We start from the raw sequence: 56,730 nt of genomic DNA, 5'->3' as shown, positions 1-56,730 counted from the left end.
AATGCGATCATGATCGCAACTGCCCGTCGATTATCGGGCTGGGCGATCACTCTTCCGGCAGGGCGTACACCACCACCTGATCGCCTACCTGATCCTTGAGGATCGTGTTGCCACCGGCCACGAAAGCGACGTACTGGCGGCCCTTGTACTCGTAGACCGAGGGGTTGGCGACGGCAGGCGCCTGGGCCTGGTCTTCCCACAGCTCTTCACCGGTCTCGAGCGAGTAGGCACGCACCTTGGCATCCATCGATGCGCCGATGAACACGACGCCACCTGCGGTCACGGCCGGACCACCGATAGTCGGCGAGCCCCAGCGTTCGGGCATGAAGAAGCCGTACTGCTGAGAGGCGCCGACCGGCTTACGCCACTTCACGTCACCGGTATGCATGTCGATCGCCACCAGCTCACCGAAAGGCGGTTCCCAGCACGGCATGCCGAGCCAGTTCATCGCCACCTTCAGACGCATGCCGTACGGTGCGCCTTTCTGCGGGGCGAAGCCGCTTTCGTTGCCGGAGCCGCTATCGGCCTCTTCGTAGTCTTCACGGTTGTACAGCTTGACGTACTGCACGATATGGGAGGTATTGACGATGGCGGTCTGGCTTTCGGGATCGAACGCCACGCCACCCCACTGCACGCCACCCGCGCTATCCGGATAGGTCAAGGTGCCTTCGCCCTTGGTAGTCGGCGGGGTGTACATGCCTTCGTACCAGAGGTCGTCCCACAGGCGCGAGCACTGGCCGGCACCCACGGCGTCGGCGAGACCCCAGATCTTGGGCTTCTCGGACTGATCCAGCAGCGGCGCCGGCTTGGTCGGGAACGGCTGCGTCGGCGCATAGACTTCGCCCTCGACGGTGCCGTCGCCCTGCGGGACCGGGCGCTCCTCGATCGGCCAGACATCCTCGCCGGTTAGGCGGTTGACCACGAACAAAAAGCCCTGCTTGGTCGCCTGGACCAGCGCCGGGATCTGTTCGCCGTCGACGGTGATGTCCATCAGCGTCGGCGCGGAGTTGATGTCATAGTCCCAGACATCGTGGTGAACCCACTGGCGGGACCACACCACTTCACCGGTCTCGATGTCGAGCGCGGTGGTCGAGGTTCCCAAAGGAGCCTCTTCGGTGCGATTGCCGCCCCAGTAGTTCGGTGACGGCGAAGAGACCGGCAGGTAGAGCAGGCCGTTCTCGCGGTCGGCGGACATGTGCGTCCAGACGTTGGCGGTACCGCTCTTCTCGCGCATCTCGTCGGAAAGCGCCTGGAACGTCCATTCGAGCTCGCCGGTCTGGGCATCAAGCGAAAAGATCGTTCCCGGTGGCGCCTGCTCGTAGGCCCAGTCCATGCCGGCCCAGCCGAGCATCAGATGGTCGCCGACCACGGTCGGAGGCTGAAGGACGGAAAGCGGCCACTCGGCGTGGGTGTCGTTCCACTGGTTGACGTTGAGCACGCCGTTGTCGGCGAAGCCTTTGCAGAGTTCGCCGGTATCGGCATCCAGCGCGAACAGCTGAGCGTCCATGGTGCCCATGTAGACGATCTTCTGGCACGGTTCGCCGGCGACCGGGTTTTCGGCTTCCCAGTAGGAAATGCCGCGGTTCTTCAGCACCGGCTGGGTCAACGCCTCGCGCGAGGATTTCGTGTCGAAGCTCCACTTCTCTTCACCGGTGCCCGGGTCCAGCGCAATCAGGCGATAGAAGGGCGTGCCGATGTAGATGGTGTCGTTGGCGAAGACCGGGGTCGCCGACCATACCGTCGCCGGGATGTCGCCGGAACCGTCGGAGATATCGCCAGTGTGGTACTCCCAGACTTTTTCCAGTTCGCCGACGTTATCCGCCGTAATCTGATCGAGCGGGCTGTACTTCTGGGCGTTGAGCTGACCGTGGAAGCTGTCCCAGGTCGGCTTCTCCGGCACCAGCGGAATCGGCGGCCGGTTGGCATTTTCCTGATCGTTCGAGTCCGCAGCGCTGACGTCCTGTGGCTCGGGGCTTTGTGAGTCAGGGCTTTGTGACTCGGGGCTTTGTGACTCGGGGCTTTGTGACTCGGGGCTTTGTGACTCGGACGACGACTGAGCGTCGCTCTGGGCCGATGTCTGGCCGGCATCGGCTGGCTGGTCCTGGGCGAACAGCGGGACCGGGGCGAGCAGTAGCGCCAGTGCCGTGGCCGTACCCAACCGCTGCGCGGTGAGCTTCAGTGCAGGCAAGGGCATTTGGGGCAAGGAAGTTGGCATGAATCGGCTCCTCATGAATGGGCTGGTGACTTGGAAGCAGCCGGACTGGCCATGTCCAGCAGCAGGCCGATAAGGCCAACCACCATGGCGGCCGTCAGCCACCACTGATGCAGCAATAGCCCGGCGAAACCGGTGCCGACGAGATCCAGCAGGATCAACACTCGCAGCGCCACGCGTCCGCTGCGGCAGGAAAGCGGAGCCAACACCAGCGTCATGACGACCAGCGCGATCGACGTGAGGATGACGACGAGGGCGCCAAGCGTACCGTCGACACCGGTCAGCGGAGTGAAATAGGCATAAAGCGATACGGCGAGCCCGGCAAGCGAGGCCACCAGCAGCACTATGATGCCCGCCCTGAATGATCGAGATTGGGACATGAGGTCGTTGTCTCCTGATGAGATCGATTGGTGCACCTGGCGGCTGTTTCTGCATCGTTCTGATGTTGCATCAGGTCAATTGATAGCCTCGAAACAGTCGGGAGTGTGGTTACGTGTGCGCGGAATCCACACGCCAGGCAGACTAAAGTGTAGGATACTTTTAGATGTTAGCATGGAAACGATTGATTTTTTGGGAGGAAGTTTTAACCGATGTGGCGGGTCGTTTGCGGCAAAGCGAGCGCAGCCAGCATAATGGCCGGCCGTCACCCCGCGAGAGACACGTTGTATGGAATCGTTCAACACCATCGGTCTGATTGGCCGTCTGGGTAGCGACAAGGTGGTCGAGACGCTCAAGCGCCTGGTGATCTTTCTCGAGCGTCATGGTCTCGAGATCGTGATCGAGGATCGTACCGCTGCGCTGCTTTCCGGCCATGGCCACAGGGAAGCCAGGCGCCGGGAGCTGGGCACGTTGTGCGATCTGGTGATCGTGGTTGGCGGCGACGGCAGCCTGCTGGGGGCGGCGCGGGCCCTGTGTCATAGCGCGACGCCGGTACTCGGTATCAACCGTGGGCGGCTGGGCTTTTTGACCGATATCTCCCCCGACGAGGTCGAACAGAAGGTGGCCGAGGTACTGGAAGGGCAGTACGACACCGAAAGGCGATTTCTGCTCGAGGCGGAGCTCTATCGTGGCGAGCGTCTGATCGGTTCCGGCACCAGTCTCAACGATGTGGTCGTGCATCCCGGCAAGGCTGCGCGGATGATCGAATTCGAGCTTTTCGTCGACGATCGCTTCGTCTATTCCCAGCGCTCCGATGGCCTGATCATGGCCACACCCACCGGCTCCACGGCCTATGCGCTCTCCGGTGGCGGGCCGATCGTGCATCCGGGGCTGGAGGCGATCACGCTGGTACCCATGTTCCCGCACACGCTCTCCAGCCGGCCGATCGTGATCGATGCCGCCAGCGAGATTCGCGTGCATATCGGCGATATCAACCAGGCCTATCCCCATGTCAGCTGCGACGGCCAGACCCGCGTCGTCTGCAAGCCTGACGACATTCTCTACGTCCGTCGCCACGCCGAGCGCCTGACGCTGATTCATCCACGCGGGCACAGTTTCTTCGAAGCCTGCCGCTCCAAGCTGGGTTGGAGCAGCAGGCTGGGAGATTGACATGGCGCAGGACAGCGATGTCGACGGCTATGATCTGATCGGGGATGTCCATGGCTGCGGCCGGAGCCTGATCCGGCTGCTGGAGAAACTCGGATACCGGGCGGAAGATGGGGTGTTTCGCCATCCGCGCCGCCGGGTCATCTTCCTGGGCGACCTGATCGATCGCGGCCCCACCATCCGGCTGGCGGTTTCCGTTGCCAAGCGCATGGTCGACGCCGGCGAGGCGCATATCGTGATGGGCAATCATGAAGCCAACGCGCTGGCCTACTGTCACGAGGCGCCAAGCGACAGCGAGCGCGAATGGCTTCGCGATCATACCCCGCGCAACAATCGCATCATCGGTCGTACGCTGGAGCAGTTTCACGATTTTCCGCTGGAGTGGGAAACCTGCCTTTCCTGGTTCATGACGCTACCGCTGTGCCTCGATCTGGATGGCCTGCGTGTGGTACATGCCTGCTGGGACGAGCCGTTGATCGCCGCCTTTCTTGCGCGGCGCCCCGATGCCCGAATCGACCGCGACTTTCTGGTCGAATCGACACGGCATGGCAGCCTGGCGCACCGCGTGCTGGATCGCCTGACCCGGGGCACTCAGATGCCGCTGCCGCCTGGCGTCGAGATTCGTTCGGGGGACGGATTCACGCGGCGCTCGTTCCGTACTCATTTCTGGTGCCGAAACCCGCGCACTTACGGGGATGTGGTCTTCCAGCCCGACAATCTGCCGCTGGGACTCGAGGATCGTCCGCTGGACGACAGCGAACGGGAACGGCTGACCTACTATCCGGAATCGGCGCCGCCTCTGTTCGTGGGGCATTACTGGTGCAAGGGCGTACCGGCGTTGCCGCGAGCGAACATCGCTTGCCTCGATTACAGCGCGGTGAAGTACGGCCGGCTGGTGGCTTATCGCTGGGACGGGGAGTCGCGGCTCGATGCCAATCGCTTCGTCTGGGTCGACGTGTCTCAGGAAGGGATTCGTGACTGATGCCGTTGCGGAATATCAGGGAAATTGCATTTTTTTACATTAGCCGCAGCTAACTGATTTGGCGGATTTTTTACCGTTACATGAAGCGGATCAGGGAAAAAATGGGAAATTTTTCGCCGCGTGCGGGAACTCCTGCCACCGACGACCCTCAAAGTCAGTGTTCCCTTGAATGATCCCTTGCTCTTATCCGGCGGCCCTCCCGCCGGATTTTTCTTTGTTGGGTCTGTAAAATTTCGCGGTGCCTGTAGAATGGCGACTTCGAACCCGTCACGGGTTCGCGCTCCATGATGACATTTTCATGCTGGGCTTCAGTGCCCTGTCCATGCTGGGCTCGGCGCCTGAGTCTCAGCATCGGGCTTCTCGATATTCTCTCGGTAAGCGGGTCGGACATCTTCCATGTACAAACTCCTCGAACTGCCTGGCGATCTGGATACGCGGCCTCTGCGGCAGGCGCTCTGGGCGCATCACATCGGTCATCGCTTCACGCATCAGGAGAATCGGCAGGTACTGTGGCTTGTCGATCCCGAGCAGCGAGATGCGGCTGCGCGACTGATCGAGCTCTGGCACCGGGGGGAGCTGGATACTGCTTCGGCGGCCGAGGCGCCACGGCGTCGACCCGGTATCGCCAGCCAGGCGTTCGGGCAGGCACCGTTCGCGGCGGGGCTGATTGCCGTCTGCGTGCTGATCTTCCTGGCCATGATCTTCGCGGGCGATGCCATCGTCCGCGCTTTCACCATCGTGCCGCTCGACATCGTCGGCCAGCGGCTGGTACCGGGGGATCTCGTCTCCGATACCCTAGCCGGCGGCCAGCTCTGGCGCCTGTTCACGCCGGCGCTTTTGCACTTCGGCTGGATGCACCTGATCTTCAACATGCTGTGGGTGTGGTATTTCGGCCGTCAGGTCGAAGCGATCCAGGGATGGCGCCGGCTCGGCCTCATCGTGCTGATCGCGACGCTGGTTTCCAATCTGGCACAGTACTTCACCGGCATCGTGCTGTTCGGGGGCATGTCGGGGGTGGATTACGCGCTGCTGGGCTACGTGTGGTTGATGTCTCGCCGCCGGCCGGAAAGCGGCTTCTTCGTGCCCCAGATGCTGATGGTCTTCATGCTGGTCTGGATGGTCTTTACCATGACCGATCTTGCCGGGGCCTTCGGCTTCGGTAACGTCGCCAACGAGGCGCATCTGGGCGGATTGCTGATTGGGCTGTTCATGGGCTGGTTCGCCAGCCGCAATGCATCGGGAGGCGCCGGGCACGACGCTTCAGGAGAAAGCTCTTCAGGAGAAAATAAGTGAGCGAGATGAATTTCGACCGCATGGTCGCGCAGATGACCCGAGAGATGTACGAGAACTTCAAGCAGGCCATTCAACTGCGCAAATGGCCCGACGGCCGCCGCTTGACCCCCGAGCAGACCGAGCTGTGTCTGGAGGCGGTCATCAAGTACGAAATGATCCATGAGGTGCCGGCGGAACAGCGTGTCGGCTATCTCGAGCGCAACGAATGTGCCTCCGGCAATCATGCCTCCGCCGAGGAAGCCGCGGTCAAATGGATCAACTGATCCCGGCTGCGCAGGTCGCGAGCGAGTCTGGCCGCTTTGCCAGCGGCCAGCTCCGCAAGCTCGACATTCGGTTGCCGGTGGAGAACGGCCCGGCGGACTATACCCTGCGGGCCGGCGAGCAGCGTGTGCGGCTCAATGCGTGGCTGGGGCAGCGCATCCGGTTGCACCATACCGGCGAGATTCACTGCGTCGAGTGCGGGCGCGCCACGCGCAAGAGTTTCGGTCAAGGGCATTGCTACCCTTGCTTTTCCTCGCTGGCGCATTGCGATCTCTGCATGATGCGCCCGGAGACCTGTCACTACTTTCAGGGCACCTGCCGCGATCCGGCCTGGGGCGAACGGCACTGCTTCCGCCCGCATACCGTTTACCTGGCCAACGCCTCGGGCCTCAAGGTCGGCATCACGCGAGGCACCAATACGCCGACCCGCTGGCTCGATCAGGGGGCGATCCAGGCGCTGCCGATTCTCGATGTCGACACGCGACAGCAGTCCGGGTTGGTGGAGACGCTGTTCAAGTCGCACGTCTCCGATCGCACCAACTGGCGTGCGATGCTCAAGGGCGAGGTCGAACCGCTCGACCTGATCGCCGAGCGTGACCGTCTGCTGGCCCAGCTCGAACCGGGGCTGGCAGCGCTGCGCCAGCGCGTCGGCGAGGACGCCATCCGGACGGTCGACGACGCGCTGCCGCTGGCGATCGACTATCCCGTGCTCGAATGGCCGCGCAAGATTGTCTCGTTCAATCTCGACAAGTCGTCGATGGTCGAGGGCACCCTGATGGGGCTCAAGGGGCAGTACATGATCCTCGATACCGGCGTCATCAACCTGCGCAAATTCGCCGGCTATCAGGTCTCGGTGACGGCCGAGGCGGCGTAATGACGCCAGGCCGGGCGGATCAGCGCGGCTTGTGCTCGAGCTGGCGCTCCATGCGCTTGAGAAATACCGACATCACCTGCTCGTAGAGCGCATCCTTCAGCACTACGTCTTCCACGCCGGCATCCAGATTGGGGTTGTCGTTGACCTCGATAACTACCACGCGATCGCCGATCTGCTTGAGATCGACCCCGTAGAGGCCGTTGCCGATCAGCTTGGTCGCCCGCAGCGCTGCCTTGACCACCTGCGGTGGCACCTCCGACGGATCGTGAGTGGTGAAACCGCCGCTGCGGGTCTTGCCGCTGGAGTGGTCGTAGATCTGCCAATGGCCGCGTGCCATGTAGTAGCGGCTGGCGAAGAGGACTTGGCCGTCGAGCACGCCGATGCGCCAGTCGAAGTCGGTCGGCAGCCACTCCTGCAGCAGCAGCAGCGCCGAAGACTCGAACAGCTTGGGCGCTTCCGCCTCCAGCTCTTCACGCGAGCGAATCTTGACCACCCCCTTGGAAAAGGCGCCGTCCGGCACCTTCAGGACCAACGGATAGTCCAGATGGGCGAGCTTCTCGTCGAGCCGGCTCATGTCGCCGCGATGAAGCAGCTGGCCGCGAGGCGCGGGAACCTTGTGGGTGCCCAGCAGCTCGTGGAGAAAGATCTTGTTGGTACAGCGAAGGATCGACTGAGGATCGTCGATCACCACCAGCCCCTCGTGCTCGGCCTTCTTGGCCATGCGATAGGTGTGATGATCCAGCCGGGTCGTCTCGCGGATGAACAGGGCGTCGAACTCGGCCAGCCGGCCGGCGTCCCGATGGGTGATCAGGCTGACATCGATGCCCAGCCGCCGGCCGGCGCGAATGAAACGCTTGAGCGCCCCCTTGTTGCTGGGCGGCAACTTCTCTTCCGGATCGATCAGGATCGCCAGATCGAAGCGATAGCGACGGCGTGCGCGTGGCGTGCGCCAGACCCGGGTCGAGTGGCGGTTCAGCGCCGTCGCGAACAGGTCTTCCTCGCCGGACTGCAGCGCCGTCAGCGCGATGGGCTTGAGCCGTGCCAGGCGCCAGACGTTCTGGCGCTTCTCGAAGCGGGCTTCCAGCAGCGGGTGAGGCAAGCGCTCGAACAGGCGCCGCGCCAGGCGCTGCAGCTCCGGCTCCCGGCACTCGCCGAAGAAGACGCGTAGCGTGAAGGATTCGCCCTCGAGAACGCCGCGCTTGTTCAGCTCCATCAACAGCGGGTCGATGGCGGCCAGCTGCATGTCGATCAATGCCTTGCGCGAGAGCTGGTTGAGCGTTTCCACGCTGGGCAGAACACGCTGGTTGCGCGCCTGGGCCAGCAGCGAAACGTAATAGCCGGTTTCCAGATAGTCGAGATTGGCGCACAGGTTGATGACGTGCGTGGCGTCATCCGCCGTTGCCGCACCGTCCAGCGCGAGAAACTCGTCGGCGCTGATCAGATCCTCGGAGGGGTAGTAAGGTTGCCAGTCGGCAAGGCGATCGACGACGATACGCAGGCGTGACATGAATCGGTGGCTCCTTTTCCGACATCTTCCCGTTGGGGTGGTCGGCGGTGGATACGGCAAGCTGCCGGGGCTGCAAAAGGGAAATAGCATGCGATGATGTGAAGGCGGCGACAAGTCGTTGCCGGCGTGAAATAATTTCAGCATCGTCGGCGTCATCGCCTCGGCGACTGCCCGCCTGACGGGCCACCGGCGCGGTCCCGGTCGAACGAAGGCCGTGGCTGCACCCAGATCCCAGATGAATCAGATGAGAGCGCACGCATGCTCCGCACCATTCGCTACGGCCTGCCTGCCGATTGCGACGCCTTGTATGAATTGGAAGAACGCTGCTTTGACAGTGATCGCTTCAGCCGCCGCCAACTCGCACACCTGCTGACCCGGGCCAACGCCGCCAATCTGCTGGCGGTCGCCGAAGACCAGCGAGTCATCGGTTACGGCACGCTACTATTCCGGCGCAACAGCACCACGGCCAGACTCTACTCGTTCTGCGTCGATCCGGCCGCTCGCGGTACCGGCCTGGGACGGGAACTGCTCCAGGCGCTGGAGGATACGGCGCGAGAGCGGGGCAGCCAGCGCATGCTGCTGGAAGTTCGCGCCGACAATCGCGTGGCGATGGGGCTCTACCGCCGGATGGGGTTCATCGCTCATCGCTGGCTGGAGGACTATTATGCCGACGGCTGTGCCGCCTGGCAGATGGATAAGCGACTCGACCCGCCCGAGTCGCTCGACGCGCCGGCTGCCGACTGATACCGGCCGCGGACCGATTCTGGTCGCATCGCGGCTCCACTTTTGATTGAGGACCGAGGCTCATGCCATCTTTCGACATCGTTTCCGAATTCGATCGCCACGAAGCGACCAATGCCGTCGACCAGGCGAATCGTGAAATCCAGACCCGCTTCGATTTTCGCGGCGTCGACGCCAGCTTCACGCTGGAAGGCGAGACCGTCTCGATCGAGGCGGATGCCGAATTTCAGCTCCAGCAGATGATCGACGTGCTGCGCAACAAGCTGATCGCCCGCGGCATCGACCCGCGCTGCATGGATATCCAGGACGCCCAGACTTCCGGCGTCAAGGCGCGCCAGCAGATCAAGCTCAAGCAGGGCCTCGAACAGCCCGATGCCAAGGCGATCGTCAAGCTGCTCAAGGATTCCAAACTCAAGGTCCAGGCCGCGATCCAGGGCGACAAGGTTCGCGTCAGCGGCAAGAAGCGCGACGACCTGCAACAGGCGATCGCGCTGCTCAAGGGCGAGGATGGCCCGGATTTGCCGCTGCAGTACGACAACTTCCGGGACTGATTTCGTTATTCATGCTTTCCCCTCAATGCTTTTAGTCCAGCTGTTTAGCCCCTCTCCGACGTTCTTCGCTTGCCTTGTGAAGCGGAGGCGTTGGTCATTTCGGATGTATCTTCTCTCCAAATTCTGAGTGCTCTCCCTTTTGTTTGGCTGACCGCTGAAGTCTGCCTCTTCTGATTTCCGTTATTAAACTTTGGTCTCGAAATCAGACTAAGAGGTAAATCTTCCGACTCCAGGGATAAATCCCGTATCGATAGGCAATGCATCCAAATTACTCACGCTCATAGACTCCCCAGCACAGGGCCATGCCCATCGGGGAGTTTTCGATGCATTCAGAAGTATTGCTCGACCAAAACCAGCAGCGCTCCTATATCGGCAAGCGCCAGGCGCGGGTCGAGGACGAGGCGTTGCTGCGTGGCCTGGGACGTTACGCCGATGATCTCGCCGTGCCGCCGGGCACGCTTCACGCCGCCATCGTGCGCTCGCCGCATGCCCATGCACGACTGAAGCGGGTCGCGATCGAGGCGGCCCTGGGCCTGCCGGGCGTGCACGGGGTGCTGACCGGCGAAGACGTCAAGCGCTGGGCGTCACCGTTTGCGGTCGGGGTACGCCAGCCCATGGAGCACTGGTGCCTGGCGGTCGACAAGGTGCGCTACGTCGGCGAACCGGTGGCGGTCGTCATCGCCGAGGATCGTTACCTCGCCGAAGACGCGCTGGACGCGGTCAAGGTCGAATACGAGATTCTGCCCGCGCTCGTCGATCCCGAAGCGGCGGCCGGCGAGCGGGAGACGCTGCTGCACGATGCCGTGGGCGATAACGTGGTCAACGATCGTCACTTCCGCTATGGCGACCCGGAAGCTGCATTTCGGGCGGCGGATCGCACGCTCTCGCTCAAGGTGCGCTACCCGCGCAGTTCCTGTACGCCGATCGAGTGCTACGTCGTGGTTGGCCAGTACGACGCCGCCGAGGGCGGTTACGACGTGATGGCCAATTTCCAGGGGCCGTTCGCGATCCATTCGGTGATGGCACGGGCGCTGCAAGTGCCGGGCAATCGCCTGCGCCTGCGCACGCCAGCGGATTCCGGCGGCAGTTTCGGCATCAAGCAGGGCGTTTTTCCCTATGTGGTGACGATGGCGCTGGCGGCGCGCAAGGTCGGGGCGCCGGTCAAGTGGGTCGAGGATCGCCTCGAACACCTGCAGGGAGCCTCGTCGGCGACCAACCGGGTCACCACGATCGACGCCGCCTTCGACGGCGAAGGGCGGGTGTCCGCGCTGCGCTTCGATCAACTGGACGACTGCGGCGCCTATCTGCGTGCGCCCGAGCCGGCCACGACCTATCGCATGCACGGCAATCTCACCGGCGCCTACGCGATTCCCCATCTCGCGGTTCGCAATCGCATCGTGATGACCAACAAGACGCCGAGCGGGCTGAACCGCGGCTTCGGCGGCCCGCAGGTGTACTTCGCCCTCGAGCGCCTGATGCAGCGGATCGCGATCGAGCTCGACCTCGATCCGCTGGAAGTGATCCGGCGCAATCTCGTCCCCGCGGATGCCTTTCCTTACCGCTGTGCCGCCGGGGCGCTGCTGGACTCGGGCGATTACGCACATGGCATCGAGCTGGGTGTCGAACAGGGTGGTCTCGCCGAGTTGCACGCGCGCCGCGACGCCGCCCGCCGCGAAGGCCGGCTCTACGGCATCGGCTACTGCGTGGCGGTGGAGCCGTCGATCTCCAACATGGGCTACATCACCATGGCGATGACGCCGGAGGAGCGGCGTCGCGCCGGGCCCAAGAACGGTGCGGTGAGTACCGCGACGATCAGCGTCGATCCGCTCGGTGGCGTCAGCGTTCACGTCTCCTCGACGCCGCAGGGCCAGGGCCATCGCACGGTGGTCGCCCAGGTCGTGGCCGAGGTGCTCGGTATCGCCATCGAAGCCATACGCGTCGATGTCGAACTGGATACCGGCAAGGATGCCTGGTCGATCGCCTCGGGCAACTACTCCAGCCGTTTCGCCGGCGCGGTGGCGGGTGCCGTACACAAGGCCGCGCTCAAGGTTCGCACGCGCCTGGCCGCGATTGCCGCCGCGCAGTGGCGGGTCGAGCAAGACGACGTGCGCTTTGCCGAAGGCCGTGTGTTCACTCTGGATGGGGCGCATTCCGCCTCGTTCCACCGCCTCGCCGGCGCCACCCACTGGGCGCCGGGCACGCTGCCCGAGAGCGAAGCCGGCGGCCTGCGCGAGACGGCCTTCTGGACCCCCGCCGAGCTGACCGCACCGGACGATGACGAACGCATCAACAGCTCGCTCTGCTACGGCTTCATCTTCGACTACTGCGGCGTCGAGATCGACGCCGTCACCGGCCAGGTACGTATCGATCGCTACGTGACGCTGCACGATGCCGGCCGCATGCTCAACCCGCAACTGGTGGACGGACAGGTACGCGGCGCCTTCGCCCAGGCCGTCGGCGCGGCGCTTTACGAGGAATTCCGCTATGGCGAGGACGGCAGCTTCGCCTCCGGCACGCTGGCCGACTACCTGATCCCGACCAGCGTGGAAGTGCCGGAGCCGGTGATCCTGCACATGGAGACGCCGTCGCCGTTCACGCCGCTCGGCGCCAAGGGCGTCGGCGAAGGCAACAACATGAGCACGCCGGTGTGCATCGCCAACGCGGTGGCCGATGCGCTGGGGGAAGGCGTCGACCCGGGCGCCATCGAATTGCCGTTGACGCCCTCGAAGGTGCGCACGCTGCTGGGCATCGACGAACCCGCGCGCCCCGAAGGCGTCGGCGAAGAGCCAGCGGATGCGGCCGCCGGCGGCGGTTCCAAATTGACCGCCAGCGATAGCGTCGAGATTCCCGCTTCGCCCCGGCAAGTCTTCGACAGCATTCTCGACCCCGCCACGCTGCAGGCGATCATTCCCGGTTGCCATGCGCTGGAGCTCACCGGCGAGAACACCTACCGCGCCGATGTCACCGTCGGCGTGGGCATGATTCGGGCGCGCTTCGATGCCCGCGTCGAGCTGAGCGAGCTCGATCCTCCGCACGCGCTGCGCCTCTCCGGCGCCGGCAGCAGCGGCATGGGCAATGCCGACGGCGCGGCGCGGATCCGCCTGAGCGAGATCGAGGGCGGCCATACCCGGCTCGACTACGACTACGAGGTGACGATCGGCGGCAAGATCGCCTCGGTCGGCGGACGCATGCTCTCCAGCGCCTCGAAGATGATCATCGGTCAGATCTTCTCGCGGCTATCGCAACGGGTCAGCGGCGGCAGGGTTCGCCAGCCGTTGCTGCAGCGCCTGCTGGGCCGGTTCGGCAAGGGCGGAGGCAAGTCATGAAACCGTGCGCTTTCGACTATTACCGTCCGCAAACGCGGCGGGAAGCCATCGACCGGCTGATCGAGTCCGGCGACGACGCCCGCCTCGTCGCCGGCGGCCAGTCGTTGATGGCGGTGCTCAACATGCGCCTGGCCCAGCCGCGAATACTGATCGATGTCGGCGCCATCGACGAACTGCGCTACATCGAGCGGCGCGACGATCACCTGGCGATCGGTGCCGCGACCACGCAGGCCGAACTGCTGGAGTACGCTGCCCTGGCCGACGAGTTGCCGCTGGTGGCGCGGGCCTTGCCCTGGGTGGGGCATTTCCAGACACGCAACCGTGGAACCGTCTGCGGCTCCATCGCCCATGCCGATCCCAGCGCCGAGCTGCCGCTGTGTCTGGCGACGCTGGGCGGCGAGGTGGTGCTCGAGACGCGCCGCGGCAAATCGCGGCGGGTCGCCGGCGCGGACTTCTTCCAGGGCGTGCTGACCACCGCGCGCCGCCCCGACGAACTGATCACCGAAGTGCGTTTTCCGCTCAAGCGCGAAGGCCATGCCTATCGCTTCCGCGAAGTCGCCATGCGCCATGGCGACTTCGCCATCGTCGCACTGGCCGCCGACATCGGCGAGTCGGAAGTGCGCCTCGGCGTAGGTGGCGTCGCCGACCGGCCGGTCGTGCGCACGCTGTCCCTAGATGGCGACCTCGACGATGCCCTCAATCACCTGGCGTGGTCGCTGGGAGCTCAGGATGACGTCCATGCCAGCGCCGCCTACCGGCGCCACCTGGTCCGCGAACTGGGGCGTCGCCTGATCTTGGAAGCGCCGACTTTAGAACAGCAAGCCGTAGAGGAGAGTGCCGATGCACGTGCGAGGCGATGAACGGCATCGCGTGACCTTCAGGCTCAACGGCAGAGAGCGCAGCGGCCGTGCCGAGCCGCGCATGCAACTGTGCGATTTCCTGCGCCACGAGCTCGGCGCGACGGGCACCCACGTGGGCTGCGAGCACGGCGTTTGCGGTGCCTGCACCGTGATCGTCGACGGCCGGGCGACCCGCTCGTGTCTGATGCTCGCCGTGCAGGCCGATGGCCGCAGCGTGGAGACGGTCGAGTCGCTGGCCGGGGACGAAGGAATGAACGATCTGCAGCGCGCGTTTCGCGAGCATCACGCGCTGCAGTGCGGGTTCTGCACCGCCGGCATCCTGATGTCGTGCCACGAGTTTCTGGGCCGCGTGCCCGATCCGAGCGAGGCACAGGTGCGCGACATGCTTTCGGGGCATCTGTGCCGTTGCACCGGCTATACCGGCATCGTCCGGGCCGTGCTGGAGGTCGCGCGCGCTCGCCAGCAAGCCAATCGACGGGAGAACGACGCATGTTCGATCTAGGTCGCAGTTTTCTTGCCACGGTGGAGCGTCGTCCGCAGGCGCTGGCGGTGTCCGACGGGGCTTTCCGACGCACCTACGCCGCCTGGTTCGAGGACATTCAGAGCGCGGCGCGGGGCCTGGAGAATCTGGGACTGGGCAAGGGCGATCGACTGCTGGTTGTGATGCAGAACCGCTGGCAGATGGCGACGCTGCACTGGGCCTGCCAGTTCGCCGGCATCGTCGTGACGCCGATCAACTGGCGCTCGACCGCGCAGGACGTACGTTATTGCCTCGATAACGGCGACATTCGCGCGGTGGCCTACGACGCTTCCGGCCGCGAGGCGGTCGAGGCCTGCCGCGAGGCGCAAGCCTTGCCTCGGATCGTCGTCGATGAGGCCCGGGATGATCGCATGACGCCGTTCGAGGCGCTGTTGGGAGCGCCGGGGGAGACGATCCTGCGCGCCGCGCCGGAAGATGTCTCGCTGATGCTCTACACCTCCGGCACCAGCGGCAAGCCCAAGGGCGTGCCGCGCACCCATCGGGCCGAGCGCGCCGCGGCGCTGGCCCATGTCGCCCAGAATCTCTATCGCCACGACGAATGCACGCTCGGCGTGATGCCGCTGTATCACACCATGGGCGTGCGCTCGCTGCTGGCGATGACGCTGATCGACGGCCACTTCGTGTGCGTGCCCAAGTTCGATCCGCAAACGACGCTGGAGGCGATCGAACGCGAGGGCGTCACCAATCTCTATCTGGTGCCGACGCTCTATCACATGCTGATCGAGCATCCCGGGTTTTCACCTTCGCGGGTCGCCAGCGTCGACAAGATCGGCTTTGCCGGCGCCGCGATGAGCGCCGGTCTGATGACCAGGGTCGAGAAAGCTTTCCAGCCGAGTCTGTTCGTCAATCACTACGGCTGCTCGGAGATCTACACCTTCACCATCGACCAGCGTGCCAGCCGCAAACCGGGGTCCTCCGGTCGCGCTTCGCTCAACCAGCGCATCCGCGTCGTTCGGGTCGGCGCCGAATCGCCCGACGAGGTGCTGCCGCCCGGCGAAGAGGGCGAGATTATCGCCGATCTCGCCGGCGACGAGGCTTTTCAAGGCTATTGGCGGCGCCCCGATGCCGATGCCAAGGCAATCAAGCAGGGCTGGTACTTCACCAGCGATACCGGCTATTTCGATGCCGATGGCGACCTGTTCGTCACCGGTCGGGTCGACGACCTGATCATCACCGGCGGCGAAAACGTCAGCCCGGCGGAGATCGAGAACGTGCTTTCGCTGCATCCCAAGGTCGAGGAGGTCGTCGTCGCCGGCCTGCCCGACGAACAGTGGGGGCAGGTCGTCGCCGCCTTCGTCAAGTGTCGCGAGCCGATCAGCGAGGAGGAACTGGGACGTCACTGCGTGGACGCCGGGCTGGCGCGGTTCAAGCGCCCGCGCCGTTACGTTTTCGTCGAAGAGATCCCCAAGTCGGCCGTCGGCAAGGTGCTGCGCCGCGTGCTGCTTGCCGAGCGCGCCGACCAGGCGCAGGCCAGTTAATCCGCTTTCGAACGATTCCAAGAGGAAAATGCAATGAACCAACACTCTCCACAGGACTTCCTGGCTTCCGAATTCGATGGCTTCGAGGTGCATGTCGACACCGATCGCGAGCGTGCGGACATCGTGCTCAAGCGGCCACCGCTGAACGTGATCTCCATGCCCCAGCGCGAGGCGATGCGCCAGGTCTTCGAGGCATTGGACGCTCACGACGGCGTGCGCGTGATCGTGCTGCGCGCGGAAGGCGAGCACTTCTCCAGCGGTGGCGATATCAAGGGCTTCCTCGAAGCCTCGCCCGAGCACGTCTCCAAGCTGGCGTGGAACGTGGCGGCGCCGGCGCGCTGCGAGAAACCGGTGATCGCAGTCAACCGCGGCTATACCTTCGGCGTCGGTTTCGAGTTCTCGCTGGCCTGCGATTTTCGTATCGCCTCGGAAACCACGCTATACGCCCTGCCGGAGCAGAACCTGGGGCAGATTCCGGGCTCGGGCGGCTCGGCACGGCTGCAGAAGATCATCGGCATCACCCGTACCAAGCACATGGTGATGCGCGCCAAGCGTATCTCGGGGGGCCAGGCGCTGGAGTGGGGCATCGCCACCGAGTGCGTGGCGGACGACCAGCTGGAAGCCGCCACGCAGTCGCTGGTCGACGAGTTGCGCCGTTTCTCGCCGCTGGCCCAGCGCACCGCCAAAAAGCTGATCAATGACAACGAAGACGCACCGCTCTCGGTCGCCATCGAGATGGAAGGGCACTGCTACAGCCGCCTGCGCAGCTCGAACGACTTCCGCGAGGGTGTCGAGGCATTCCACGCCAAACGCAAGGCGGTATTCCGCGGAGAGTAGCCCCTCGCGACGGATCCGCCTGCATCGATGGGCAACATAACAATCACGAGGAGCCACGCCATGTCTCACGAGCAGCTTCAGTCCACGCAACCAGCGGACCGCCGGTCCGGATTCTGGCAGGAACTACCACGGGCGCTCTCGGTCAAGAGCATCAGTGCCGGCATAGTGGCGGCGCTATTTGGTTGCTCCGGGCCGGCATTGATCGTGATCAGTGCAGCGAACGCTGGTCACCTGACCAATGGCCAGACCGTGGCCTGGTTGTTCGCGGTCTATTTCCTGGGAGGGCTGATCAGCCTGGTCATGGCAATACGGTACCGCCAGCCGATCACTGGCGCTTACTCGATTCCAGGTGCAGCCATCATGAGCGTCGCCCTGGTCTCGATTCCGTTTGCCGAGGCCGTCGGCGCTTTCATCATGAGCGGCGTCATCGTGCTGCTGCTCGGTATCAGCGGGCTGATCGGTCGCATCATGCGCTGGCTGCCGATGCCGATCGTGATGGCGATGATCGCCGGGGCATTGATCCGGTTCGGCGTGGGTGCCGTGGAATCCGTCGGCACGGCGCCACTGATCGCGGGAACGGCACTCGCCGCGTTTTTTCTGGCGTCCCGCTTCCTGAATTCGGTGCCGCCGGTTCTGGTCGCCGCGGTGGTCGGTTTCGTCGTGGCTTATTTCAGTGGCGCGGTGCAGTCGGCCAACGTGGATATCGCCATGGTGGCGCCGCAGTTCACGCTGCCGCATTTTTCGTTCGACGCCTTCATCTCGATATCGGTGCCTCTGGCGGCGCTGGTGATCGGCGCCGAGAACGCCCAGGCCACCGGCGTGTTGATGGCCGAGGGTTACCGGCCTCCGGTCAACGCGATGACGGTGATCAGCGGCATCGGTGGCATCCTGGCGGGTGCCTTGGGTGGTCACAATGCCAACATAGCCGGACCAATGACCGCGATCTGCGCCTCCGAGCAGGCCGGCGATGACCGAGACAAACGATTTGGCGCCACCCTGGTCAATGGGGTGCTCTTCTGTCTATTCGGTCTGTTCGCGGGAATGGCGGTGCCGCTGATTCTCGCGCTGCCCAAGGCGCTGATTGCCAGCGTCGCCGGTGTGGCGATGATCGGCGTGTTGCTGGCGGCGTTCCAGCAAGCCTTCACCAAGTCGGTCGGTTATCAGGTTGGTGCCTTCGTCGCCTTGGTCGTAGCCATGAGCAAGCTCAGTCTACTGGGTATCAGCTCGCCTTTTTGGGCCCTGGTGGCGGGAATTCTGGTATCGGAATTGCTTGGTGAAGCGGCAAAGACACGGAAGCATCGGGAAGCGGCCGGTCCGGCGGCTGAGCACTGAAGGTGATGTCTCGATGCTGCTCAGGTTGCCGTCCCGATTGTGTGGGCAAATGTCAGGATAGATAGAAGCGTATCTTGCTGGCGTTCGAAATAGGGCACGTGGCCGCATTGAGGCAGCCAGACCGTTTGGCAACTGGCTTTGGCGTGCTGCCGAACGAGCTCAATATGCTTCGAGCTGGCGTACTCATCGTCTTCGCCTTGAATCAGCAGTAATGGAACCTCGATACCGCTCAGTAATGGCGTAATATCCCAGTCAGAGAAAGCGGGGGATAACCAGGTGTCGCTCCAGCCGTGAAAGGCGCCATCGACATTGTCGCCATGGTAGCGTTCAAGCCGTTGGCGCAGGTCTCCTTGCTCGAAGCGTCGGGTGGTCGCTCGGATCGCCTCGATGCATCGGTCCTCGGCGAAGACATGGGGAGCCATGGCGACGACACCGCGAATGCGAGGATCGGAGAACTGGGCGGCGTAGGCGAGGGCGATCGTCGCTCCGTCGCTATGACCGACCAGAACGATATCTTCCAACTCCAGTGCGTCTAGAACCAGTCGTAACTCCAGGCAACCCTGGTTTTCGAGGTAATCGGGGGCGCGTGGCAGCGATAGTCGAGAGGAGCGGCCATAGCCTTGACGGCTGTATAGGATCGCTTCCCGGCCTAGCGTCTCGGCGAGCCGTTCGGGGAAACCCTTCCATAGCTCGACGCAGCCGAGGCCTTCGTGCAAGAACACATAGGTCAGGGTGTCATTCAGTGGTGTTCCTGAGCGTGCATATTCAAGGCTGGCGTGGGGCAGTTCGAGAAAGTGGGAAGGCATCGGCACTCCAGACCTGTAACGATTCGATGAACATTCAGGCACATTGACGAAGCCGTTGCTAGTGGAGAATTGGCTGGACTTCTTCGGTGGAAAGCGTCTTCTTCTTTGGTTCAATGCCGCGCTGCACCAGAAGCCCGAATGATAGGCTATGAGCTAAGGCAGCAACGTATTTAGGTTGGGCTTCAAGACACAATGTCGAATGCTTATCGAATTTTTCATGGTGGTTTCGGACGGATCGCCCTGCTGGATATGGACGAGCCGCTGGTGCCGCACGCGCACTCGGAATGTCATGTACTACTCAAGGCGACGGGGCAGAATACATTCTTCTCGGTTCGTGGCCGGCGCCTGCCTCTGACCGATGATACCGCTGTACTGGTGAACGCCTGGGAGCCTCACTATTACGATCATCAGACGGGTGAGTCCGAAAGCGTGATCCTGGCGCTCTATATCGAACCTCGTTGGCTGGCGGCATTGAAGACCGATCTTTCGACCAGTGCGCGCCCCGATTTCTTCTCGCAGCCGTGTATCGAGCTTACGCCACGCATGCGTCGTCAGGCAGATATTCTCATCGACGAGATGATGAGTTTCGGCCCCAAACCGCGGGAAAAAATGGAGAGTATGCTTTTCGATCTCCTTATCTCGATCATGGAGAAGCACTCCGACTGGCATCATCTGGCCCGTTTGAGGGCGGGACTCGCCAATGACTTCTACGATGCCCGTATTCGGCGCGCGACCGGAATCATTCTTGAGGCACCGCTCGGCGAGTTGGATATCGACGCCATCGCCCGCCAGTGTGGTCTGTCACGCGCGCACTTCTATTCGCTATTCAAGAAGACGACCGGCATGACGCCGCAGATGCTGGCCAATATGGGACGGATGCGTTCCGCTTTTCAAGGTCTATCGGATAATCCCCATGGTTCTCTGGGGGAACTCTCATTGGCGTTGGGATTTACCGAACAAGGGCATTTCACGCGGTTCTTCCGTCGCCATATCGGGGCCTCACCCAGCCAGTATCAGCGTGTCATGGACGACTATTCGCGCTGATTGTCACATCGCTCCCCAGCGCCAACATGCTCAAGTTGCCGTACATGAAACTCTCGTGAAGCGCTCGAAGCGGTTGGCCTTCCATCGCGCCGAGGCACATCAGCAGTGGCAGAAAATGTTCCGGTGTCGGGTGGGCGTAACGTGCGTTCGGGGCCGCTGCCTGCCAGTCTTGCATCGCTTTCAGGTCGCCGCGTGCGGCGATGTCGATGACCCAGTCGTGGAATCGCCTGGCCCACGCGTCGGGCGCGTCGTGAACGAAGTGCCGGTCACCGAGATTGTGAGTGGCGGCACCGGAGCCGATCAGCATGAAGTCGTTCTGCTGCGCCCAGCGTCCCAGTGCTGCGGCGATCTCGAGCTGGGCGGGTGTGCTCGTCCGTGTCGGCACGCTGATCGGGATCAACGGAACGTCCGCCTGCGGCCAGAGCAGCGAGAGCGGCGACCAGATGCCGTGATCCAGCGCCCGCTCGGGGTCCAGTTGCGCCTCGATACCCGAGGCGGCGAGTGCTGCCACCAACCGCTCGGCGGTCTCCGGCATGCCGGGGGCCGGGTAACGCATGCGATAAAGCGCGTGGGGGAAGCCGTGGAAGTCGTGCCAGGTTTCGGGCTGCCTGGCGCCGCCGATGACCAGCCCGGGTGTCTCGAAGTGTGCCGAGATCACCAGCGCGCCGGACGGTTTGGGCAAACGCCCGCCCAGTTCCTTCAGGAAGGTGCGTGCCGGATGATCGGCCAGACTGAGGTCGGGGGAGCCGTGAGAGAGATAGAGTACATGGCGCGTGGTCATGATGTCCGTTCCGGAGATAGAGGGGCGTTACGCCGAAGCCTACGCCGCTGGCGCGGCAACACTAGCCGTCACCTGGCGAATGAATGGTTTCCCTATCGTCAATATTGGCCTTTTCCATCGCCGTAGGTTGGAGAGCACGGTAAAGGCTGGTTTACACTATTGACCCAAGCGTCCTCTTCGGGTGGCGCCTCGACCAATCACAGTGGGGATGTTCGGCATGCGTAATGCCATCTATGTCACCTTGGCCGCCATCAGTTTCGCGCTGGGCGTGATCGGTCTTTTCCTGCCGGTGATGCCGACCACGTGTTTCATGCTGGCGGCGGTCTGGCTCGCCTCGCGAGGGTCCCCCCGATTCGCCGGCTGGATTCGCAACCACCCGCGCTTCGGCCCGCCGATCCAATCCTGGGAGCGCGAACGCGCCATCCCCAAGCACGCCAAGATCATGGCCGTGATCATGCTCAGCGTGTCATGTCTGGTCATTGCCTTTACCGTGCCCAGTTGGCCGGTCAAGATCGGCCTGATCGTCGGGCTCGCGGGGCTGGCGATCTGGATCGTGACCCGCCCGCTGCCGAGCCTCCAGTGCCCGGTGCGTGGCGTGTGGTCGGAAGAGGCCCCTGAACGGCGTTGATTCATCGATAGACGCCGCCGTTTCTCTCACCTTGCACTGCCCATGTTCCCGCGCCGCGACATCGATTCGATATCGTTCCGGTGACGTGGGTAGAATGGTTTCCGATTGTCGATCGGCAGGCTTTGTCGACCCATTCGGGTTACTGACTATTGTCACGGGTTCGAGCTGCTGATTCGACCTACTCATTTCTGCAAGGAGCGTTGCCATGTCTGAGATGCAAGCGACCTATCTCAAGGATTATCTGCCGCCGGCGTACCGCGTCACGCACACCGAGCTCACCTTCGATCTCGAGCCGTCCGCAACCCGGGTCAAGGCGCGCTTGCACGTGGAACGCCACCCGGATCGCGAGCCCGATGATAAAGAGACAGGCCTGCCGCTGGAACTGGCCGGCGAGCAGCTCAAGCTGATCAGCATCGCCATCGATGGCCAGACGCTGGAAGCCGGGGAGTTCGAGGTCGGCGAAGACAAGCTGACCGTGACCTCGGTGCCGGCGCGCTTCCGGCTCGATACCGAAGTCGAGATCGATCCCGACGCCAACACCGCGCTGGAAGGGCTCTACCGTTCCAACGGCATGTTCTGCACCCAGTGCGAGCCGGAGGGCTTTCGCCGGATCACCTTCTATCCCGATCGCCCGGATGTGATGGCGACTTTTTCCACGACCGTGATCGGCGACCACGAGTCGCTGCCGGTACTGCTCTCCAACGGCAACCCGGTGGAGAAGGGCGAGTTGCCCAATGGCCGCCACTTCGTGACCTGGGAAGACCCGCATCCCAAGCCCAGCTATCTGTTCGCGCTGGTCGCCGGCAGCCTGGAGAAGGTGGAGGATCACTACACCACCATGAGCGGTCGCGACGTGCTGCTGCAGATCTGGGTCGAGCCGGAAAACCTCGACAAGACCGAGCATGCGATGGCATCGCTCAAGCGCTCCATGCAGTGGGACGAGGAGACCTACGGCCGCGAATACGACCTCGACCGCTTCATGATCGTCGCCGTCAACGACTTCAACATGGGGGCGATGGAGAACAAGGGGCTCAACATCTTCAACTCGGCGGCGGTGCTCACGCATCCGCAGACCGCGACCGATGCGGCCTTCCAGCGCGTCGAGGGTATCGTCGCCCACGAGTACTTCCACAACTGGTCCGGCAATCGCGTCACCTGCCGCGACTGGTTCCAGCTCTCGCTGAAAGAGGGCTTCACCGTGTTCCGCGACCAGACCTTTTCTGCCGACGTCAACTCGGCGCCGGTCAAGCGGATCGAGGACGTCTCGTTCTTCCGCACCGCGCAGTTCGCGGAAGATGCCGGCCCCACCGCGCACCCGATTCGCCCGGATCACTACATCGAGATTTCCAACTTCTACACCCTGACCATCTACGAGAAGGGGGCGGAAGTGGTGCGCATGCTGCGCCACCTGCTGGGTTGGGAAGACTTCCGCCGCGGCAGCGATCTCTATTTCGAACGCTTCGATGGCCAGGCGGTGACGATCGAGGATTTCGTCGCCTGCATGGCGGAAGTCTCCGGGCTGAATCTCGATCAGTTCCTGCGCTGGTACTCTCAGGCGGGGACGCCGGAGATCGATGCCCATGGCGAGTATGACTACGCCAAGTGCGAATACCACCTGCGCCTCTCCCAGCGGACGCCGGCGACACCGGGCCAGACCGAGAAGCTGCCGCTGTACATTCCGGTGCGCATGGGGTTGGTCGGCACCAAGTCCGGCCACGACCTGACCCTGAAGCTGGATAACGGCGGCGAGAGCCCGGACGATCTTGGCAAGGACGGCGTGCTGCATCTGCGTGAAGCGGAGCAGACCTTCGTGTTCACCAATGTCGAAGAGGCGCCGGTGCCGTCGTTGCTGCGCGGATTTTCGGCCCCGGTGAAGCTGCGCTATCCCTATTCGCGGGAAGAGCTGGCGTTTCTGCTGACGCATGATTCCGACGGCTTCAACCGCTGGGATGCCGGCCAGCGGCTGACCATGCTGGCGCTGGACGATCTGATCGCGGCGCATCGAAACGGCGTCGAGAAGGTGATGGACGTGCGTCTGATCGAGGCGTATCGCAGCCTGCTCAACGAACCGGGCGACGACAAGGCGGTGCTGGCGGAGATGCTGACACTGCCGTCCGAAGCCTATATCGCCGAACAGCAGCCGACGGTCGACGTCGATGCGATTCACGCCGCGCGGGAATTCGTGCGCCAGTCGCTGGCCTACCAGCTGCGCGACGAGTTCCTCGCCGTCTATCGCGACAACCTGAGCGACGAGTCCTACGCGCCGACGGCAGAGCAGATCGCCCAGCGTCGTCTCAAGAACGTGGCGCTAGCCTACCTGATGAGTATCGAGGACGACGAGGCCGTCAGCCTGACGCAGCGGCAGTTGGAGCAGAGCGCCAACATGACCGATGTGCGCGCAGCGCTGACGTTGCTGGCGCACAGCGATCGCACCGATCTGGCCGAACCGGCGCTGAAGGCCTTCGGCGACAAGTGGGCTCACGACCCGCTGGTCATGGATCAGTGGTTCACGATTCAGGTCACGCGGCCGCAGGCCGACGTGCTGGAGCGCGTGCGGTTCTTGATGGGGCATCCGCTGTTCTCGATGAAGAATCCCAACAAGGTGCGCGCCCTGATCGGGGCCTTTGCCCAGAATCGGGTCAACTTCCATCGGCTCGACGGGGAAGGATACAAGCTGCTGGCGGATGTGGTGATCGAGCTCAACCGCCTCAATCCGGAGATTGCCGCGCGCATCATCACGCCGCTGACGCGCTGGCAGCGTTTCGACGAGACGCGTCAGGCCCTGATGAAGGCCGAGCTCGAGCGCATTCGCGCCGAGAAGCTCTCGCCCAACGTCTACGAGATGGTCGAGCGGGCGCTGGCGGATGCCTGATCGAGTGATGACGTTCAGGTAGGAACACGAAGTCAGGAAAGCAAAGGCAGAAAAAACGGCCGCGATGGAAATCGCGGCCGTTGTCGTTGCGAATGCCGATCAGGCGTAGTGTACGTACATCGTCTTGCTCTTGACGTAAGCCTCGAGGCCGTATTTGCCGTCTTCGCCGCCGAGGCCGCTATTGCGGTAGCCCTTGTGGAAGCCTTGGACCGATTCGCCGCCGCCGCGGTTGACGTAGATCTCGCCGAAGTCGAGCTCCCGGGTCAGTGCCATCAGCTGCTTCACGTTCTGGGTGAAGACATAGGCAGAAAGACCGTACTCCGAGGCGTTGGCGTACTCCATCGCCTGGTCGAAGCTATCGACCTTCATGATCGGAGCCACCGGGCCGAAGATCTCCTCTTTCATGATGTCCATGTCGTTGTCGACGTTGGTGAGGATCGTCGGAGCGTAGTAGTTGCCCTTGTCGTAATCGCCGCCGGTCAGACGCTTGCCGCCTGTCAGCACCTGCGCGCCCTGGCTCTGGGCGTGCTCGACCATGTCGTGGATCTTGTCGAGTTCGGCGGCGTTGATCTTCGGCCCCATGTCGACATCCTTGTCGGTCAGAGGGTTGCCGACCTTCAGAGCCTCCACGCGCTGCTTGAAACGTTCGAGGAAGCGATCATAGATGCCGGACTGGACGTACATGCGCTCGTTGCAGGTACAGACCTGACCGCAGTTGTTGTAGCGCGAGGCGATGGCGGCGTCCACGGCCGGGTCGAGATCGGCGTCGTCCATGACGATGAACGGCGCCTTGCCGCCCAGCTCGAGTCGCACGATCTTGAGGTGTTCGGCGGCCGCCTTGTTGATCTCGCGGCCGCCGCGCACGCTGCCGGTCATGCTGATCAGTTGGGTGATCGGGCTCTGGATCAGGTAATTGCCGATGTCCCGGCCGCGGCCGTTGACCAGGTTGACCACGCCATCCGGAATGCCGGCCTGACGCGCCAGCTCGACGATCTCCAGCGCGGTCAGTGGTGTCTCCTCGGACGGCTTGAGAACGATCGTGTTCCCTGCTGCCAGGGCCGGGCCGAGCTTGCGACCGATCAGCGCGGCGGGGAAGTTCCAGGCCGTGATGCCGACGACCACGCCATGTGGCACTTTCTGGATCCAGATCTGCTCGTCTGGATCGTCCGCCGGAATGATGTCTCCTTCCAGGCGGCGCGTGTTCTCGGCGGCGAAGCGAATCAGGTCGCAGCACATGCCAACATCCGCGTCGGATTCGGAGAGCGGCTTGCCCTGTTCGGTGGTGATCAACCTAGCCAGGCGATCACGATTCTCCTGGAGGAGATCGACCAGGCGGTAGAGATAGTCGGCGCGTTCCACCGCAGTCTTGCGCGACCAGACGGCAAAAGCCTCTTGTGCCGCCTGCAGAGCCTGATCCGCGAGTTTTTCATCGGCCAACTGCGCTCGGGCGATGACTTCACCGGTCGCCGGGTTCAGAACGTCCAAAAGCTCACCGTCGCCGGTAAGCCACTGGCCACCGATGAACTGGTTGTAGACGTCGACGCCGTTCTGCTGCGATTTGAGTGACTGACTCATGGTGATGTCTCCTTGTCTAACGCGACGACGGATCCTGTCGCCGGTCGGTCACCAATCGATGTGACCTTGTAAATTCAAGGTGGTAGACGAAAGGATGGATGACAAGGAGATCGTGTTGATCTAGCAGGAATAGGCATATCTTCCCGCCAATCGATATAAGCGGGCAGGTACCCGGCTCAGCGAATCAGCCAGCTCAGGATCAGCAGCCCCAGCAGCAGCCAGACGATGCCGCCGACGATGCCGCCGCGAACCAGCGAACGGATGCCGCTGATCAACAGCAGCACGCCTACCACCAGTGCCGCGATGCTGAAGATCGAATCGCTGATGCCGAGCGAGCCGGTCAGGCCGTCGACGAAGCCGTCGATCGCCTGCCAAAGATTGCCGAATATGGCATGCAGGCCGTTGACCACGGTGCGAATGACGTTGCCGATCGCTTCGCCGAGCCAGTTGAAGAATCCATCCATGTCGAGCAGGTTCCTTGGGGCGTAGTGGTTTGGGGAGCCGGTTGGGGGCTCGGGTTTTGAAGATCAGCCAGCGTGTTGCTGATCGCGCAGCCACTGGATCTCTTCGGCCCAGATCTCGGGCTCGATGGTTTCCAGAATCAGCGGGATGCCATCGGTACGGCTGTCGCGCATCAGCGCCGTGAAGGCGGGTAGGCCGATGTTGCCCTTGCCCAGGCTATGGTGGCGATCGACACGACTAGCGAACTCGCTCTTGGCGTCGTTGAGATGCATGCCGCGCAGAAAGCGAATACCCACCACGCGCTCGAAATCGTCGAGCATGGCGACGGCGTCCTCCTCGGTGCGCAGGTCGTAGCCGGCGGCGAAGGCGTGGCAGGTGTCGATGCAGGCGCCGACGCGATCCTTGTCGTCGACCTGTTCGATGATCTCGGCCAGCTGCTCGAAGCGAAAGCCGAGGTTGGAGCCCTGGCCGGCGGTATTCTCGATCACGGCGACGACGGATCGGGTCGCGGCATGGGCCTCGTTGATCGACTCGGCGATCCTTGCGAGGCAGTCGCGCTCGCTGATCTTCTTGAGGTGGCTGCCGGGGTGGAAGTTCAGCAGTTCCAGCCCCAGCTGTTCGCAGCGCTGGCATTCGTCGAGGAACGCCGCGCGGGACTTTTCTAGCCCCTCTTTCTCGGGATGGCCGAGATTGATCAGGTAGCTGTCGTGGGGAAGGATCTGGGCTGGTCCGAAGCCCTGTGCGCGGCAGGCCGCCTTGAACGCCTCGATCGTGGTCTCCTCCAGCGGCTTGGCTTTCCACTGGCGCTGGTTCTTGGTGAACAGCGCGAAGGCATTGGCGCCGATCTCGGTGGCGCGGCTCACGGCCTGATCGACGCCGCCCGCGGCACTGACATGGGCTCCGATGTATTTCATACGATGATCCGATCCTGGGGGATGAGCGCTCGCAGTTTAACAGCCGCCTCGTGGCGGCGTCCCGCGCCAGAGCCGAGGCAAGGAGGAACGGCTTCGGCCGTTCGCTCCAGGAGGGATGATTCGTAAGATCTAGAGAGGGAGGTCATTCGCGAGGGAACGAGACCCCGTCGTTGATCGAGCGCAGGCGGTTCATGGCGTCTTCCCGTGGAAAGGGGGCTTCGCGCGGGGGATCGTAAACCTCGCCATTGGTGCCCTGAACGATCAGTTCAATGGCATAGCAGGCGCCATCCACCACGGCGCGATAACCCTCCACGTTTTGGAAATGACTCATGCCGGCACCGTCGAGGGTGAACCCGGTAAACGTCTGGCCGGCGATCTCGGCTTTCGAGGCCATGGGCTGCGCATTGGCGGGCAGGGTCAGACACCCTTCGACGGCAGCCGGATCGCGACTTGCGCCAAGCCGCCATAGTGCGGTGGTGACGTCGTCGGATTCGGGGAGTTGCAACGTGATCAGGCGCTCGCCGGCCGTGCCGTCAGCCAGTTGCCAATCGCCATTGTCAAAGTAGCTGGAGGCCTGGCCGTCGAGAGCGATCAGCGATGCATCATAGTGAAGCATCAGCGGATAACCCGAGGCGTGAAACGTCTGCTCGTCGATGCTGGCAACGGTGGGCGAGGCATCGTGCTGCTGGCAGGCGCTGAGGGTGACCGGTATGCAGAGCGTGAGTGCGGTCGCGAGGGGGAGTCTGGACATCATGCTCTCCTGCAGGGAATTCGACGATTCAGCGTAGACGACCCGAAGGGGCATCAGTGGCGCGTTCTTCGCCTGTTCACGGTCCTCGTCAGGGAAACTTTCGTGGCGAGTGCCGTGGCGTTAAAGTTGACGAACGAGCTGGCCGATAGCCTGATGGATGGACCGAAGATCGCAAGACCAACAAACGCACGACCTGCTTTCGGAACAAGGAGATTGCGATGGATACCTCAGTCAATGCCGCCGTGGGCGCCGCCCTGGCACTGCAGAACTTCAATCAGAGCCAGGAGGCGCAGGGTAGCCTGCTGAAGCAGTCACTGGATGGGCAAGCCGCTCATATCCAGCAGTTGATGTCCTCCGTGTCGCCTTCGCCGGAGCTTGCGGTTTCCGGCACGCTGGGAACCCAGATCAACGCCTACGCGTGACGATGGGCCGCAACAAGAAATGGCATGCAACGAACGCGCTCCTTGGAGCGCGTTTTTTGACCCGACATTACCGGGCGTTCGGGGCGATCGTGGTGAATGCCGGCTTCAATACCCCAGGCTCGACTTCGGTTTGGGCGTGTTCGGTTTGTAGCGAGAGATCGTCTCGACGGCCGCCTGACGCAGCAGGCTGATATCGATGCCCACGGCGATGAAATCGAACCCCCACTCGGCATAACGCTTGGCATCCGCCTCGGCGGGGGCGAGGATGCCGGCCGCCTTGCCTGCAGCCTTGGTCACGTCCAGCGTGTGGCGAATCATGGCTTGTACGTCCGGGTGATTGGGGTTGCCGGCATGGCCGACGCCGGTAGAGAGATCCACCGGACCCACGAAGATGGCGTCGACACCCTCGGTGGCCGCGATCGCTTCGGCGTTATCGACGCCAGCGCGGGATTCCACCTGTACCACGAGGCAGAGCTCTTCATGGGCGCGGGCCAGGTAGTCTTCCACGCTATCCCAGCGAGTGGCTCGGGTCAGGCCGCCACCGACGCCTCGGAATCCGTGGGGCGGGTAGCGTGTCGCTGCCACCAGCCTGGCTGCCTGCTCGGCGGTATCGACCATCGGAATCATCAGCGTCTGGGCGCCGATATCGAGCAGCTGCTTGATGAGCGCCGGGTTGTGATTGACGGTACGAACGACCGGCGCGCTGGCGTAAGGCGCCACGGCCTGCAGCTGTGCCAGAACGGAAGGCACGGTGTTGGGAGCATGCTCGCCGTCGATCAGCAACCAGTCGAAGCCGGTCGTGGCCAGAATTTCGGTGGCGTAGCCGGTGCCGAATCCGGCCCAGCAGCCATAACGCGGATTGCCGTCGAGCGAGCGTTTGAAGGGGTTCTGTGGGAGTTGCATGGCTGTGGCTTCCTTATCGTCGCCGAGGGAAAAATATAGCCGCCGTGGGAAAGATAGCCCGGGCGGAATGAAACGAGCCGGGGCAATTACTGCTCCGGCCCGATCGGGATCAACGCTTGTTGCAGGATTGGCGGCCTAGTTCGTCAGGCCCATCTCGCCCATGATCTTGCCGAACTTTTCGTCATCCTCGGCCATCAGCTGGGCGAAGTCATCGGCATCTCGCCACACCACGCCGTAGCCTTGCTTGGCCATGAAGTTCTGATAGGCCTCGCTGTCGTAGGCTTTCTTGAGGGCATCTTCCAGCGTTGCCACGACATTCTCGTCCATCCCTTTGGGGCCGACGATGCCGCGCCACGCCCCCAGCGTGAAGTCGCTGCCGATCTGCTCCTTGAAGGTGGGAATGTCGGGAAAGCCTTCGAGTCTTTCCGGCGTCATGACGCCGAGGCTCTCGAGCTCTCCTGCGTCGATCATCGATCTCGCCTCGGGGAGCGAGGAGGCCACCAGATCGATGCTGTTGGAAGCCAGCTCGGTCATGGCCGGCGCCGAGCCCTGGCTGGGAACCCAGGTGATCTTGCCGGCCGGAATGTCCTGGTCCATCAGGAAGCCGTTGAGCGCGACGTGCCAGATGCCGCCGAGGCCTGTGCCGGATGCGGTATAGATGCCCTGGGGCTCGTTCTTGACCTGGGTCACGAAGTCTTCGAGGTTCTTGAAAGGGGAGTCGTCGGCGATCGAGAGGCTGGCGGAGTCGAAATTGATCTGCGCGATCGGGGTGAAGTCCTGGTAGGTGAGATCGGTGAGCCCTTGCCAATGCATCATGGCGACTTCGACGGTGGCCAGGCCCAGGGTGTAACCGTCCGGCTTGGCATTGGCGATCGCGGTATGGCCGACGACGCCGCTGCCACCGGTACGATTCTGAACGTTGATCGTCTGGCCCAACTGTTCCTCGAGCGAGGAGGCGATGATACGGGCCGTGGCATCGGTACCACCGCCGGCTGCCCAGGGCACGATCAGCGTGATCGGCTTTTCGGGGTAGTCGGCCAGCGCCAGCGGCGAAGCCAGCACGGCGGCGGACAGCAACAGACTCAGGCGACGGGGAGCCCTTGATCGTTTCATGATGACCTCGCTTGGCGTACTTGTTATTTCCAAGATGAACTTTGCATGCAAAGTCTTAGCAAGGTGTCGTCTTCGCTACAATTGCGCAATCGTCTAATGGCGTGGCGATGAGTTTCTCAGGCCGTGGCGATGAAAGCCTCAGGCCGTGGCGATGAAAGCCTCAGGCCGTGGCGATGAAAGCCTCAGGTCGTGGCGACGAGGTCGGTGGGGACGGGGCGATTCTCGAACACGCGACGCAGCACGAAGCTGGTATGCGCGCCGGTGACGCCCTCGATGCGGTTGATGACGTGCAGGAGAAGGTGCTGATAGTCGTCCATGTCGCGAACCAGGATCTTGAGCTGAAAATCCGCGGCCTGGCCGGTGATGATCAGGCACTCGATGACGTTGGGGACGTCTCGAATGTGGCGCTCGAAATTATCGAAGCGTTCCGGCGTGTGAAGGTCCATCGAGATATGCAGCAGTGCCATGAGCTGGTAGCCGAGAGGGCGCGCATCGATATCGGCGCGGTATCTTACGATCAGGCCGCTCTCTTCCAACGCTCTGACGCGTCTGAGACAGGGCGAGGGTGACAGGCCGATACGGTCGGCCAGCTCCTGGTTGCTGATACGTCCCTCTTGCTGCAGGACTTCGAGTATGCGCCGGTCATATCGGTCCAGCGCCAGGGGTGTGGGCTGATTCATGGATAGTTCCTGCCTATATTTTCAGTATTTCAGCAATATCATGCCAATATACTTCGTTTTCTACCTTCATTCGCAATAAACTGTCGCGGAAAACGTTTTACACTGTTGCTGTCGTCAAATTCTGTCGCCACAAGCTGCGGATGCGTCCGCATGGCACACCCCGCCATGCGGCACGATGACCGGACCGCCATCAGCGGTCGGAACGCACCGAATTCTTCACCTTCAGGAATTTCACCATGTCTGCTTTCGATCATCGCGCCTTTGACCATAGAAAATACCGCCCGGCGCCTCGTGTGCCCGCCTTCGATCGCCAATGGCCGGATCGTGATCTCGATCACGCGCCGATCTGGGTGAGTGAAGACCTGCGCGATGGCAACCAGGCGCTACTGGAGCCGATGAGCGTCGAGCAGAAGAAGCGCTTCTGGCACCAGATCGTCAAGGTGGGCATCAAGGAGGTGATGGTCGGGTTTCCGTCGGCGAGCCAGCCGGACTACGATTTCGTGCGCTGGTTGATCGAGGAAGAGCAGATCCCTGAGGACGTGACCATCGCCGTGCTGGTGCAGTGCCGCGAGCATCTGATCGAGAAGACCTTCGAGTCCCTCGTCGGCGCCAAGCGGGCCATCGTGCACCTGTACAACTCTACATCGACCGTCCAGCGCGAGCGGGTGTTCGAGATGGATCGCGATGGCATCGTCGATATTGCGGTGCAGGGCGCCACCTGGGTCAAGACCTATTCCGAGCGCTATCCGGAAGTGGAGTGGCGTTTCGAATACACCCCGGAGAGCTTCTCCAGCACGGAAATCGATTTTTCGTTGCGGATCTGCGAAGCGGTCATGGATGTGTGGCAGCCCACCCCGGACAACAAGTGCATCCTCAACCTGCCGACCACGGTCGAGGTGGCGGGTCCGCACCACCATGCCGATCAGATCGAGTACTTCTGCCAGCACATCAAGAACCGCGACAGCGTGATCATATCCGTTCACACGCACAACGATCGTGGCGGGGCGGTCGCCTCCGCGGAGCTGGCGCTGCTGGCCGGCGCCGAGCGTGTCGAAGGTACGCTGCTGGGCAACGGCGAGCGCACCGGCAACATGGACATCGTCACGCTGGCAATGAACCTCTACAGCCAGGGCGTCGACCCTGAGCTCGACCTGTCGCGGCCGGACGAGATCATCGAGGTGGTCAACGAATGCACCAACATTCCGATCCATCCCCGTCATCCGTGGGTCGGCGAGATGGTCTACACCGCCTTCTCGGGCAGCCACCAGGATGCGATCCGCAAGTCGCTCAAGAAACAGCAGCCGGACGAGCCGTGGCAGGTCGCCTATCTGCCGATCGATCCGCGCGATATCGGCCGCGACTATCAGGCGGTGATCCGCGTCAACAGTCAGTCCGGCAAGGGCGGCATGGCGTTTCTGCTCGAGCGTGATTACGGCATCAGCCTGCCGCGCTGGATGATGCTGGCGCTGGCACCCCATGTGCAGCAGGAGAGCGAGAAGCGGGCCAGCGAGCTGTCCAGCGAGGTGGTTCGCCAGGTGATGTTCGATCGTTTCACCAGCGAGACGCCGCTGTCGCTGGCGGACTATCGGCTGTCGAAGGGCCAGGACGAAGGCATCGACGTGACCCTGTGGCAGGGCGCCGAGACGCTCCGTCTTTCGGGCAAGGGTAACGGCGCCATGTCTTCCTTCACCGATGCGTGGCAAAAGCATTCCGGTGTCAGCGTCGGGATCATCGACTATGCGGAACATTCGTTGGGCGGCGACAGCGAGGCCAATGCCATCGCCTTCGTCCAGCTCAATGTCGACGGGCAGCGTGTCTGCGCCGTGGCGGAGGACAGCGATACCGTCAGTGCCTCGCTCAAGGCCGTGATCGCCGGGATCAACCTGGCGGCCAGGGAGGCCGAGCCGAACAAGGCTGACGAGATGGAGCGGGAAGTCTAGACGTTCTCGATGACTGTCCGACAAGCGGACGGGGCGCCTTATCGGCGCCCCGTTTCATTGGAGCCAGTTCGCTGAAGTGACGAGCTTCAACGATAACTGACGGGCAACAGGTACCGAAGGTCGTTGGTCAAGGGTAGCGAGAAGCTCGTTGCGCCGAGAATGGTCCGGTTGGCGATCTTCACCAGACGCACGTTGATGAACACCTGATTCTGGGCCTGGGCGTAGGTGCCGACCAGTACGGTGTCCGCATTGTAATCCTGTCCCAGACGCTGAACGTTGCGCGAGAGGATCAGCTCGCCCGTGTTTTCCTCGATGTACAGGCTGTCGCGTAACTTCACCTCGACCACGTTGAGCCCGGCCTGCACCAATCTGGACGTGAAAGCCTCGCTCAGCGTGCGGCCAAGCGTCGAGGACTGTCCGAGCTGGTCCACGTTGACGAGCGTCGTGGCGATGATCGGTTGCTGGGTGTCGATGCGGTCTCGGGCGCTGGCGATCAGCTCGCCGGCTGCATCGTCTATGCGTTCCAGCGTGGTGGCTTCTCGAGGAGACGCGGTGGTATCCAGCAGCGAGCAACTCGCCAGCAGCAGCGGCATCAGCAGCAGCGCCACCAGGTTTGCGGTCTTTTTCAAAGTCATGTCTGCGCTTTCTATCCGTTTACCAGTCTGAAGATACCGCCAGGCGGCCCCGTTCTCGGTCGTACTGACCGCTGTCGCCGCCGCTGATGTAGTAGAGGTTCGACGAGGAGTACACCAGCGTGTCGTATTCGTCGGCGGATACCGTGATGATGACTTCGTGGTTCGTCTCCGAGGTCCAGCTGCCGCTGAAGACATCGGCGACCGCCGCCGCGGGAATCAGCCCCAGCGCCGGTTCGGCCCAGTGATTGTAGGGAATGGTGGCGACGGCAATGCCGGCCGCCAGTGCGGTCAGCGCACCTTGAGGCGCGCGTATGGCCGTACGGTCGCGGTGGCGGATCACCTGGACATCGAAGTCGATCTCGACGGCGGCCTCCGGCCGGGTCTTCACGATGGCGCCGCGGCTGACCAGTTCGCTGGTCAGCAGGGCGCGGAAGCCCTCCGCGAACGCGGTCGTCGGCATTTCGGGAGCGATGTAGAGAGCTTTCTGTCTGAGCCTTCGGTCCGAAAGAATCGCGCTGGCTTCATGCTCGGCGAGCACTTCCCAATGGTGAGCCGCCTGCATGCGTTGCTGCTCGCTGATGGGGTAAGTGGTGGCGATGGGGGCTTGCGACGTGTTGACGCCGAAGCAGCCGGAGAGCGTCGCCGCACCCAACACGACCGCCCAGGTCTTGAATGACATGGAGATAAGGTTCCCGTTCGATAATCTTGTCTCGATGCGGACTCGAGAGTGTATTACCAGTATCGGCGAGTTGTCGGGGTGACTTGAGGAGGGAGGCCTGGCGGCTGGCAGCGGGCGCCGCTGTGACGCCCGCTGGTGGCTCAGTTGTCGCTATCGCTGCGGATCTGGGCGTGGCTGATCAGGGCGAAGATGAAGGTGCCGCCGACGACATTGCCGAGCAGGGTGGGCAGGCCGAATCGGAACAGGTATTCGGTCCATGCGGCGTGACCGGAGAAGACCAGGTACATCACCTCGGTCGAACCGACGATGATATGGGTGAATTCGCCGATCGCGACGAGGTAGGTCACGATCAGAATGACCCAGATCTTGGCGCTGCCCGCGCTCGGCAACAGCCATACCATGGTCGCGATCATCCAGCCGGCGACGATGCCCTTGGCGAACATCTGCATCGGGGTGTTCACGAGGATGTGTTCCCCCAGCGCCAGAAAGGCTTCGTGAGTCTGGGTCGAGAAGATCGGCAGGGCCAGAATCGCCCAGGCCGAGACGGCCACGCCGACCAGATTGCCGACCAGCACCACGCCCCAGAGGCGAAGCAGACACAGAAATTTGCCGAACCGGGGCTGGCTCATCACGGGTAGCACTGCGGTGACGGTGTTCTCGGTGAAGAGCTGCTGTCGAGCCATGATCACGACCAGAAACCCTACCGTGTAGCCCAGCGATTCCACCAGGAATCCGACGTCGTTGTCCGGGAGATGCGCATGCAGCAGGCCTTTCGCCAGCATCGAAAAACTCATCGAGAGGCCAGCGGCGATGGCGGACCATAGCAGCGCTGACATCGTACGGCTCAGCTCCTTTTCGCCCTCCTCGCGGATGAACTCATGGACGGCAGCGGCTTTTGAAGGCAGCTCTTCCCCGTTGAGATGAAGGTCGTGTTCTTCATCGCCTTCCGCGACACGGCTGGGTGGCGTGAGGTCGTGATGTTTGGTCAAGCGTGCGTTCCTCTCGGTAGCGGGAAAAGACGCGCTGGACAGGCAAAACTGCCCTCAGGTTTCCCTGCGACAGCTGGTGGCAAGCGCTATGCTGAAACGATAGTCGTAAACGAACCAGGGAGATAGCCAGGGATGTCGCCGGAATCGTGGACGATGCTGACTCATTTGGGAATAGCCTGGTTGGCCGGAAGTCTGATCGGCCTGGAACGAACTTTTCACGGGCGTCCTGCGGGATTTCGCACGCATGCGCTGGTCTGTGTCTCTTCGGCGCTGTTGATGATGGTCACGATGTATCAGTGGCAGTGGCTGGGCACGGAGGTGCCGGAAGCCACGATCCGTACGGATCCCACGCGAATGGCTCAGGGCATCATGACGGGGATCGGCTTTCTGGGTGCCGGGGTGATTTTCAAGGAAGGCCTGACGGTTCGAGGGCTGACCACGGCCGCCTCGATCTGGATAACCTCGGCGCTGGGCATACTGTACGGTATCGGATTTCTGTTCCCGGCGGTATTGGCAACCGTCGTCACCTTGTTGACGCTCTCGCTGTTTCGCGTGGTTGAAGGGCGCATGCCGAGCCGGATTTTCGCGCGTTGCATCCTGCGCTTCGATAGCCGGGCCGTGATGGCCGAAGCGCAGATCCATGATTTGATGGCTTCGCATCGGTTTCGGGTGGAGAGCTTGAGCTATCGCACACGCGACGAAGGCCGTCAGTTCGAATACCGCATGGTATTGCGAACTCACGATCGCAAGTACATTCCGCCGCTGGCCGCCGATCTGCGTGACGACGCTCGCCTGCTGGAGTTTCAACTTTCCCCTACGGGTGATTGATGCGGGAATGGTTGTCATTCCCTTGCCAGCCGATAGAGTAGGCGCTCTTGAAATGGCGGCGAGGCAGTGATGCAGGTACGTGAGGGACGTCCAGCTTTCTGGTTATTGATGGGCGCAGTCATGCTGTCGCCCCTGGCGATCGATATCTATCTGCCGGCGCTGACGGCCATGGCCGATGTGTTCGAACGGCCATACGCTGCGCTGCAATTGACCATCACCCTGTTCCTGATGAGTGTTGGCGTGGGCCAGGTTCTGGTCGGGCCGTTGACCGATCGCTTCGGTCGCCGTCCGGTGCTGTTGGGCGGTGTTGCCATCTATATGCTGGCCGCCGTCATCGGCATGACGGCTGTCTCGCTCGAGATGCTCTACGTGTCGCGCATTCTCCAAGGCCTGGGGGCCTGCGCATCCGTGACCGTCGCCTTCGCCGCCGTTCGCGACAGCTACACGCCGACCCAGGGCGCCAAGCTCTACAGTTATCTCAATGGCTCGCTGACGCTGGTGCCGTCATTGGCCCCGGTATTGGGCGGGGCGCTGACCGTGGCGCTGGGGTGGCGCAGCAATTTCGCCTTCATGACCGCCTTCGCGGGCATGCTGTGGCTGAGCGCGTATTGGCGTTTCGGCGAGACACGGCCAGCGGAGACGCCGATCGAAAAGCGGCTCTATCGTTGGTCCCGTTATCGTCCGGTGCTTTTCCACCGGCGGTTTCTCTACTACGCCATGCTCGTCAGCACGATGATGGCGGCCATTCTGGTCTATGTATCGGCGGCTCCGGTGGTCATGATGGATCGCCTAGGCCAGCCGGAGTGGATCTTCAGCCTGTGGTTCGGGGGCAACGCCTTGGTCAGCACGGTAGCCTTCTTCATCGTGCCGAGACTGATGGCCCGGTGGGGGAGACGGTCGACCGTGCAGCGGGGGCTGCTCGTCGTCATTGGCGGGGGCTTCTTGATCGCCTGCCTCTACTGGGCCGTGCCGGTATCGGTAATCACCTTCATGGGGCCGGTGGCGATGCTCTCGATCGGTTTCTCGATGGTGCTGGGGTCGGCTGCGAGCCTGGCACTGGAGCCGTTCCCGGAGCGCGCGGGAACCGCGGCGGCCTTGCTGGGCGCGATTCAACTGGGCGGCGGCGCCACGCTGGCGACCCTGCTGTTGATGACGCCGCTGGCACCGCAGTCGTCGCTGGCACTGATCTGCTGTGGCGGCGGGCTCGTGATGTGGGCCTTGGCAAGACGACAGGCCGAGCGCTCTGATTCCGGCGAATGATCGTGGTGGTGGAGCGATTTCCCGAGACCGTTGTCACAGCCATGCCGTCTCGTGTTCAGCTCGCCCGGTTCGTGTGCGTTGCGATGGCCTGGAAGGTTGCGGTATCGAGTCGTTTGCTCCGGGCGGCTGCATTGCGTGAGGTTCATCGCCTTCGATATCGCGCTGGCATGAACAGGCTAGAATGAAAGAGATGGCGGGAGATTTCGGCACGACGACGGTGATGGTTCGGCTTCAGGAAAGGAAAAGATGGGTATGGCCACTCATGGCAAGGAAAGCACATGGTTGATTCTCAACGGTAAATCTGCCCAGCAGCCAGAGATTCGCGAAGCGGTCGAGCATCTGCGCCGCCAAGGTCACGATCTGCAGGTGCGGGTGACCTGGGAGGGCGGTGATGGCGTCTGGCTGGTGGATAGCGCGGTGGCCGGCGGGGCGACGCGAATCGTCGCTGGCGGGGGAGACGGGTCTATCAACGAGATCGTTGCCGGCCTGATGCAACAGTCACCCGAGCGGCGCCCGGCGCTGGGGATTCTGCCTCTGGGGAGCGCCAACGACTTCGCGCATGGCTTGAACCTGCCGATGGCTCCGCTGGCGGCGCTGGAGCTGGCGCTGACCGGCTCCGTTCGTCAGGTGGATGTCGGCAAGCTGGACGACGAGGCGTTCATCAACGTGGCGTCCGGCGGCTTCGGTGCCGAGATCACTACCTCGACGCCGGTCGGGCTGAAGCGTCTGTTGGGTGGCGGTGCGTATTCGCTCATGGGCATGTTGAAAGCCTGGAATTACCAACCCTTCGAAGGGCATATACGCTGGCCGGAGGGGGAAGCACGGGTCCCGCTATTCATGCTGGCGATTGGCAACGGCTGCCAGGCAGGCGGCGGCCAACGGCTGGCGCCCTCTGCCAAGCTGGACGACGGGCTGTTCGAGCTGCTTTTCGTGCGCCACTTCAATTCGTTGGGCGAACTGAAGCGAATCATCGACGAGCTCGAAAACCTGCCCCGGGATGGAGAGTTCGTGCGCTATCTGCGCGTGCCCTGGGTCGAGTTCGACAGCGACGGCGCCTTTCCCCTCAATCTCGATGGTGAACCGCGCCGCTATGAGCATTTTCGTGCCACGCTGGATCGTGAAGCGCTACCGTTGGTCGTACCGGAAAATTGCCCTCTGCTGCGTCCGGGCGAGTAGCTCGACAGGCCTTCATGATCGACCTGCGAGCCCTCATGCATCGACCCGAAAAAGGAGTGATCACATGGACAACTTCATGCAGGAAGCCATCGAACAGGCCAGGCTCAGCCTCGACAACGGCGGCGTTCCCATCGGTTCCGTTCTGGTTCACCGGGGGGCGATCATCGGCCGTGGCCATAACCAGCGCCAGCAGAAGGGGAGCGCAATCCTGCACGGGGAGATGGATGCGCTGGAAGATGCGGGGCGTCTGCCTGCCTCGGTCTACCGCGACTCGGTGCTCTACACCACGCTATCACCCTGTTCGATGTGCAGCGGGGCCATCCTGCTCTACGGCATACCCAGGGTCGTCATCGGGGAGAATCGCACCTTTCTCGGAGAAGAGGCATTGCTGCGCGAGCGCGGGGTCGATGTCGAGGTTCTCGACGATCCGGCCTGCCGCGAATTGATGACACAGTTCATCGCAGCCTATCCGGAAGTGTGGAACGAGGATATCGGAGAGCCCTGAGCGGCTCGGATCATCGGCAGGTGACATGAAAAAGCCCACCTGACGGTGGGCTTTGCTCAAGGCGGTGAGACTTCAGGATCGAAATCCCGGAGTCTGGAACCCTTGACTGGGATTAGCCAGATACCTTGATGTTGGCGGCCTGAAGGCCTTTCTTGCCCTGAGTAACGTCGAAGGTAACCTTCTGGCCGTCCTGCAGAGTTTTAAAGCCGTCTGCCTGAATTTCGGAGAAGTGTGCGAACAGATCATCGCCGCCGTCATCGGGAGAGATGAATCCGTAGCCTTTCGTGTCGTTGAACCATTTGACAGTGCCAGTTGCCATTGTCGATATCCTTAACTTGCATAGTGATGTAGCCGAGCGTCCCGGGGGATGCCCGAAATGCGTGGTCAGACTAGGGGGGAATGCGCACTAGGAGTTCGACGAGATCGACTAACAACTGACGCCATTCTGCCTGCAAACCTACGCAACGGATGTTGCATCGGCGGATATACCGGGTCAAGCAATAGCAGCTTGACTTTGGTAGAACCGTTTCCCATGCCCCGCTTACGAACCATAGATGGAAATTTCATGCACGTCTATAACCTTCCAGACCCTTTTTTTCGGGTTGATCGCGTCACACGGTATGGTTTTATTAACGCTTTTTAAGAAGATTGATATAACACCGTAACCTCGCCGGGAGTCGACGACGCAGCGTGCAGCGAGGCTATTTATCGGGAACATGTATCGCAGTAGGGTCCTCGGGTAAGCTGTCACTCGCCTTTTCGGGTCGCTGCGGCAGTCGCGCCTAGGGCCAGTGACCATTCATCATCGAGTCAGGAGCAATGTGCGTGGCACAACGTGAAATCAGTTTCAATGACACTCACAGCAAGGCCATCGGTTATTTGCTGTGGATTTTCGGGTTCACCGGAGCGCACCGCTTCTACTATGGTAAGCCCGTCACCGGGACTTTGTGGTTTCTCACCTTCGGGCTGTTCGGGATCGGTTGGTTGATCGACCTGTTTCTGATCCCGGGCATGGATCGCCAGGCCGATCTGCGATTCCGGGCCGGGCCGACCAGCTATACGCTGGCCTGGATCCTGCTGACGTTCCTGGGGGTGTTCGGTATCCATCGGATGTACATGGGGAAATGGATCACGGGTTTGATCTATCTGCTCACGGGTGGTCTGTTCCTGGTCGGGGTGCTCTACGACTTCTGGACGCTCAATGACCAGATTTCTCTGAAACACGCGCGCCGCGGGCTGTAATCCGCTCCCGGTCGACTCGTTCCAGGCGCTCGACGCCAGGGAACCCTTTTCGACGTCACAGGGAGGTGACGCATGTCGGAGCGACTTCAGCTTACCGATATTCTCGAAACGCTCGACCGTCAGGTCGAGGATGACAAGATCACGCTGCAGGACATCGTCGATACCTTCAATTCCCGAGGCTTTGGGCCGGTGGTATTGCTGCCGGCACTGATTGCACTGTTGCCGACCGGCGGTGTCCCGGGCGTGCCCAGCGCCTGCGGCATCTTCATCGCCTTGATGGCGATTCAGCTGGTATTCGGCCGCAGGAGCCCATGGCTACCGAAGGTGTTGAGTCGGCGCGGCGTCAGCCACGAGCGCTGGCATCGGGTGACCCAGCGCGTCAAGCCCTGGACTCGGAAGATCGATCGATTCCTCGAGCCTCGGTTGCGCTGGTTGATGGGGGATGTCACCCAGCGCCTGCTGGCGCTGCTGATGGTCGTGCTCGGGCTGGGGATGATTCCGCTGGAGCTGCTGCCGTTCGCCGCGGCCATACCGGCGCTGGCGATCGTCGTCATGGCCTTGGGGCTCACGGCCGGCGATGGGGTAATGATGCTGATTGGCCTTGGCGTTACTCTGGCAGGCGGCGTCGGCATCGGCTTCTGGATGTTGTAATCGACCACGGCGAATCAGCCGCGACGAATCAATCACGAATCAACCGCACGCCAACGGAAAGCCCCCGACGATCCATCGGACCGTCGGGGGCTTTGCCGTGGAAGAGCGGCGCGAAAATTCGCCGCTGCGATGCCGTATCAGTTGCTTGCGATCAGGGTCGGGTCGTAGTCGCCCTGGCGCTCGGCCTGGGACAGCATGGCGACACCGCGGGTGTCGCCTTGCTTGGCCAGGCTCTCGAAGATGACCCGGTAGGCCAGTACGGCCTGCACGTAGTCACGCGTTTCGCGGAACGGAATGCTTTCGACGAATCGATCGAACTCGCGCGGGGCGGTGGCAAGCCAGCGGTCCACGCGATAGGGGCCGGCATTGTAGGCCGCCGTCGCCGCGATACGATTGCCGCGGTAGCGCTCCAGCATCGAGCGAATGTAGGTGCTGCCGAGCTGGATGTTCACCTGTGGCTCGAACAGCTCCGCAGTGCTGGGTGCGCTGATGCCGAGTTCTCGGGCGACATGATCGGCCGTCCCCGGCATCAGTTGCATCAGCCCGCGGGCCCCGACCGGTGAAGCGGCACGGGGGTTGAAAGCGCTCTCGCGTCGCGCGATACCCATCAGAAGGTAGGGGTCGACCTGATTGACCTCGGCCCATTTCAGGAACGAATCGCGGTATGCTGCCGGAAACCGCCAGGGCAATGCGTCCCACTGCTTGGCGGCGATCGTGGTCTGGATCGCCATGCCGTACCAGCCTTGGCGAATGGCGTAGTCGGCCAGTGCTGCGGCCTGGTCCGGCGTATCGCGGGCGGCGGCCGTGAACCACTCGCTGCGCGCGAGACCTTCCTCGCCGATTCGCATCAATGCCTCGGTACGCTGTACGACGGGTAGCATGCCCGTCAGTTCCTGCTGCAGCGTCGAGACACGGGTGTCCGCCATCTCCAGTTGATAGGGCTGGCCGAGACGATCGGCGGCGGCAAAGCCGAAGAAGCTGCGATTCTGCGCGGCCATTCGGTAGGCCTGGCGTGCCTTGGCATCGTCGCCCAAGGCTTCGCTGGCGCGCCCGAGCCAGTACTGCCAGTGGGCTTCCGCGCGTACCTCCGGGGGAAGCGCCTCGCTCCAGCGCGCGACGTTGGCCCAGTTGCCCTCGGTCACCGCATTGCGGATACGCAGCTCGATGAGATCGGCATCCGCGAGACGCGGTAGCGTGGTATCGACCCAACCCTGGTTGTTATCGACATTGCGAACCATGGAGTAGAACGCCAGGTCGTGCTCGACCTGGTGGCGCCGGTCCTCGCCGATCGATACATGGGGAGAGATCTTGCGCCAGGCTTCCAGGGCGGCCTCGGTATCCGCGCGGATCAGACCATGCATGGCGGCAGCGATCAGCGCGCCACTGGCCTGGCCGTCGGGACCGAGATCCAGCGGGACCCGGGTGACGGCGGCGTAATTGCCGCGGACCGTGTCGAAGCTGTCGATGGCCCGCTGCCAGGTGTCGTCCAGGCCTCGCTCGAGATAGGTGACCAGTCCGTCCTGGCCGTTTTCCCAGGCCAGCATCATGCGCTCCCAGGTGTCCTCGTCGGTCAGCACGCCGCGCTCCTCGAGCGTCGCGAACAGCGGATCGCAGGCTTCGGGCTGCGAGGTGCCGACGTGCCACAGTGCCTCGCCGCCCGCCGCAGCCCGGGCCGGCTCCCGGTCGAGCAGGGCGGTGTAGTAGTAGCACTGCCGGATGGTACTGGAAGGCTCGCCGTCGCTGATCGCCAGGAGGTCGTCATAACGCCCCAGCTCGCCGAATCGCGTCTGCGCGGCGCCGCGCATCCAGTCGGACAGCGGGGAGTCGCCGTAGCGGATGATGAAATCGTTCACCTCCGCGGCCGAAGCCGTGGCAAGCCGGGAGCGAAGGCGGTGGTATTCCACGTAGCCAGCCAGGACGTGGCCCTCGATGGCGGCCTGATCGATATCGTTCCAGCGACGATCGCGGGCGGCGTCCAGCGCCTGCTTCATGACCTGGTCGGCCTGGGTCGTGGTGACTGGTGTCGTCACTGCGGCTTGCGCGGTCGCGCTCAATCCGATGGCGCCGACGAGGCACCAGCGTAACCAACGTCTGCGGGTAGGCAATGCGGGCATTGGATCTCTCTCTTTCTCGAAGGGCCGTTCTTCAACGCCCACGCTTGAAGCGATCCTGCGCTTTTCGGAACTGCTTGCAGCAGATCATTTCGAAAGACCGCGGCAGCGCTGCGTTCTCGGCGAGATACGCGTGTCACCTCGCCGATTCATGGCCCCATCGTCGCTGATGGCGGCCCGCTTGGGTAGTCCCGTTTCGCAACGGCACGGTGCCTTCCGGTGACGCTATGGCCTCGTGCGGCGGGGAGGACATTGAATCCTGGCCCGATCGTGACCATCTAAGGGGCTAGTCCAATCGTTAGTCGGCGTCGATCGAGCCTGCTTCGCCCCAACGTCACTACCGGAGATTCCACCATGAATCCTTGGCGTTTTCTGACCCAGCTGTCTCGTCTCAAGCAGCGCGGCGGCGCGCTGGCCCGCATTGGCCGCGCGTTTCGGGTTTTCGGCCCCATGACGCTGGACGTCTTGCGCGGGCGTTACCGGCCGATTCCGTGGGCTGCCTTCGGCTGGATGGCGCTGGCATTGGTGTACCTGGTGTCGCCGCTGGATCTGATTCCCGATTTTCTGATGATCCTCGGGCTCGTCGATGACGTCTTCATCGTGGGCTGGCTGCTGACCCGGGTCGACCGGGCGATGGGCGACTACCGGCGCTGGAAGGGCATCGACGACGAGGAAGTCATCGCCGAGTGACGGCTCGGCTTGAAATGGGGCTGGCGAGCCCCATATCGCTGAACACCGTGATTTCATTAGTATTATTTCGTAACCGCCTCGAGAGGCCCGTCAATGACCACTGCGACTCAAGAAGAAACGCTCGGCTTCCAGACGGAAGTCAAACAGCTTCTCCATCTGATGATTCACTCCCTGTACTCCAACCGGGAGATTTTCCTGCGTGAGCTGATCTCCAACGCTGCCGACGCCTGCGACAAGCTGCGCTACGAGGCGTTGGACAACGACGCTCTCTACGCAGGCGACGCCGAGTTGCGCATCGAGATCGAGCACGATGCCGACGCCGGCACCGTGACCGTGCGCGACACCGGTATCGGCATGAACCGTGACGAGGTGATCCAGAACCTGGGCACCATCGCCAAGAGTGGTACCGCCGACTTCCTCAAGCAGCTTTCCGGCGAAAAGCAGAAGGATGCCAAGCTCATCGGCCAGTTCGGCGTGGGCTTCTACTCCGGCTTCATCGTTGCCGACGAAATGGTGGTTCGCACGCGCCGTGCCGACAGCGACCAGGGCGTCGAGTGGCGCTCCAGGGGTGAAGGCGAGTTCACCATCGCCGAGATCGATCGCCCCGAACGCGGCACCGAGATCGTGCTGCACCTGAAGCAGGACGCCAAGGAGTTCGCCGACGACTTCCGGCTCAAGAATCTGGTGCGCAAGTACTCCGACCATATCGACGTGCCGGTGCGCATGCCCAAGGTCGAGAAGGCTCGCGACGAAGAGGGCAAGGAGATCGAAGGCAGCGAGACCGTCAGTTGGGAGACCGTCAACGAGGCGACCGCGCTGTGGGTGCGTCCCAAGGCGGAGATCGATGATGACGAGTACAAGGCGTTCTACAAGCACATCGCGCACGATTTCAGCGATCCGCTGACCTGGAGCCACAACAAGGTCGAAGGCAAGCTCGAGTACACCAGCCTGCTCTACGTTCCCGAGCGCGCGCCGTTCGATCTCTACCAGCGTGACGGGGTGCGCGGGCTCAAGCTGTACGTTCAGCGGGTCTTCATCATGGACGACGCCGAAGCGTTCCTGCCGCTCTACCTGCGCTTCGTCAAGGGCGTGCTGGATTCCCGCGACCTGCCGCTCAACGTTTCCCGCGAGCTGCTGCAGAAGTCGCCCCAGGTCGACTCCATGAAGGCGGCGTTGACCAAGCGCGCGCTGGACATGCTGAAGAAGCTGTCCAAGGACAAGGAAGCCTACCAGACCTTCTGGAACACCTTCGGCGACGTCCTGAAGGAAGGTCCGGCGGAGGATTACGCCAACCGCGACAAGATCTCCGGCCTGCTGCGCTTCTCCACCACGCATACCGACAGCGCAACGCAGGATCAGTCGCTGGCGGATTACGTCGAGCGGATGAAGGAAGGCCAGCAGAAGATCTATTACATCGTCGCGGATGGCTTCAAGGCCGCCAGCCATAGCCCGCATCTGGAGATCTTCCGCAAGAAGGGCATCGAAGTCCTGCTGCTGCACGATCGCATCGATGAGTGGCTGATGAGCCATCTCACCGAGTTCGACGGCAAGTCCTTCGCCGACGTCGCCAAGGGCAACCTGGAGCTCGACGACATGGCCGACGAGGCCGAGAAGCAGGCGCAGGAAGAGACCGCCAAGGCCAAGGAGGATCTGGTCAAGCGAGTGCAGCAGGCGCTCGGCGACAATGTTCAGGAAGTGAGGGTCACGCATCGTCTGACCGATTCCCCGGCCTGCGTGGTGTTGCCGGAGCACGAGATGGGTTTCCAGATGCGTCGCATGATGGAAGCGGCCGGACAGCCGTTGCCGGAGGTGAAGCCGATCCTGGAACTCAACCCCGATCACGCGCTGGTATCGCGTCTCGAAAGCACCGAAGGGGGCAACTTCGATGATCTGGCGCATATCCTGCTGGATCAGGCAGTCATCGCCGAGGGTGGACATCTCGACGACCCGGCGGCCTACGTCAAGCGCCTCAATACGCTGCTAAGTGCTTGATCGTCATCGATCATCGCGCGCTCAGGCGTGTCATGGCCGGCCCTCGTGGCCGGCCATTTATTTGGTGAAAACGGCCTAATTGCACGTTCTTTCCTCAAATTTGCAGCCAACTACTGTTAATCTGCCGACTTCTTCATGATGGAGGGGCGAGTATGTCGCTATCCTTCCCGAGGCTTCTTCACCGACGTTCCGTCCGTGAATGGCCCTTTCTTCGACGACCTTTTCGACACGATCCCCAGCCTGCCCGCCGACAACGCGTCCTGGCAGTCGTCATGGGGACAGCCCTGACACTGGGCCTCGCAGTGTTCCCGATAGCGTCTCGAGCCGAGTCGATATCCGAAACCGTGCCAACCCTTGAAAGCCAGATCCAGCGGCCCGCGCTGGACCCCGTCACCGAGCTGCCCGACCTGCGAGACATCAAGGCCGGACCCAAGCGCAAGGCGGCGTTCCTGGGTATGCTGGTGCCGCTGGTCCAGGTCGAAAATGCGCGTATCCAGCGTGATCGCAACTGGCTGATCGGCGTCGGCAGCCGCATCAATCCGATGACGGCGGACGAAAAGCAGCGGCTGGCTCAGCTATGCGACGACTATGGCGTCGAATGCGAGCCGGGCGAGGTCAGCCGGGAGCTGCTGGCACGGGTCAATACCGTGCCGCTGGAGATGGTAGTGATCCAGGCGGTGGAAGAGTCCGGCTGGGGCACCTCTCGGCTCGCCCGGGACAGCAACAATCTGTTCGGCATGCGCTGCTTCAGCGAGGGATGCGGTATCGCTCAACTCGGCACCTCGCGACGCTTTCAGACGTTCGATAGCGTGCGTGACGGCGTTAGAGCTTACCTGCACAACCTGAATACCCATCGTGCCTATGCCCAGCTTCGCGGGCAGCGCGCGGCGCTGGCCGCCAAGGGCAAGTCGATCTCCGCCGAGAAGCTGATCGGCACGCTTCACAACTATTCAACCTCGCCCGACTATCAGCAGCAGCTCCTGTCGCTACTGCGCACCAACGGCGAGTTGATTCGCACCCACGGCGCCGATAGCGCCTTCGTGACGGGCAGCCCGGCCTGATATCCCGAACCTCTCTGTCGACCGGTATTCGGATGATGTCCGCGTACTGGTCGAACGTGTGCAATCGGCCAGTTGCGCTAGACTACAGCCACTTTCCTGCCAATCCGAGGAGGCCCCCATGGCCAGCGATAGCTCCCTCGAGACACTGACTTTCGATAATGTCTGGTCCCGCTTTCCCGAGGACTTCTTTACACGGGTGAAGCCGACCCCGTGGCGCGATACCCGGCTGCTCGACGTCAGCCCGAGCGGGGCGGCGCTCCTGGGGCTGGATCCCGAAGAGATCGACCGCGACCGCCTGACCGCATTGATGAGCGGCGAACGACTCTTGAGCGGCATGGATCCGCTGGCCCAGAAGTACACCGGGCATCAGTTCGGCACCTACAACCCGGCGTTGGGCGACGGGCGCGGTCTGTTGCTCGGTGAAGCGATGACATCGCAGGGGCCGATCGACCTGCATCTCAAGGGCGCCGGGAAGACGCCGTATTCGCGTTTCGGCGATGGTCGCGCCGTGTTGCGCTCTTCGATTCGCGAGTATCTGGCCGGCGAAGCGATGGCCGGACTCAAGATCCCGACGACCATGGCGCTGGCTGTCGCCGTCAACGGCGAGAAGGTCATGCGCGAGCGGGTCGAGCCGGGGGCGACCCTGCTGCGGCTGGCCGAGAGTCACGTGCGTTTCGGTCACTTCGAATGGCTGTATCAGCAGCAGCGGGTCGAGGATATCGAACGGCTGATGCGCCACGTCATCGATCGCCACCGCCCCGATCTCGCGCAGGAGACCGCGCCGCTCGAGGCGCTGTTTCAGGACGTGGTCACGCGGACCGCGGAACTGATCGCTCGCTGGCAGGCCTATGGCTTCGTTCATGCAGTGATGAACACCGACAACATGTCGATCCTGGGACTGACGCTGGATTACGGCCCCTATGCGTTCATGGATCGCCTCGAGTCCAACCTGACGCCCAACCATACGGATACGACCGGGCGCTATGCCTTCGATCAGCAGCCCGGCGTGGCGCTATGGAATCTGACCGTACTGGGGCAGTCGTTGACACCGCTGATCGCGGTGGAGCGGTTGCGAGAAATCCTCGACACCTACGAGCCCACGCTTCAGGCGGCGTATGCCATTCTGATGCGTGGACGCCTGGGGCTCGAGACCGAGCAGGAGAGCGACGGCAAGTTGATCGAGGACTGGCTGTCGCTGCTCGAGAGTTCACGGGCCGACTTTCATCGCAGCTTCCGCGCCTTGAGCGATCAGGACGTCGTCGGTGGTCTGTCGTTACGCGAGGAGATCGTCGGCTCGGGGCCGGGTCATCAGCTCGATGAGTGGCTCGCGCGCTACCGCCAGCGGCTTGCCGACGAGTCGCGTGGAGAGACGGAGCGGCTGGCGGCGATGCGGCGGGTCAACCCGCTTTATGTCTTGCGTACCCATCTGGCGCAGCAGGTCATCGAGGCGGCACAGGAAGGCGATACGCGCCCGCTGCAGACGTTCCGCGAGCTGCTGTCGTCTCCCTTCCTCCAGCGGCCGGGCATGGATGTCTGGAGCGAGGCGCCGCCGCCCAGCGCGCCTCCCGTCTGTCTCTCCTGTTCGTCCTGACCGCTGTCTGATCGATACTCTCGATGATTGAATGCCGGCTTCCGATGCCGGCATTTTTTAGCAATAAGTCATTCATTATAAGTTTGATAACGGAAACCATAGGTCCGGCTTTCAATATTTAAAACAAGAGTTTAGTGCCGTTTTTAAACATAACGATTTGGTTATGCCTGCCATAAATTATTGATCGGGTTGGTTTTTCTCCTAAACGCTTGATTCGCCTGCTGGAACTCCGGAAAACTGTGATCACCTACCGCAGTATTCTGCGATAAACGATGACGCCTTTTCTGTCATGGCTTTCAGTGTATAGAGCGACAATTACTCTGGCCGGCCGACGACAACTACTGTGACCGGTTGCCCTAAGCTTGACCGCTTGTCCCGACCCACCAGGGAGCCGGTATGGCGGTCACCAGCCAACAGGTCACGCTCTATATGTCGCAACGTCAACAAGGCCAGACCCAGGAGGTCGCCGCCGCCAAGGCCGGCCTCTCCGTCAGAACCGCTCGCCGCCTCGAACGCCGGGCCGAGTCCTCCGAGCCGCCGGCATCACGGCACTGGCGAACCCGGCCCGACCCCTTCGCCGATGTGTGGGAGACCACGCTCGTCCCCCAGCTGGCCGCCGCCCCGGGCTTGCAGGCACTGACCCTGCTGGAGTGGTTGCAGGAGCAGCACCCCGGCCAGTACCCGGACAGCCTGCTGCGAACCCTGCAGCGCCGGGTCAAGGGCTGGCGAGCCGCGCACGGCCCGGAGAAAGAGGTAATGTTCCCGCAAACCCATGGCCCCGGGCTGCGCGGCCTCTCCGACTTCACCGAGCTCAAGGGGATTGTCATTACCGTGGCAGGGGAGCTGCTTGATCACCGGCTCTACCACTTCCGCCTGGCCTACAGCGGCTGGTGTTATGTCCGGGTGGTGCTCGGTGGCGAGAGCTACCCGGCGCTGGCTGAAGGCCTGACCCGTGCGCTGGAGCGGCTTGGCGGTGTCCCCGCGGAGCACCGCACCGACAGCTTGTCGGCGGCCTTCCGCAACCTCGGCCGGGAGGCGGAAGCCGACCTCACCGAGCGTTATGCTGCCCTGTGCGCTCACTACGGCATGACGGCCACCCGTAATAACCCAGGGCGCGGCCATGAAAACGCCAGCATCGAGTCGCCACATGGCCACTTCAAGCGGCGCCTGCAACAGCGCCTGACGCTGCGCGGCTCCCAGGACTTCGCTAGCCTCGATGACTACCAGGCCTTCCTCGATGAGGTGACCACCGCGATCAACCGCCGCAACGCGGCCCGGATCACCGTCGAGCGTGGCGCGCTGCAGCCACTGCCCAGCCGGCCCGGTACCGACTACAGCGAGGTGACGGTGCGCGTCACTACCTCCAGCACCATCCAGGTGCGCAAGGTGCTCTACTCGGTGCCGTCCCGGCTGATCGGCGAGAACCTGCGGGTGCACCTTTACGATGATCGCTTGGTGCTGCATCACGCACAGCAAGCATTGCTGACGCTGAGGCGGCTGCATGCCACGCCGGAAAGCGGCCGGTTGCGGGTCATCGATTACCGCCATGTGATCGGCTGGCTGGTCCGCAAGCCCCGGGCGCTGGCGGGGCTGACGTTCCGCGACGACCTGTTGCCGAGTGCGGAGTGGCGCGAGCTGTACGCCCGGCTGACCGCCGCCTTGCCGGTCGCCGAGGCCTGCAAGCGCATCGTTGGCGCTCTGGCGTTGGCCGCCGAGCAGGACCAGGCCGAGGCGATCGCCAGTTACTGGCTGGGCGCCCTGGCGCGCGGGAAGAGCCCGACGCTGGCCGAGCTCCAGGCCCGCTTCGCCGCCACGCCGAGCGCCACGCTGGTTTTCCCCCAGGTGACTCAGCATGACATCGCCAGCTACAACCATCTGGTGCCCAGCGTGCCGACCACAGAGGTGTGCTGCCATGCCTGATGCCCAGACGCTGCCGCTGCTACTGCGACAGCTCCGCCTGCCCACCATGGCCGCCTGCTGGCCCCAGCTGGAAACCCGCGCCCGAGCCGAAAACTGGAGCCTGCCACAAACACTGGCCGCCCTATGCGAGCACGAGCTGGCCGAGCGTGAGCGACGCCGGCTGGCCCGGCACCTCAAGGAGGCCCGGCTGCCGGTGGGCAAGACGCTGGAGTCCTTCGAGTTCGACGCCATCGCGGCCGAGCAGCGCCAGCAACTGAGCGCCTTGGCCGGCGACACGCAGTGGGTCGACCAGGCTCACAACCTGCTGCTGTTTGGGCCCTCCGGCGTCGGCAAGAGCCACGTGGCGGCCGGGCTCGGGCATACGCTGGTCGACCAGGGTTACCGGGTGCGCTACGCCACCGCCTCAAGCCTGGTCCAGGAGCTCCAGGCTGCCAAGCAGGCACTGCGCCTGAGCGACGCCCTGATCAAGCTCGACAAGTACGCCGTGCTGGTGATCGACGATATCGGCTACGTCCAACGCAGCGAGGCCGAGACGTCAGTGCTGTTCGAGCTGATCGCCCATCGCTACGAGTCGGCCAGCCTGATCATCACCGCCAACCAGCCGTTCAGCGCCTGGGACAGTATCTTCCCCGACAGCATGATGGCCGTGGCCGCCATCGACCGGTTGGTGCACCACGCCACGCTGATGGAGCTGAGCGGGGAGAGCTACCGTAAGCGTGCTTATCAACGACAATTACAAGGAGGAAAAGCTGGGTCGTCGGACTGACGACAACTACCCCACCCAACCGGCCATTTTAATTGTCGCCAAGCGGCCAAAGTAGTTGACGTCGCATATTTCAGTGCATGGCCAAGGCGTGGTGCGTCATTGCTATACGACTATCGATATACAGCATGAGGAGTATCGGTGCATGGCTGACCATCGGGAGAGAGGCCAATGAAGATCGGGGCACCCAAGGAGCTCGCCAGAGGAGAAGCGCGAGTGGCGCTGACGCCGGAGAGCGCGCAGCAGATACAGAAGTTGGGGCACGAGTGCCTGATCGAGAGCGGCGCGGGCCGGCTCGCGGGCTTCGACGACGACGCTTACCGGCAGGCCGGCGTCAGCGTGGTCGATAGTGCGGCGTCGCTGTGGCAAGAGGCGGACGTGGTGATCAAGGTCCGGGAGCCGGTCGAGTCGGAAATCGACCAGCTGAGAGCGGGACAGACGTTGATCACCTTCTTCTGGCCGGCACAGAACGAGGCGAATCTGGAGCGCTGCCGAGCCCAGGGCGCGACGGTGATCGCCATGGACATGGTCCCGCGTATCTCGCGTGCCCAGAAGATGGACGCGCTCTCCAGTACCGCCAATATCGCCGGCTATCGTGCCGTGATCGAAGCGGGCAACCAGTTCGGACGCTTCTTCACCGGTCAGGTGACCGCGGCAGGCAAGGTGCCTCCGGCTAAGGTGCTGATCGTTGGCGCCGGAGTCGCCGGGCTGGCGGCCATCGGCACCGCGACGAGTCTCGGCGCGGTGGTTCGTGCCTTCGACGTGCGGCCGGAAGTCGCCGAGCAGATCGAGTCGATGGGCGCGGAGTTCCTGTTCCTCGATTTCGAGGAGAGCCAGGACGGCTCGGGCACCGGCGGCTACGCGGCGCCCTCCAGCCCCGAGTTCCGCGAGAAGCAGCTGGCGCTGTTCCGCGAACAGGCGCCGGAGGTGGATATCGTCATCACCACCGCGCTGATCCCCGGTCGCCCGGCGCCGAAACTGTGGCTCGAGGACATGGTCGCGGCGATGAAGCCCGGCTCGGTGATCGTCGATCTGGCGGCGGAGAAGGGCGGCAACTGCGATCTGACCGTGCCCGACGAGCGCATCGTCACCGACAACGGGGTGATCGTGGTCGGCTATACGGACTTCCCGTCGCGCATGGCGACACAGGCGTCGCTGCTCTATGCCACCAACATCCGTCATATGTTGACCGATCTGACGCCGGAAAAGGATGGCGTGATCGTTCACGACATGGAAGACGACGTCATTCGCGGTGCGACGGTGACCCATGCCGGCGAGATCACCTTCCCGCCACCGCCGCCGAAAGTGAAGGCGATCGGTGCCGCCAAGCCCAAGGAGAAGGTCAAGGAGCCAACGCCGGAAGAGAAGAAGGCGGCCGAGCATGCCGCTTTCGTAGCCCAGAGCAAACGCCAGATCGGCATCCTGGTCGCTGGTGGCGTATTGATGTGGCTGCTGGGCATGGTCGCGCCGGCATCGTTCATGCAGCACTTCATCGTCTTCGTACTGGCCTGCTTCGTCGGATTCCAGGTGATCTGGAACGTCAGCCACTCCCTGCATACGCCGTTGATGGCGGTGACCAATGCCATTTCGGGCATCGTGATCCTGGGCGCCGTGTTGCAGATCGGCTCCGGCAGTTGGGTGGTGGCGCTGTTGGCAGGGCTTTCGGTGCTGATCGCCTCGATCAACATCGTCGGGGGCTTCCTGGTGACCCGCCGCATGCTCGCCATGTTCCAGAAATCCTGATCCGCGGAGAATCGATATGTTGCAACACGAGTTCGTTTCCGCCGCGGCGATCGCGGCGAGTGTCCTGTTCATCCTCTCGCTGGGAGGATTGAGCAACCAGGAGAAAGCCAAGCGTGCGGTCTGGTACGGCATCGTCGGCATGGCGATCGCCGTGGTCTTCACCGCGCTGGGCCCGAAGGTCGGCGGCTACGCCTGGATGATCCCGATGATGCTGATCGGCGGGCTGATCGGCGCCTGGCTGTCGCGCAAGGTCGAGATGACCGAAATGCCGCAACTGGTAGCGGCGCTGCACAGCTTTGTCGGCCTGGCTGCGGTCTTCATCGGCTGGAATGCCGAACTGGAGCGCGCGCGAGTCATGGCGATCAAGGCGGCCGGCGTCTCTTTCGATGGCCTGTCGGCGTTTGCCTCGACCCTGGCCCACAAGACCCCGGCGGAACTCGCCTTCCTGCAGGGTGAGGTGGTGCTGGGTGTCTTCATCGGCGCGGTCACCTTCACCGGCTCCGTGGTGGCATTCGGCAAGCTGGCCGGCAAGATCGGCGGCAAGCCGCACAAGCTGCCCGGCGGGCACCTGCTGAATGCCGGAGCGGTAGCGCTGAGTCTGTTGCTGGCCATCGCTTACTTCAACGGCGCCGGCTTCTGGACGCTGCTGCTGCTGGCGGCGCTGGCGTTCTTCATCGGCTGGCACCTGATCATGGGCATTGGCGGTGCCGACATGCCGGTGGTGGTTTCCATGCTCAATAGCTACTCGGGCTGGGCTGCCGCGGCAATCGGCTTCACGCTCTCCAATGATCTGCTGATCGTGACCGGCGCGCTGGTCGGCTCGTCCGGTGCGATTCTCTCCTACATCATGTGCAAGGCGATGAACCGCAACTTCGTCAGCGTGATCCTGGGTGGTTTCGGTGGCACGCAGGGGCCGGCGGCCGAGATCGAAGGCGAGCAGGTCGCCATCGACGCTGGCGGCGTGGCCAGCGCGCTCAATGACGCCGACAGCGTGATCATCGTGCCCGGCTACGGCATGGCCGTGGCCCAGGCGCAGAATGCGGTCAGCGATCTGGTGCGCAAGTTGCGCACGGCCGGCAAGGAGGTTCGCTTCGGCATCCATCCGGTGGCCGGGCGCCTGCCGGGCCACATGAACGTGCTGCTGGCCGAGGCCCGCGTGCCGTACGACATCGTGCTGGAGATGGACGAGATCAATGACGACTTCGCCAACACCGACGTGGTGATCGTCATCGGCTCCAATGACATCGTCAATCCCGCGGCCCAGGAAGATCCCGCGAGCCCCATCGCCGGCATGCCGGTACTGAAGGTGTGGGAGTCGAAGCAGGTCTTCGTCTGCAAGCGCGGGCAGGGAACCGGCTACTCGGGCATCGAGAATCCGCTGTTCTTCAAGGAGAACACGCGCATGCTCTACGGCGACGCCCGGTCCAGTATCGACTCCCTCGTCGGGATGATCGACTAGCCCCGGCGATGTATGGCTGAACGCGTTTCCTGCACGATCAACGCCCCGTTTTCGGGGCGTTTTTTCGTTACACTGTGGGTATCGCTCATCGTCAATGGAACGGCTATGTTGAATAAAAACGAGTCGGATAAAAACGAGTCGGATAAAATCAGGTCAGCCAAGAACGGGTCAGAAGAACGCATGCAGGTCGCGGTACTCGGCGGAGGCAGCTTCGGTACCGCCATCGCCAGTATCGCCGCCGATAACGGCGCCGAGGTTCGTCAGTGGCTGCGCGACGAAGCGCTGGTGGAGCAGATCAATCGCGAACACCGCAACGGGCGCTACCTGCCCGATTACTCGATCAACCCGGCGGTAGTCGCTTCCACCGACCTGGCGGAGACGGTTGCCGAAGCCGCCGTGGTTTTCATCGCGATTCCCTCCAAGGCCTTCCGCAAGGTATTGCAGCAGGCGCGGCCGTACCTGCGCCCCGAGCAGATCCTGGTCAGTACCACCAAGGGGATCGAGGCCGACGGCTTCAAGCTGATGAGTCAGGTAATCGAGGAAGAGACCGGCTCCTCGCACATCGGCGCGCTGTCCGGCCCGAACCTGGCCGCCGAGATTGCCCAGAAGCAGCTGACGGCGACGGTGATTGCCAGCGACGATCCGGTCACGCGGGCCTACGTGCAGGCGGCGCTGGGGTGCAGTTATTTCCGCGTCTACGCCGGCAACGATCGCTACGGCGCCGAGCTGGGCGGCTCGCTGAAGAACATCTATGCCATCGCGGCCGGTATGGCTGCCGCGCTGGGCATGGGGGAGAACACGCGCAGCATGCTGATGACCCGTGCGCTGGCGGAGATGAGCCGGTTCGCCGTCGCGCTCGGCGCCAACCCGATGACCTTCCTGGGGCTCTCCGGCGTCGGCGACCTGATCGTGACCTGTTCTTCCGAGCTCTCACGCAACTACCGCGTCGGCTACGCGCTGGGGCAGGGGCACGATCTCGATTCCGCCATCGAAGTGCTCGGTCAGGTGGCCGAAGGCGTCAATACGGTCAAGCTGGTGTGCGAGAAGGCGCGCCAGGAAAATATCTACATGCCGCTGGCCCAAGGGCTCTATCGGGTCATGTTCGACGGCATTCCAGCCAAGGACATGGCCAAGGCGCTGATGGAAAGCGAGCAGAGCAGCGACGTCGAATTCATGCTGTCGCGGGAGTCGGTATCCCGCGCTCACGAACTCGCGCCGGATCCCGAGTGATGGGCTGGCTCGCGGTAGTCAGGCATGGAGAGGCGGGGCCGGGCAGCCCGGATGCGGCACGTCGATTGACGCCCCGCGGGGAGCGCGAGGCCGCAGAGGCGGGCCGATGGCTGGCCTCTCGACAGACGCTGGCCGGCGCCGCGATCTGGGCCAGTCCCTACGATCGGGCGCAGCAGACCGCACAGGCGGTTGCCGAAGCCATGCACGGCGAAGTCGAGACGGTCGGCGGCGTGACGCCGGACGACGATGTCGGCGCGCTGATCGAACGGCTGACTCTGTTCGATACGGCGCGACCCTTGATCGTCGTCAGCCACATGCCGCTGGTCGGGCTGCTCACCGGGCGCCTGACCGAGGGGACTGCCAGCGCTGGCGTGATGTTCCCCACGGCCGGTATCGCACTGCTGGAAGCCGATGTCTGGGCAGCCGGGTGTGCATCGTTGAAGGCTTTCGTCTCTCCCTCCTAGGGCGGCGTGCTTTCGCTCGACATGATTCAGCAAGTAGGCAGAGGCATGTTTGCGCTATCATCTTGACCGTCTTCATTTGTGCCAAAAGGGCAGAAGATCAGATGCCGAGGAACGAGCCTCGAACCGGATGGATTTCGTATGGATGAACAGTCTGATGAGTGATCACGTCGATGGACGATAGCGGTGACAAACCACGCTCCTCGCGCTCGACCGGCAGCGCGCGGCTGACCGATGTGGCTCGCGTTGCAGGCGTGGCGCCGATGACGGTGTCGCGGGCGCTCAACCGCCCCGAGCTGGTGAGCGAAAGTACACGACTACGCGTTCAGCAGGCGGTGCTCGAAACCGGTTACGTGCCCAACCGGGTCGCCGGCGCGCTGGCCTCGAGCCGGAGCCGGCTGGTGGCGCTGCTGGTGCCGACCGTGGCGCACTCGCTGTTCGCCGAAGTCGTGCAGACGGTGATGGGCGTGCTCTCTTCCCAGGGTTATCAGGTGCTGCTGGGACTGGTCGGCT

The 56,730-nt window shown here is 63.0% G+C and carries 52 protein-coding genes (1 of these 52 cut by a window edge); 35 read left to right on the top strand and 17 right to left on the bottom strand.

The window, feature by feature from the left end:
- Nucleotides 1–46: 46 nt before the first annotated feature.
- Both R5R73_RS12325 and R5R73_RS12320 read right to left on the bottom strand, forming a co-directional pair.
- The gene (locus R5R73_RS12325; protein ID WP_322527680.1) at nt 47–2,215 is read right to left on the bottom strand and encodes a pyrroloquinoline quinone-dependent dehydrogenase; all 2,169 of its coding nucleotides are present in this window, start codon (nt 2,213–2,215) and stop codon (nt 47–49) included.
- Between the two features lie 11 nt (nt 2,216–2,226).
- A complete protein-coding gene (locus R5R73_RS12320; RefSeq protein WP_071232086.1) occupies nt 2,227–2,592 on the bottom strand; it encodes a hypothetical protein in 366 nt (121 codons plus the stop codon).
- A gap of 286 nt (nt 2,593–2,878) precedes the next feature.
- On the opposite strand from R5R73_RS12320, the gene R5R73_RS12315 reads away from it, so the two are divergent.
- The 5 genes from R5R73_RS12315 to R5R73_RS12295 all read left to right on the top strand — a co-directional run bounded on the left by R5R73_RS12315 (nt 2,879) and on the right by R5R73_RS12295 (nt 7,167).
- A complete protein-coding gene (locus tag R5R73_RS12315; RefSeq protein WP_071232087.1) occupies nt 2,879–3,760 on the top strand; it encodes an NAD(+) kinase in 882 nt (293 codons plus the stop codon).
- A 1-nt stretch (nt 3,761) separates the two neighbouring features.
- Nucleotides 3,762–4,739 carry a metallophosphoesterase gene (locus R5R73_RS12310; protein WP_322527679.1) on the top strand — a complete coding sequence of 326 codons (978 nt, stop codon included), beginning with the start codon at nt 3,762–3,764 and terminating at the stop codon, nt 4,737–4,739.
- A 396-nt stretch (nt 4,740–5,135) separates the two neighbouring features.
- Entirely contained in the window at nt 5,136–6,032 is an 897-nt protein-coding gene (locus tag R5R73_RS12305) for a rhomboid family intramembrane serine protease (RefSeq protein ID WP_110634352.1), read from the top strand.
- Nucleotides 6,029–6,295 carry a YeaC family protein gene (locus tag R5R73_RS12300; RefSeq protein WP_071232090.1) on the top strand — a complete coding sequence of 89 codons (267 nt, stop codon included), beginning with the start codon at nt 6,029–6,031 and terminating at the stop codon, nt 6,293–6,295. Before R5R73_RS12305 ends, R5R73_RS12300 begins: the two co-directional genes overlap by 4 nt.
- Nucleotides 6,283–7,167 carry a DUF2797 domain-containing protein gene (locus R5R73_RS12295; protein WP_322527678.1) on the top strand — a complete coding sequence of 295 codons (885 nt, stop codon included), beginning with the start codon at nt 6,283–6,285 and terminating at the stop codon, nt 7,165–7,167. Before R5R73_RS12300 ends, R5R73_RS12295 begins: the two co-directional genes overlap by 13 nt.
- A gap of 19 nt (nt 7,168–7,186) precedes the next feature.
- On the opposite strand, the gene R5R73_RS12290 is transcribed toward R5R73_RS12295, so the two are convergent.
- Nucleotides 7,187–8,674, bottom strand: a complete 1,488-nt coding sequence (locus R5R73_RS12290) for a RimK family protein (protein WP_087718909.1) — start codon at nt 8,672–8,674, stop codon at nt 7,187–7,189.
- 258 nt (nt 8,675–8,932) lie between these two features.
- Here R5R73_RS12290 and rimI point away from each other — a divergent pair, with 258 nt between their 5' ends.
- The 8 genes from rimI (at nt 8,933) to R5R73_RS12250 (ending at nt 18,340) form a co-directional block, all read left to right on the top strand.
- The gene (gene rimI, locus R5R73_RS12285; RefSeq protein ID WP_322527677.1) at nt 8,933–9,418 is read left to right on the top strand and encodes a ribosomal protein S18-alanine N-acetyltransferase; all 486 of its coding nucleotides are present in this window, start codon (nt 8,933–8,935) and stop codon (nt 9,416–9,418) included.
- 62 nt (nt 9,419–9,480) lie between these two features.
- Nucleotides 9,481–9,966: a YajQ family cyclic di-GMP-binding protein gene (locus R5R73_RS12280; RefSeq protein WP_110634360.1), complete on the top strand. Its 486-nt coding sequence runs from the start codon at nt 9,481–9,483 to the stop codon at nt 9,964–9,966.
- Nucleotides 9,967–10,289: 323 nt separating this feature from the next.
- Entirely contained in the window at nt 10,290–13,292 is a 3,003-nt protein-coding gene (locus tag R5R73_RS12275; RefSeq protein ID WP_322527676.1) for a xanthine dehydrogenase family protein molybdopterin-binding subunit, read from the top strand.
- Nucleotides 13,289–14,152, top strand: coding sequence for an FAD binding domain-containing protein (locus R5R73_RS12270; RefSeq protein WP_322527675.1), 864 nt, complete (start codon nt 13,289–13,291; stop codon nt 14,150–14,152). The genes R5R73_RS12275 and R5R73_RS12270 overlap by 4 nt, the downstream gene beginning before the upstream one ends.
- Entirely contained in the window at nt 14,133–14,654 is a 522-nt protein-coding gene (locus R5R73_RS12265; RefSeq protein WP_322527674.1) for a (2Fe-2S)-binding protein, read from the top strand. The genes R5R73_RS12270 and R5R73_RS12265 overlap by 20 nt, the downstream gene beginning before the upstream one ends.
- Nucleotides 14,642–16,171: an AMP-binding protein gene (locus R5R73_RS12260; RefSeq protein WP_322527673.1), complete on the top strand. Its 1,530-nt coding sequence runs from the start codon at nt 14,642–14,644 to the stop codon at nt 16,169–16,171. The genes R5R73_RS12265 and R5R73_RS12260 overlap by 13 nt, the downstream gene beginning before the upstream one ends.
- A 33-nt stretch (nt 16,172–16,204) precedes the next feature.
- A complete protein-coding gene (locus tag R5R73_RS12255) occupies nt 16,205–17,008 on the top strand; it encodes an enoyl-CoA hydratase/isomerase family protein (RefSeq protein WP_322527672.1) in 804 nt (267 codons plus the stop codon).
- A 60-nt stretch (nt 17,009–17,068) separates the two neighbouring features.
- The gene (locus tag R5R73_RS12250; RefSeq protein WP_322527671.1) at nt 17,069–18,340 is read left to right on the top strand and encodes a benzoate/H(+) symporter BenE family transporter; all 1,272 of its coding nucleotides are present in this window, start codon (nt 17,069–17,071) and stop codon (nt 18,338–18,340) included.
- A gap of 20 nt (nt 18,341–18,360) precedes the next feature.
- On the opposite strand, the gene R5R73_RS12245 is transcribed toward R5R73_RS12250, so the two are convergent.
- Nucleotides 18,361–19,146 (bottom strand): alpha/beta hydrolase, encoded by a 786-nt coding sequence (locus tag R5R73_RS12245; protein ID WP_322527670.1) that lies wholly within the window; start codon nt 19,144–19,146, stop codon nt 18,361–18,363.
- A 192-nt stretch (nt 19,147–19,338) separates the two neighbouring features.
- On the opposite strand from R5R73_RS12245, the gene R5R73_RS12240 reads away from it, so the two are divergent.
- Nucleotides 19,339–20,190, top strand: coding sequence for an AraC family transcriptional regulator (locus R5R73_RS12240; protein ID WP_322527669.1), 852 nt, complete (start codon nt 19,339–19,341; stop codon nt 20,188–20,190).
- Here R5R73_RS12240 and R5R73_RS12235 read toward each other — a convergent pair.
- Complete coding sequence (locus R5R73_RS12235; RefSeq protein WP_322527668.1) at nt 20,168–20,971, bottom strand: class III extradiol ring-cleavage dioxygenase; 804 nt, start codon at nt 20,969–20,971, stop codon at nt 20,168–20,170. The genes R5R73_RS12240 and R5R73_RS12235 overlap by 23 nt on opposite strands.
- Nucleotides 20,972–21,188: 217 nt before the next feature.
- Here R5R73_RS12235 and R5R73_RS12230 point away from each other — a divergent pair, with 217 nt between their 5' ends.
- Together R5R73_RS12230 and pepN are read left to right on the top strand one after the other, a co-directional pair.
- A complete protein-coding gene (locus R5R73_RS12230) occupies nt 21,189–21,599 on the top strand; it encodes a YbaN family protein (RefSeq protein WP_306298797.1) in 411 nt (136 codons plus the stop codon).
- A gap of 205 nt (nt 21,600–21,804) precedes the next feature.
- Nucleotides 21,805–24,471, top strand: coding sequence for an aminopeptidase N (gene pepN / locus R5R73_RS12225; protein ID WP_322527667.1), 2,667 nt, complete (start codon nt 21,805–21,807; stop codon nt 24,469–24,471).
- Between the two features lie 99 nt (nt 24,472–24,570).
- Here pepN and aldA read toward each other — a convergent pair whose 3' ends face one another.
- The 4 genes from aldA to R5R73_RS12205 all read right to left on the bottom strand — a co-directional run bounded on the left by aldA (nt 24,571) and on the right by R5R73_RS12205 (nt 28,173).
- Entirely contained in the window at nt 24,571–26,046 is a 1,476-nt protein-coding gene (aldA, locus tag R5R73_RS12220) for an aldehyde dehydrogenase (RefSeq protein ID WP_322527666.1), read from the bottom strand.
- A 176-nt stretch (nt 26,047–26,222) separates the two neighbouring features.
- Nucleotides 26,223–26,510, bottom strand: a complete 288-nt coding sequence (locus R5R73_RS12215; RefSeq protein WP_322527665.1) for a hypothetical protein — start codon at nt 26,508–26,510, stop codon at nt 26,223–26,225.
- Between the two features lie 63 nt (nt 26,511–26,573).
- Nucleotides 26,574–27,422 (bottom strand): deoxyribonuclease IV, encoded by an 849-nt coding sequence (nfo, locus tag R5R73_RS12210; protein WP_322527664.1) that lies wholly within the window; start codon nt 27,420–27,422, stop codon nt 26,574–26,576.
- A gap of 142 nt (nt 27,423–27,564) precedes the next feature.
- On the bottom strand, nt 27,565–28,173 hold the full coding sequence (locus R5R73_RS12205) for a hypothetical protein (RefSeq protein WP_322527663.1): 609 nt from the start codon (nt 28,171–28,173) through the stop codon (nt 27,565–27,567).
- A 218-nt stretch (nt 28,174–28,391) separates the two neighbouring features.
- On the opposite strand from R5R73_RS12205, the gene R5R73_RS12200 reads away from it, so the two are divergent.
- Nucleotides 28,392–28,595: a putative motility protein gene (locus R5R73_RS12200; RefSeq protein WP_071232100.1), complete on the top strand. Its 204-nt coding sequence runs from the start codon at nt 28,392–28,394 to the stop codon at nt 28,593–28,595.
- Nucleotides 28,596–28,700: 105 nt separating this feature from the next.
- On the opposite strand, the gene R5R73_RS12195 is transcribed toward R5R73_RS12200, so the two are convergent.
- The 3 genes from R5R73_RS12195 to R5R73_RS12185 all read right to left on the bottom strand — a co-directional run bounded on the left by R5R73_RS12195 (nt 28,701) and on the right by R5R73_RS12185 (nt 31,291).
- Entirely contained in the window at nt 28,701–29,498 is a 798-nt protein-coding gene (locus tag R5R73_RS12195; RefSeq protein ID WP_322527662.1) for an HpcH/HpaI aldolase/citrate lyase family protein, read from the bottom strand.
- Between the two features lie 135 nt (nt 29,499–29,633).
- On the bottom strand, nt 29,634–30,611 hold the full coding sequence (locus R5R73_RS12190; protein WP_322527661.1) for a tripartite tricarboxylate transporter substrate binding protein: 978 nt from the start codon (nt 30,609–30,611) through the stop codon (nt 29,634–29,636).
- A 182-nt stretch (nt 30,612–30,793) separates the two neighbouring features.
- A complete protein-coding gene (locus R5R73_RS12185; protein ID WP_322527660.1) occupies nt 30,794–31,291 on the bottom strand; it encodes an Lrp/AsnC family transcriptional regulator in 498 nt (165 codons plus the stop codon).
- A 236-nt stretch (nt 31,292–31,527) separates the two neighbouring features.
- Between R5R73_RS12185 and R5R73_RS12180 the strand changes: the two genes are divergently transcribed.
- Entirely contained in the window at nt 31,528–33,231 is a 1,704-nt protein-coding gene (locus R5R73_RS12180) for a 2-isopropylmalate synthase (protein WP_322527659.1), read from the top strand.
- A gap of 86 nt (nt 33,232–33,317) precedes the next feature.
- Here the strand turns inward: R5R73_RS12180 and R5R73_RS12175 are convergent, their stop codons facing one another.
- From R5R73_RS12175 to R5R73_RS12165, 3 genes are all read right to left on the bottom strand, one after another.
- A complete protein-coding gene (locus R5R73_RS12175; RefSeq protein WP_322527658.1) occupies nt 33,318–33,866 on the bottom strand; it encodes a FlgO family outer membrane protein in 549 nt (182 codons plus the stop codon).
- A 19-nt stretch (nt 33,867–33,885) separates the two neighbouring features.
- Nucleotides 33,886–34,545, bottom strand: a complete 660-nt coding sequence (locus tag R5R73_RS12170) for a hypothetical protein (RefSeq protein WP_071232106.1) — start codon at nt 34,543–34,545, stop codon at nt 33,886–33,888.
- A gap of 140 nt (nt 34,546–34,685) precedes the next feature.
- Nucleotides 34,686–35,534, bottom strand: a complete 849-nt coding sequence (locus tag R5R73_RS12165) for a formate/nitrite transporter family protein (protein WP_071232107.1) — start codon at nt 35,532–35,534, stop codon at nt 34,686–34,688.
- 153 nt (nt 35,535–35,687) lie between these two features.
- Here R5R73_RS12165 and R5R73_RS12160 point away from each other — a divergent pair, with 153 nt between their 5' ends.
- From R5R73_RS12160 to R5R73_RS12145, 4 genes are all read left to right on the top strand, one after another.
- The gene (locus tag R5R73_RS12160; protein WP_244179891.1) at nt 35,688–36,362 is read left to right on the top strand and encodes an MgtC/SapB family protein; all 675 of its coding nucleotides are present in this window, start codon (nt 35,688–35,690) and stop codon (nt 36,360–36,362) included.
- A gap of 69 nt (nt 36,363–36,431) precedes the next feature.
- A complete protein-coding gene (locus tag R5R73_RS12155) occupies nt 36,432–37,622 on the top strand; it encodes a multidrug effflux MFS transporter (protein WP_071232109.1) in 1,191 nt (396 codons plus the stop codon).
- Nucleotides 37,623–37,868: 246 nt separating this feature from the next.
- Complete coding sequence (gene yegS, locus R5R73_RS12150) at nt 37,869–38,798, top strand: lipid kinase YegS (protein ID WP_244179892.1); 930 nt, start codon at nt 37,869–37,871, stop codon at nt 38,796–38,798.
- A gap of 64 nt (nt 38,799–38,862) precedes the next feature.
- The gene (locus R5R73_RS12145) at nt 38,863–39,303 is read left to right on the top strand and encodes a nucleoside deaminase (RefSeq protein ID WP_110634401.1); all 441 of its coding nucleotides are present in this window, start codon (nt 38,863–38,865) and stop codon (nt 39,301–39,303) included.
- 112 nt (nt 39,304–39,415) lie between these two features.
- Here R5R73_RS12145 and R5R73_RS12140 read toward each other — a convergent pair whose 3' ends face one another.
- Nucleotides 39,416–39,622, bottom strand: coding sequence for a cold-shock protein (locus R5R73_RS12140; RefSeq protein ID WP_071232112.1), 207 nt, complete (start codon nt 39,620–39,622; stop codon nt 39,416–39,418).
- Nucleotides 39,623–40,128: 506 nt separating this feature from the next.
- Between R5R73_RS12140 and R5R73_RS12135 the strand changes: the two genes are divergently transcribed.
- Nucleotides 40,129–40,545, top strand: coding sequence for an NINE protein (locus R5R73_RS12135; RefSeq protein ID WP_244179893.1), 417 nt, complete (start codon nt 40,129–40,131; stop codon nt 40,543–40,545).
- Between the two features lie 72 nt (nt 40,546–40,617).
- Complete coding sequence (locus tag R5R73_RS12130) at nt 40,618–41,196, top strand: exopolysaccharide biosynthesis protein (protein WP_071232114.1); 579 nt, start codon at nt 40,618–40,620, stop codon at nt 41,194–41,196.
- A gap of 137 nt (nt 41,197–41,333) precedes the next feature.
- Here R5R73_RS12130 and R5R73_RS12125 read toward each other — a convergent pair whose 3' ends face one another.
- Complete coding sequence (locus R5R73_RS12125) at nt 41,334–43,310, bottom strand: transglycosylase SLT domain-containing protein (RefSeq protein ID WP_110634404.1); 1,977 nt, start codon at nt 43,308–43,310, stop codon at nt 41,334–41,336.
- Between the two features lie 351 nt (nt 43,311–43,661).
- Here R5R73_RS12125 and R5R73_RS12120 point away from each other — a divergent pair, with 351 nt between their 5' ends.
- The 11 genes from R5R73_RS12120 to R5R73_RS12070 all read left to right on the top strand — a co-directional run.
- Nucleotides 43,662–43,997 carry a YkvA family protein gene (locus R5R73_RS12120; protein WP_071232115.1) on the top strand — a complete coding sequence of 112 codons (336 nt, stop codon included), beginning with the start codon at nt 43,662–43,664 and terminating at the stop codon, nt 43,995–43,997.
- A gap of 93 nt (nt 43,998–44,090) precedes the next feature.
- A complete protein-coding gene (gene htpG, locus R5R73_RS12115; protein ID WP_322527656.1) occupies nt 44,091–45,989 on the top strand; it encodes a molecular chaperone HtpG in 1,899 nt (632 codons plus the stop codon).
- A gap of 344 nt (nt 45,990–46,333) precedes the next feature.
- On the top strand, nt 46,334–47,050 hold the full coding sequence (locus tag R5R73_RS12110) for a glucosaminidase domain-containing protein (protein WP_244179898.1): 717 nt from the start codon (nt 46,334–46,336) through the stop codon (nt 47,048–47,050).
- A 118-nt stretch (nt 47,051–47,168) separates the two neighbouring features.
- Entirely contained in the window at nt 47,169–48,641 is a 1,473-nt protein-coding gene (locus R5R73_RS12105) for a protein adenylyltransferase SelO (protein ID WP_322527655.1), read from the top strand.
- 396 nt (nt 48,642–49,037) lie between these two features.
- Nucleotides 49,038–50,561, top strand: coding sequence for an IS21 family transposase (istA, locus tag R5R73_RS12100; protein ID WP_416221188.1), 1,524 nt, complete (start codon nt 49,038–49,040; stop codon nt 50,559–50,561).
- Nucleotides 50,554–51,327, top strand: coding sequence for an IS21-like element helper ATPase IstB (istB, locus tag R5R73_RS12095; RefSeq protein ID WP_322527534.1), 774 nt, complete (start codon nt 50,554–50,556; stop codon nt 51,325–51,327). Before istA ends, istB begins: the two co-directional genes overlap by 8 nt.
- Before the next feature lie 168 nt (nt 51,328–51,495).
- Nucleotides 51,496–53,067 carry a Re/Si-specific NAD(P)(+) transhydrogenase subunit alpha gene (locus tag R5R73_RS12090; protein WP_110634413.1) on the top strand — a complete coding sequence of 524 codons (1,572 nt, stop codon included), beginning with the start codon at nt 51,496–51,498 and terminating at the stop codon, nt 53,065–53,067.
- 16 nt (nt 53,068–53,083) lie between these two features.
- The gene (locus tag R5R73_RS12085) at nt 53,084–54,526 is read left to right on the top strand and encodes an NAD(P)(+) transhydrogenase (Re/Si-specific) subunit beta (protein WP_322527654.1); all 1,443 of its coding nucleotides are present in this window, start codon (nt 53,084–53,086) and stop codon (nt 54,524–54,526) included.
- A 180-nt stretch (nt 54,527–54,706) separates the two neighbouring features.
- Entirely contained in the window at nt 54,707–55,756 is a 1,050-nt protein-coding gene (locus R5R73_RS12080; protein WP_110634419.1) for an NAD(P)H-dependent glycerol-3-phosphate dehydrogenase, read from the top strand.
- The gene (gene sixA, locus R5R73_RS12075) at nt 55,756–56,220 is read left to right on the top strand and encodes a phosphohistidine phosphatase SixA (protein ID WP_071232121.1); all 465 of its coding nucleotides are present in this window, start codon (nt 55,756–55,758) and stop codon (nt 56,218–56,220) included. Before R5R73_RS12080 ends, sixA begins: the two co-directional genes overlap by 1 nt.
- 170 nt (nt 56,221–56,390) lie before the next feature.
- On the top strand, nt 56,391–56,730 hold the 5' end (the start) of the coding sequence (locus R5R73_RS12070) for a LacI family DNA-binding transcriptional regulator (RefSeq protein WP_071232122.1). 692 nt of this gene lie beyond the right edge of the window; 340 of the gene's 1,032 nt are visible here — the first part of the coding sequence; the start codon lies at nt 56,391–56,393; its stop codon lies beyond the right edge, outside the window.

Source organism: Salinicola sp. LHM, assembly GCF_034479735.1.
Taxonomy (GTDB): Bacteria; Pseudomonadota; Gammaproteobacteria; order Pseudomonadales; family Halomonadaceae; genus Salinicola; species Salinicola salarius.
The sequence above is the reverse complement of the archived record's forward strand: the minus strand, read 5'-3'. Positions and strand labels throughout refer to the sequence as shown.

Excerpts from the sequence above, each read along its gene's own strand:
- R5R73_RS12325 (WP_322527680.1), bottom strand. The coding sequence starts at position 2,215 with ATGCCAACTTCCTTGCCCCAAATGCCCTTGCCTGCACTGAAGCTCACC.
- R5R73_RS12320 (WP_071232086.1), bottom strand. The coding sequence starts at position 2,592 with ATGTCCCAATCTCGATCATTCAGGGCGGGCATCATAGTGCTGCTGGTG.
- R5R73_RS12315 (WP_071232087.1), top strand. The coding sequence starts at position 2,879 with ATGGAATCGTTCAACACCATCGGTCTGATTGGCCGTCTGGGTAGCGAC.
- R5R73_RS12310 (WP_322527679.1), top strand. The coding sequence starts at position 3,762 with ATGGCGCAGGACAGCGATGTCGACGGCTATGATCTGATCGGGGATGTC.
- R5R73_RS12305 (WP_110634352.1), top strand. The coding sequence starts at position 5,136 with ATGTACAAACTCCTCGAACTGCCTGGCGATCTGGATACGCGGCCTCTG.
- R5R73_RS12295 (WP_322527678.1), top strand. The coding sequence starts at position 6,283 with ATGGATCAACTGATCCCGGCTGCGCAGGTCGCGAGCGAGTCTGGCCGC.
- R5R73_RS12290 (WP_087718909.1), bottom strand. The coding sequence starts at position 8,674 with ATGTCACGCCTGCGTATCGTCGTCGATCGCCTTGCCGACTGGCAACCT.
- rimI (WP_322527677.1), top strand. The coding sequence starts at position 8,933 with ATGCTCCGCACCATTCGCTACGGCCTGCCTGCCGATTGCGACGCCTTG.
- R5R73_RS12280 (WP_110634360.1), top strand. The coding sequence starts at position 9,481 with ATGCCATCTTTCGACATCGTTTCCGAATTCGATCGCCACGAAGCGACC.
- R5R73_RS12275 (WP_322527676.1), top strand. The coding sequence starts at position 10,290 with ATGCATTCAGAAGTATTGCTCGACCAAAACCAGCAGCGCTCCTATATC.
- R5R73_RS12270 (WP_322527675.1), top strand. The coding sequence starts at position 13,289 with ATGAAACCGTGCGCTTTCGACTATTACCGTCCGCAAACGCGGCGGGAA.
- R5R73_RS12265 (WP_322527674.1), top strand. The coding sequence starts at position 14,133 with ATGCACGTGCGAGGCGATGAACGGCATCGCGTGACCTTCAGGCTCAAC.
- R5R73_RS12260 (WP_322527673.1), top strand. The coding sequence starts at position 14,642 with ATGTTCGATCTAGGTCGCAGTTTTCTTGCCACGGTGGAGCGTCGTCCG.
- R5R73_RS12255 (WP_322527672.1), top strand. The coding sequence starts at position 16,205 with ATGAACCAACACTCTCCACAGGACTTCCTGGCTTCCGAATTCGATGGC.
- R5R73_RS12250 (WP_322527671.1), top strand. The coding sequence starts at position 17,069 with ATGTCTCACGAGCAGCTTCAGTCCACGCAACCAGCGGACCGCCGGTCC.
- R5R73_RS12245 (WP_322527670.1), bottom strand. The coding sequence starts at position 19,146 with ATGCCTTCCCACTTTCTCGAACTGCCCCACGCCAGCCTTGAATATGCA.
- R5R73_RS12240 (WP_322527669.1), top strand. The coding sequence starts at position 19,339 with ATGTCGAATGCTTATCGAATTTTTCATGGTGGTTTCGGACGGATCGCC.
- R5R73_RS12235 (WP_322527668.1), bottom strand. The coding sequence starts at position 20,971 with ATGACCACGCGCCATGTACTCTATCTCTCTCACGGCTCCCCCGACCTC.
- R5R73_RS12230 (WP_306298797.1), top strand. The coding sequence starts at position 21,189 with ATGCGTAATGCCATCTATGTCACCTTGGCCGCCATCAGTTTCGCGCTG.
- pepN (WP_322527667.1), top strand. The coding sequence starts at position 21,805 with ATGTCTGAGATGCAAGCGACCTATCTCAAGGATTATCTGCCGCCGGCG.
- aldA (WP_322527666.1), bottom strand. The coding sequence starts at position 26,046 with ATGAGTCAGTCACTCAAATCGCAGCAGAACGGCGTCGACGTCTACAAC.
- R5R73_RS12215 (WP_322527665.1), bottom strand. The coding sequence starts at position 26,510 with ATGGATGGATTCTTCAACTGGCTCGGCGAAGCGATCGGCAACGTCATT.
- nfo (WP_322527664.1), bottom strand. The coding sequence starts at position 27,422 with ATGAAATACATCGGAGCCCATGTCAGTGCCGCGGGCGGCGTCGATCAG.
- R5R73_RS12205 (WP_322527663.1), bottom strand. The coding sequence starts at position 28,173 with ATGTCCAGACTCCCCCTCGCGACCGCACTCACGCTCTGCATACCGGTC.
- R5R73_RS12200 (WP_071232100.1), top strand. The coding sequence starts at position 28,392 with ATGGATACCTCAGTCAATGCCGCCGTGGGCGCCGCCCTGGCACTGCAG.
- R5R73_RS12195 (WP_322527662.1), bottom strand. The coding sequence starts at position 29,498 with ATGCAACTCCCACAGAACCCCTTCAAACGCTCGCTCGACGGCAATCCG.
- R5R73_RS12190 (WP_322527661.1), bottom strand. The coding sequence starts at position 30,611 with ATGAAACGATCAAGGGCTCCCCGTCGCCTGAGTCTGTTGCTGTCCGCC.
- R5R73_RS12185 (WP_322527660.1), bottom strand. The coding sequence starts at position 31,291 with ATGAATCAGCCCACACCCCTGGCGCTGGACCGATATGACCGGCGCATA.
- R5R73_RS12180 (WP_322527659.1), top strand. The coding sequence starts at position 31,528 with ATGTCTGCTTTCGATCATCGCGCCTTTGACCATAGAAAATACCGCCCG.
- R5R73_RS12175 (WP_322527658.1), bottom strand. The coding sequence starts at position 33,866 with ATGACTTTGAAAAAGACCGCAAACCTGGTGGCGCTGCTGCTGATGCCG.
- R5R73_RS12170 (WP_071232106.1), bottom strand. The coding sequence starts at position 34,545 with ATGTCATTCAAGACCTGGGCGGTCGTGTTGGGTGCGGCGACGCTCTCC.
- R5R73_RS12160 (WP_244179891.1), top strand. The coding sequence starts at position 35,688 with ATGCTGACTCATTTGGGAATAGCCTGGTTGGCCGGAAGTCTGATCGGC.
- R5R73_RS12155 (WP_071232109.1), top strand. The coding sequence starts at position 36,432 with ATGCAGGTACGTGAGGGACGTCCAGCTTTCTGGTTATTGATGGGCGCA.
- yegS (WP_244179892.1), top strand. The coding sequence starts at position 37,869 with ATGGGTATGGCCACTCATGGCAAGGAAAGCACATGGTTGATTCTCAAC.
- R5R73_RS12145 (WP_110634401.1), top strand. The coding sequence starts at position 38,863 with ATGGACAACTTCATGCAGGAAGCCATCGAACAGGCCAGGCTCAGCCTC.
- R5R73_RS12140 (WP_071232112.1), bottom strand. The coding sequence starts at position 39,622 with ATGGCAACTGGCACTGTCAAATGGTTCAACGACACGAAAGGCTACGGA.
- R5R73_RS12130 (WP_071232114.1), top strand. The coding sequence starts at position 40,618 with ATGTCGGAGCGACTTCAGCTTACCGATATTCTCGAAACGCTCGACCGT.
- R5R73_RS12125 (WP_110634404.1), bottom strand. The coding sequence starts at position 43,310 with ATGCCCGCATTGCCTACCCGCAGACGTTGGTTACGCTGGTGCCTCGTC.
- R5R73_RS12120 (WP_071232115.1), top strand. The coding sequence starts at position 43,662 with ATGAATCCTTGGCGTTTTCTGACCCAGCTGTCTCGTCTCAAGCAGCGC.
- htpG (WP_322527656.1), top strand. The coding sequence starts at position 44,091 with ATGACCACTGCGACTCAAGAAGAAACGCTCGGCTTCCAGACGGAAGTC.
- R5R73_RS12105 (WP_322527655.1), top strand. The coding sequence starts at position 47,169 with ATGGCCAGCGATAGCTCCCTCGAGACACTGACTTTCGATAATGTCTGG.
- istA (WP_416221188.1), top strand. The coding sequence starts at position 49,038 with ATGGCGGTCACCAGCCAACAGGTCACGCTCTATATGTCGCAACGTCAA.
- istB (WP_322527534.1), top strand. The coding sequence starts at position 50,554 with ATGCCTGATGCCCAGACGCTGCCGCTGCTACTGCGACAGCTCCGCCTG.
- R5R73_RS12090 (WP_110634413.1), top strand. The coding sequence starts at position 51,496 with ATGAAGATCGGGGCACCCAAGGAGCTCGCCAGAGGAGAAGCGCGAGTG.
- R5R73_RS12085 (WP_322527654.1), top strand. The coding sequence starts at position 53,084 with ATGTTGCAACACGAGTTCGTTTCCGCCGCGGCGATCGCGGCGAGTGTC.
- R5R73_RS12080 (WP_110634419.1), top strand. The coding sequence starts at position 54,707 with ATGCAGGTCGCGGTACTCGGCGGAGGCAGCTTCGGTACCGCCATCGCC.
- sixA (WP_071232121.1), top strand. The coding sequence starts at position 55,756 with ATGGGCTGGCTCGCGGTAGTCAGGCATGGAGAGGCGGGGCCGGGCAGC.